56 protein-coding genes, 1 pseudogene and 1 riboswitch (2 of these 58 only partly in view) are annotated in these 57,671 nt (G+C 42.8%); of the genes and pseudogenes, 23 read left to right on the top strand and 34 right to left on the bottom strand.

The genetic code is table 11. The features are described from left to right. Nucleotides 1-187, bottom strand: partial view of a sensor histidine kinase gene (locus tag CGB83_RS11630; protein WP_100075925.1) — the start only. Its footprint begins 833 nt before the window's first position; 187 of the gene's 1,020 nt are visible here — the first part of the coding sequence; the start codon lies at nucleotides 185-187; its stop codon lies off the left edge, out of view. A 162-nt stretch (nucleotides 188-349) separates the two neighbouring features. Here CGB83_RS11630 and CGB83_RS11635 point away from each other — a divergent pair, with 162 nt between their 5' ends. From CGB83_RS11635 to CGB83_RS11645, 3 genes are all read left to right on the top strand, one after another. Then, a complete protein-coding gene (locus CGB83_RS11635; protein WP_100075926.1) occupies nucleotides 350-2,467 on the top strand; it encodes an outer membrane beta-barrel family protein in 2,118 nt (705 codons plus the stop codon). A 53-nt stretch (nucleotides 2,468-2,520) separates the two neighbouring features. After that, nucleotides 2,521-4,749 carry an outer membrane beta-barrel family protein gene (locus CGB83_RS11640; RefSeq protein ID WP_100075927.1) on the top strand — a complete coding sequence of 743 codons (2,229 nt, stop codon included), beginning with the start codon at nucleotides 2,521-2,523 and terminating at the stop codon, nucleotides 4,747-4,749. Between the two features lie 164 nt (nucleotides 4,750-4,913). Further along, nucleotides 4,914-5,612, top strand: coding sequence for a DUF1345 domain-containing protein (locus CGB83_RS11645; RefSeq protein WP_100075928.1), 699 nt, complete (start codon nucleotides 4,914-4,916; stop codon nucleotides 5,610-5,612). A gap of 314 nt (nucleotides 5,613-5,926) precedes the next feature. Here the strand turns inward: CGB83_RS11645 and CGB83_RS11650 are convergent, their stop codons facing one another. Genes CGB83_RS11650 through thiS form a run of 8 tightly spaced genes read right to left on the bottom strand, consistent with a single transcriptional unit; the run spans nucleotide 5,927 to nucleotide 12,503 of the window. Continuing rightward, on the bottom strand, nucleotides 5,927-6,637 hold the full coding sequence (locus tag CGB83_RS11650; protein WP_100075929.1) for a HesA/MoeB/ThiF family protein: 711 nt from the start codon (nucleotides 6,635-6,637) through the stop codon (nucleotides 5,927-5,929). Beyond that, a complete protein-coding gene (gene thiH, locus CGB83_RS11655) occupies nucleotides 6,630-7,775 on the bottom strand; it encodes a 2-iminoacetate synthase ThiH (RefSeq protein WP_100075930.1) in 1,146 nt (381 codons plus the stop codon). The genes CGB83_RS11650 and thiH overlap by 8 nt, the downstream gene beginning before the upstream one ends. Nucleotides 7,776-7,777: 2 nt before the next feature. After that, nucleotides 7,778-8,557 carry a thiazole synthase gene (locus tag CGB83_RS11660; RefSeq protein ID WP_100075931.1) on the bottom strand — a complete coding sequence of 260 codons (780 nt, stop codon included), beginning with the start codon at nucleotides 8,555-8,557 and terminating at the stop codon, nucleotides 7,778-7,780. After that, nucleotides 8,554-9,168 carry a thiamine phosphate synthase gene (locus tag CGB83_RS11665; RefSeq protein ID WP_100075932.1) on the bottom strand — a complete coding sequence of 205 codons (615 nt, stop codon included), beginning with the start codon at nucleotides 9,166-9,168 and terminating at the stop codon, nucleotides 8,554-8,556. Before CGB83_RS11665 ends, CGB83_RS11660 begins: the two co-directional genes overlap by 4 nt. A 5-nt stretch (nucleotides 9,169-9,173) precedes the next feature. Further along, the gene (locus tag CGB83_RS11670; protein WP_100075933.1) at nucleotides 9,174-9,911 is read right to left on the bottom strand and encodes a hydroxymethylpyrimidine/phosphomethylpyrimidine kinase; all 738 of its coding nucleotides are present in this window, start codon (nucleotides 9,909-9,911) and stop codon (nucleotides 9,174-9,176) included. Next, nucleotides 9,884-10,471 (bottom strand): thiamine phosphate synthase, encoded by a 588-nt coding sequence (locus CGB83_RS11675; protein ID WP_100075934.1) that lies wholly within the window; start codon nucleotides 10,469-10,471, stop codon nucleotides 9,884-9,886. The genes CGB83_RS11670 and CGB83_RS11675 overlap by 28 nt, the downstream gene beginning before the upstream one ends. Continuing rightward, nucleotides 10,468-12,276 (bottom strand): phosphomethylpyrimidine synthase ThiC, encoded by a 1,809-nt coding sequence (thiC, locus tag CGB83_RS11680; RefSeq protein WP_100075935.1) that lies wholly within the window; start codon nucleotides 12,274-12,276, stop codon nucleotides 10,468-10,470. Before thiC ends, CGB83_RS11675 begins: the two co-directional genes overlap by 4 nt. Before the next feature lie 20 nt (nucleotides 12,277-12,296). Next, complete coding sequence (thiS, locus tag CGB83_RS11685; RefSeq protein ID WP_100075936.1) at nucleotides 12,297-12,503, bottom strand: sulfur carrier protein ThiS; 207 nt, start codon at nucleotides 12,501-12,503, stop codon at nucleotides 12,297-12,299. Between the two features lie 57 nt (nucleotides 12,504-12,560). Beyond that, nucleotides 12,561-12,656, bottom strand: a riboswitch (TPP riboswitch). 225 nt (nucleotides 12,657-12,881) lie between these two features. Here thiS and CGB83_RS11690 point away from each other — a divergent pair. After that, nucleotides 12,882-13,430 (top strand): hypothetical protein, encoded by a 549-nt coding sequence (locus CGB83_RS11690; protein WP_100075937.1) that lies wholly within the window; start codon nucleotides 12,882-12,884, stop codon nucleotides 13,428-13,430. Nucleotides 13,431-13,557: 127 nt separating this feature from the next. Here the strand turns inward: CGB83_RS11690 and CGB83_RS11695 are convergent, their stop codons facing one another. The 4 genes from CGB83_RS11695 to CGB83_RS11710 are packed head-to-tail and all read right to left on the bottom strand — an operon-like array spanning nucleotide 13,558 to nucleotide 16,157. Continuing rightward, nucleotides 13,558-14,244: an RluA family pseudouridine synthase gene (locus CGB83_RS11695; RefSeq protein ID WP_100075938.1), complete on the bottom strand. Its 687-nt coding sequence runs from the start codon at nucleotides 14,242-14,244 to the stop codon at nucleotides 13,558-13,560. Nucleotides 14,245-14,247: 3 nt separating this feature from the next. After that, a complete protein-coding gene (locus CGB83_RS11700; protein WP_100075939.1) occupies nucleotides 14,248-14,571 on the bottom strand; it encodes a hypothetical protein in 324 nt (107 codons plus the stop codon). Next, nucleotides 14,571-15,386, bottom strand: coding sequence for a 3-methyl-2-oxobutanoate hydroxymethyltransferase (gene panB, locus CGB83_RS11705; RefSeq protein ID WP_100075940.1), 816 nt, complete (start codon nucleotides 15,384-15,386; stop codon nucleotides 14,571-14,573). The genes CGB83_RS11700 and panB overlap by 1 nt, the downstream gene beginning before the upstream one ends. A 57-nt stretch (nucleotides 15,387-15,443) precedes the next feature. Further along, complete coding sequence (locus CGB83_RS11710; RefSeq protein ID WP_100075941.1) at nucleotides 15,444-16,157, bottom strand: Crp/Fnr family transcriptional regulator; 714 nt, start codon at nucleotides 16,155-16,157, stop codon at nucleotides 15,444-15,446. 89 nt (nucleotides 16,158-16,246) lie between these two features. Between CGB83_RS11710 and CGB83_RS11715 the strand changes: the two genes are divergently transcribed. The 8 genes from CGB83_RS11715 (at nucleotide 16,247) to CGB83_RS11750 (ending at nucleotide 25,109) form a co-directional block, all read left to right on the top strand. Further along, nucleotides 16,247-18,625, top strand: a complete 2,379-nt coding sequence (locus tag CGB83_RS11715; RefSeq protein ID WP_100077578.1) for a heavy metal translocating P-type ATPase — start codon at nucleotides 16,247-16,249, stop codon at nucleotides 18,623-18,625. A 111-nt stretch (nucleotides 18,626-18,736) separates the two neighbouring features. Next, nucleotides 18,737-18,961 carry a cbb3-type cytochrome oxidase assembly protein CcoS gene (gene ccoS / locus CGB83_RS11720; protein ID WP_100075942.1) on the top strand — a complete coding sequence of 75 codons (225 nt, stop codon included), beginning with the start codon at nucleotides 18,737-18,739 and terminating at the stop codon, nucleotides 18,959-18,961. Between the two features lie 5 nt (nucleotides 18,962-18,966). Then, nucleotides 18,967-21,228 carry a cytochrome-c oxidase, cbb3-type subunit I gene (ccoN, locus tag CGB83_RS11725; protein WP_100075943.1) on the top strand — a complete coding sequence of 754 codons (2,262 nt, stop codon included), beginning with the start codon at nucleotides 18,967-18,969 and terminating at the stop codon, nucleotides 21,226-21,228. Nucleotides 21,229-21,245: 17 nt separating this feature from the next. Then, nucleotides 21,246-21,443 (top strand): cbb3-type cytochrome oxidase subunit 3, encoded by a 198-nt coding sequence (locus CGB83_RS11730; protein WP_100075944.1) that lies wholly within the window; start codon nucleotides 21,246-21,248, stop codon nucleotides 21,441-21,443. Nucleotides 21,444-21,452: 9 nt separating this feature from the next. Then, nucleotides 21,453-22,334, top strand: coding sequence for a cbb3-type cytochrome c oxidase N-terminal domain-containing protein (locus CGB83_RS11735; RefSeq protein ID WP_100075945.1), 882 nt, complete (start codon nucleotides 21,453-21,455; stop codon nucleotides 22,332-22,334). Nucleotides 22,335-22,434: 100 nt separating this feature from the next. Then, complete coding sequence (gene ccoG, locus CGB83_RS11740; protein WP_100075946.1) at nucleotides 22,435-23,889, top strand: cytochrome c oxidase accessory protein CcoG; 1,455 nt, start codon at nucleotides 22,435-22,437, stop codon at nucleotides 23,887-23,889. Between the two features lie 9 nt (nucleotides 23,890-23,898). Next, entirely contained in the window at nucleotides 23,899-24,351 is a 453-nt protein-coding gene (locus CGB83_RS11745; RefSeq protein WP_100075947.1) for a FixH family protein, read from the top strand. Then, nucleotides 24,342-25,109, top strand: coding sequence for a sulfite exporter TauE/SafE family protein (locus CGB83_RS11750; protein ID WP_100075948.1), 768 nt, complete (start codon nucleotides 24,342-24,344; stop codon nucleotides 25,107-25,109). The genes CGB83_RS11745 and CGB83_RS11750 overlap by 10 nt, the downstream gene beginning before the upstream one ends. 101 nt (nucleotides 25,110-25,210) lie before the next feature. On the opposite strand, the gene CGB83_RS11755 is transcribed toward CGB83_RS11750, so the two are convergent. The 15 genes from CGB83_RS11755 to CGB83_RS11825 form a co-directional block, all read right to left on the bottom strand. After that, entirely contained in the window at nucleotides 25,211-25,771 is a 561-nt protein-coding gene (locus CGB83_RS11755; RefSeq protein ID WP_100075949.1) for a DUF6705 family protein, read from the bottom strand. Next, complete coding sequence (locus CGB83_RS11760; protein ID WP_100075950.1) at nucleotides 25,771-26,331, bottom strand: DUF6705 family protein; 561 nt, start codon at nucleotides 26,329-26,331, stop codon at nucleotides 25,771-25,773. Before CGB83_RS11760 ends, CGB83_RS11755 begins: the two co-directional genes overlap by 1 nt. Continuing rightward, nucleotides 26,328-26,918, bottom strand: coding sequence for a DUF6705 family protein (locus CGB83_RS11765; RefSeq protein ID WP_100075951.1), 591 nt, complete (start codon nucleotides 26,916-26,918; stop codon nucleotides 26,328-26,330). Before CGB83_RS11765 ends, CGB83_RS11760 begins: the two co-directional genes overlap by 4 nt. A 22-nt stretch (nucleotides 26,919-26,940) precedes the next feature. Further along, a complete protein-coding gene (locus CGB83_RS11770) occupies nucleotides 26,941-28,044 on the bottom strand; it encodes a hypothetical protein (RefSeq protein WP_100075952.1) in 1,104 nt (367 codons plus the stop codon). Next, nucleotides 28,044-28,307 carry a hypothetical protein gene (locus tag CGB83_RS11775; RefSeq protein ID WP_157761410.1) on the bottom strand — a complete coding sequence of 88 codons (264 nt, stop codon included), beginning with the start codon at nucleotides 28,305-28,307 and terminating at the stop codon, nucleotides 28,044-28,046. The genes CGB83_RS11770 and CGB83_RS11775 overlap by 1 nt, the downstream gene beginning before the upstream one ends. A gap of 171 nt (nucleotides 28,308-28,478) precedes the next feature. Continuing rightward, nucleotides 28,479-28,880, bottom strand: a complete 402-nt coding sequence (locus CGB83_RS11780; RefSeq protein WP_100075954.1) for a hypothetical protein — start codon at nucleotides 28,878-28,880, stop codon at nucleotides 28,479-28,481. Nucleotides 28,881-29,174: 294 nt separating this feature from the next. Next, entirely contained in the window at nucleotides 29,175-30,443 is a 1,269-nt protein-coding gene (gene serS / locus CGB83_RS11785) for a serine--tRNA ligase (RefSeq protein WP_100075955.1), read from the bottom strand. Between the two features lie 62 nt (nucleotides 30,444-30,505). Further along, nucleotides 30,506-31,006: a hypothetical protein gene (locus CGB83_RS11790; protein WP_100075956.1), complete on the bottom strand. Its 501-nt coding sequence runs from the start codon at nucleotides 31,004-31,006 to the stop codon at nucleotides 30,506-30,508. Between the two features lie 24 nt (nucleotides 31,007-31,030). After that, entirely contained in the window at nucleotides 31,031-32,284 is a 1,254-nt protein-coding gene (locus CGB83_RS11795) for an MATE family efflux transporter (RefSeq protein WP_100075957.1), read from the bottom strand. Further along, nucleotides 32,281-33,414, bottom strand: a complete 1,134-nt coding sequence (locus tag CGB83_RS11800; RefSeq protein WP_100075958.1) for a glycosyltransferase — start codon at nucleotides 33,412-33,414, stop codon at nucleotides 32,281-32,283. The genes CGB83_RS11795 and CGB83_RS11800 overlap by 4 nt, the downstream gene beginning before the upstream one ends. A 107-nt stretch (nucleotides 33,415-33,521) precedes the next feature. Next, complete coding sequence (locus tag CGB83_RS11805) at nucleotides 33,522-34,010, bottom strand: hypothetical protein (RefSeq protein ID WP_100075959.1); 489 nt, start codon at nucleotides 34,008-34,010, stop codon at nucleotides 33,522-33,524. Between the two features lie 112 nt (nucleotides 34,011-34,122). Further along, nucleotides 34,123-34,908, bottom strand: coding sequence for a (Fe-S)-binding protein (locus CGB83_RS11810; RefSeq protein WP_100075960.1), 786 nt, complete (start codon nucleotides 34,906-34,908; stop codon nucleotides 34,123-34,125). A gap of 85 nt (nucleotides 34,909-34,993) precedes the next feature. Then, nucleotides 34,994-36,322, bottom strand: coding sequence for a 4Fe-4S dicluster domain-containing protein (locus CGB83_RS11815; RefSeq protein ID WP_100075961.1), 1,329 nt, complete (start codon nucleotides 36,320-36,322; stop codon nucleotides 34,994-34,996). A gap of 8 nt (nucleotides 36,323-36,330) precedes the next feature. Then, on the bottom strand, nucleotides 36,331-37,281 hold the full coding sequence (locus CGB83_RS11820; protein WP_100075962.1) for an MlaD family protein: 951 nt from the start codon (nucleotides 37,279-37,281) through the stop codon (nucleotides 36,331-36,333). Nucleotides 37,282-37,409: 128 nt separating this feature from the next. Next, nucleotides 37,410-39,563, bottom strand: a complete 2,154-nt coding sequence (locus tag CGB83_RS11825; RefSeq protein ID WP_100075963.1) for a SurA N-terminal domain-containing protein — start codon at nucleotides 39,561-39,563, stop codon at nucleotides 37,410-37,412. 259 nt (nucleotides 39,564-39,822) lie between these two features. Between CGB83_RS11825 and lon the strand changes: the two genes are divergently transcribed. Next, nucleotides 39,823-42,228, top strand: a complete 2,406-nt coding sequence (lon, locus tag CGB83_RS11830; protein WP_100075964.1) for an endopeptidase La — start codon at nucleotides 39,823-39,825, stop codon at nucleotides 42,226-42,228. 174 nt (nucleotides 42,229-42,402) lie between these two features. Continuing rightward, nucleotides 42,403-43,515 carry an AI-2E family transporter gene (locus tag CGB83_RS11840; protein WP_100075966.1) on the top strand — a complete coding sequence of 371 codons (1,113 nt, stop codon included), beginning with the start codon at nucleotides 42,403-42,405 and terminating at the stop codon, nucleotides 43,513-43,515. 94 nt (nucleotides 43,516-43,609) lie between these two features. Here the strand turns inward: CGB83_RS11840 and CGB83_RS20175 are convergent, their stop codons facing one another. Both CGB83_RS20175 and CGB83_RS11850 read right to left on the bottom strand, forming a co-directional pair. Continuing rightward, nucleotides 43,610-43,849, bottom strand: coding sequence for a bacteriocin-like protein (locus tag CGB83_RS20175; RefSeq protein WP_157761411.1), 240 nt, complete (start codon nucleotides 43,847-43,849; stop codon nucleotides 43,610-43,612). 171 nt (nucleotides 43,850-44,020) lie between these two features. Next, a complete protein-coding gene (locus CGB83_RS11850) occupies nucleotides 44,021-45,379 on the bottom strand; it encodes an acyl-CoA dehydrogenase family protein (RefSeq protein ID WP_100075968.1) in 1,359 nt (452 codons plus the stop codon). A gap of 203 nt (nucleotides 45,380-45,582) precedes the next feature. Here CGB83_RS11850 and CGB83_RS11855 point away from each other — a divergent pair, with 203 nt between their 5' ends. Further along, nucleotides 45,583-46,488 carry a DUF4349 domain-containing protein gene (locus tag CGB83_RS11855; protein ID WP_100075969.1) on the top strand — a complete coding sequence of 302 codons (906 nt, stop codon included), beginning with the start codon at nucleotides 45,583-45,585 and terminating at the stop codon, nucleotides 46,486-46,488. A gap of 82 nt (nucleotides 46,489-46,570) precedes the next feature. Here the strand turns inward: CGB83_RS11855 and CGB83_RS11860 are convergent. Continuing rightward, nucleotides 46,571-48,034, bottom strand: a pseudogene (locus CGB83_RS11860) (glycoside hydrolase family 125 protein). A 117-nt stretch (nucleotides 48,035-48,151) separates the two neighbouring features. On the opposite strand from CGB83_RS11860, the gene pgi reads away from it, so the two are divergent. The 7 genes from pgi to CGB83_RS11895 all read left to right on the top strand — a co-directional run bounded on the left by pgi (nucleotide 48,152) and on the right by CGB83_RS11895 (nucleotide 55,034). Beyond that, the gene (gene pgi, locus CGB83_RS11865; protein ID WP_100077579.1) at nucleotides 48,152-49,792 is read left to right on the top strand and encodes a glucose-6-phosphate isomerase; all 1,641 of its coding nucleotides are present in this window, start codon (nucleotides 48,152-48,154) and stop codon (nucleotides 49,790-49,792) included. 108 nt (nucleotides 49,793-49,900) lie between these two features. After that, on the top strand, nucleotides 49,901-50,785 hold the full coding sequence (locus CGB83_RS11870; protein ID WP_100075970.1) for a bifunctional 5,10-methylenetetrahydrofolate dehydrogenase/5,10-methenyltetrahydrofolate cyclohydrolase: 885 nt from the start codon (nucleotides 49,901-49,903) through the stop codon (nucleotides 50,783-50,785). Nucleotides 50,786-50,792: 7 nt separating this feature from the next. Beyond that, nucleotides 50,793-51,425: a 7-carboxy-7-deazaguanine synthase QueE gene (locus CGB83_RS11875; protein WP_100075971.1), complete on the top strand. Its 633-nt coding sequence runs from the start codon at nucleotides 50,793-50,795 to the stop codon at nucleotides 51,423-51,425. Nucleotides 51,426-51,465: 40 nt separating this feature from the next. Further along, nucleotides 51,466-52,836, top strand: coding sequence for an exopolysaccharide biosynthesis polyprenyl glycosylphosphotransferase (locus tag CGB83_RS11880; protein ID WP_100075972.1), 1,371 nt, complete (start codon nucleotides 51,466-51,468; stop codon nucleotides 52,834-52,836). 35 nt (nucleotides 52,837-52,871) lie between these two features. Then, a complete protein-coding gene (locus tag CGB83_RS11885; RefSeq protein ID WP_100075973.1) occupies nucleotides 52,872-53,624 on the top strand; it encodes an MlaE family ABC transporter permease in 753 nt (250 codons plus the stop codon). Beyond that, complete coding sequence (locus CGB83_RS11890) at nucleotides 53,624-54,439, top strand: ABC transporter ATP-binding protein (RefSeq protein ID WP_100075974.1); 816 nt, start codon at nucleotides 53,624-53,626, stop codon at nucleotides 54,437-54,439. Before CGB83_RS11885 ends, CGB83_RS11890 begins: the two co-directional genes overlap by 1 nt. Further along, complete coding sequence (locus CGB83_RS11895; protein WP_100075975.1) at nucleotides 54,423-55,034, top strand: outer membrane beta-barrel protein; 612 nt, start codon at nucleotides 54,423-54,425, stop codon at nucleotides 55,032-55,034. Before CGB83_RS11890 ends, CGB83_RS11895 begins: the two co-directional genes overlap by 17 nt. Before the next feature lie 44 nt (nucleotides 55,035-55,078). Here CGB83_RS11895 and CGB83_RS11900 read toward each other — a convergent pair whose 3' ends face one another. Next, entirely contained in the window at nucleotides 55,079-55,402 is a 324-nt protein-coding gene (locus tag CGB83_RS11900) for a DUF1049 domain-containing protein (protein WP_100075976.1), read from the bottom strand. 101 nt (nucleotides 55,403-55,503) lie between these two features. Further along, complete coding sequence (locus tag CGB83_RS11905) at nucleotides 55,504-56,310, bottom strand: M48 family metallopeptidase (RefSeq protein ID WP_100075977.1); 807 nt, start codon at nucleotides 56,308-56,310, stop codon at nucleotides 55,504-55,506. A gap of 105 nt (nucleotides 56,311-56,415) precedes the next feature. Between CGB83_RS11905 and CGB83_RS11910 the strand changes: the two genes are divergently transcribed. Continuing rightward, nucleotides 56,416-56,955 carry a DUF4251 domain-containing protein gene (locus tag CGB83_RS11910; RefSeq protein WP_100075978.1) on the top strand — a complete coding sequence of 180 codons (540 nt, stop codon included), beginning with the start codon at nucleotides 56,416-56,418 and terminating at the stop codon, nucleotides 56,953-56,955. On the opposite strand, the gene meaB is transcribed toward CGB83_RS11910, so the two are convergent. Next, nucleotides 56,952-57,671, bottom strand: the 3' portion of a protein-coding gene (gene meaB, locus CGB83_RS11915) for a methylmalonyl Co-A mutase-associated GTPase MeaB (protein WP_100075979.1). It continues 267 nt past the right edge of the window; only the last 720 of its 987 coding nucleotides appear in the window; the start codon falls outside the window, past its right edge; it ends in the stop codon at nucleotides 56,952-56,954. The two genes, CGB83_RS11910 and meaB, sit on opposite strands and share 4 nt — an antisense overlap.

The following is a 57,671-nucleotide window of genomic DNA, read 5'->3' on the forward strand; positions in this document are numbered from 1 at the left end:
CATCATAAAGCCGGGGAGTGATAAAAAAGTAATTGACATAAAAACATACAAAATTGGCCAGGAAAAAAGTAAATTCAAGCACCATTCCCTTTGTTGAGTTTAATCTGGAATAGTCAACCAAAAATTTCCCTGGAATGTAGCTCAGCCAGAATAATATATGTAAGTAAATAATTTTATTGGTTTTCATACAACAAAAATAAACCATCCGGGATGTCAGGTACATACTATTTTCGACGAAAGCCGCTTTTTATCCGATGAACATATTTTCATCGGGATAATTGACGGCCAAATCTAAACGCTGTTTCGGACAACATGTATTAAAAATACATTTGCAGTAAAGTTATCAAACATGAAGAAAACATTGTTATGTACTGCCCTTTTAGTTTCATCCGCAATTTTTGCCCAAACCCGGAAAGACAGCATTAAGAATATAGAACAGGTTGAGATCCTGGTGAAGAAAAAACTGCTGGAAAGAAAAGCGGACCGGATGATTTTCAATGTGGAAGCTTCCATCGCTTCGCAGGGAATGGACGGCACGGAAACATTAGCAAACGTCCCGATGATCAAGGTTGACGAGTCCCTCGGCACCATTTCTATCACAGGAAAAAGCAGTGTGAATGTAATGATCAACGGCAGGATGCTGAATCTTTCCGGTCCTGCCCTCATGAATTACCTGAAATCCATCCGCTCTGAAAATATAGCCAGGATAGAAGTGATTACCACTCCGCCAGCCAGGTATGAAGCACAGGGAAACAGCGGCCTGATCAATATTATCCTTAAGAAGAACGCGAACATAGGCTTTAGTGGAAACATGACTTCAAACCTCATCCAGAGGACTTACTCCGGATTCGGCAACACCGGAACGGTTAACTATCAGACCGAAAAGTTCAGCAGCAGCCTGAAGCTGGTCTACTATGATTCAGCTAAACGGACCAGCGAAAACTATGATATTATCGGCACCACGCAGAACTACAGCAGCTCGATCAGAAGGGATATGTGGAACGAACTGACGCCCAGCATCAATATGTCCTACAAAATCACTAAAAATTCTGAAGCGGGCTTTGAATACATGTATGCCCATCAGAAATCCGGAATGGACATCGTTAATACCACCAGGAATATCAGTCCCAACTTTACAGAAGAAAACCTGCTTACGCATACATTTCACCGGGAAAAGGAACCGACCCATACTGTAAGTGCCTATTATGACCTTAAACTTGACTCTTTGGGAAAAAAGCTGAGCCTTACAGGGAATTTCTATAAAAACAATTCGGATACGGAAGTCAATTTTTCCACACAAAGGCTTTCCGCTAATACGGTCCAGGATGTGAAGACCCTTTCGTTGGTCGCTCCAAAGATATTTTCCGTGCAGGCAGACCTGGAACTTCCTTTTTCTTTCGGGACCATCGAAACGGGAGCGAAATTCAATCAGTTTAAAAACAATTCGGATTTAAAATATTTCAACTTAACGGATAACGGTTATGTTGCTGATGCAACCAGAGCCAACCTCTTTCAGTATCAGGAAAAAAACTATGCGGCCTATTTCAGCTATGCCAAAAACTTCGGTACACACTGGGAAACGAAAGCCGGCCTGCGGTATGAGTATACGGTAGCGGACAGCTATACCCCTTCCAGTGGTTCCGGCAATTCGTACCGGTACGGGCAGTGGTTTCCCTCAGCGTATGTTTTCTATAAGAAAGATAAAAATATTTTCAGCCTGTCATACTCAAGGAGGATTAACCGTCCGGGAATGGGTGACCTGAATCCTTTCCGATGGTATTCCAACCCTTACTCCTACTCTTCCGGGAATCCTTTATTAACGCCTTCGTACATTAATAATCTTGAACTTACCTATACGTTTAATAACAAACTGACCACCAGCATGTACTATCTCAGAGTAAAGAACGCATTCGGGCAAGTATCGTTTCAGGACGGTCTTTCCCAGGTCTCTACATATCTTAATTACTACAACAACAATGCTCTGGGGTTTAATGTTTCATATACCGACACCTTTTTCAGATGCTGGGAATCTTCTGTTTCTGCCAATGCAAGCTATCAGGATTCTGATATGTTCGGCGTGAATGCTCAGACTCAGAAAGGGGCTTCAGTAAGCTATTCTGTCAACAATACCGTTACACTGAATAAAAATAAAACCATTGCCTTCTTCCTGAATTATGAACAGGATCTCCCCCACAGGAGTGTCAACTATTACCTTTACAACTTTTCCAATCTTTCATCAGGTTTTAAAGTTTCGCTGATGGATAAGCTGCTCCAGATCAATGCAACCGTTACCAACATCTTTGCCCAACGGTACCGGGGAGATATTTATTTTACAGACCTTGTACACCATATGAACAATTACTGGGATGGGAGGAGCTTCCGCCTGAGTGTGAACTATGCGTTCGGAAGCAAGAAGAAGATCCAGAAAAAGGACATTAAATTTGAAGAAAAAGAAAGGGCTCAGTAAATCACTGTAACAAAAACCGCTTTTCTGTGTCTAATAGGACAGTAGAAAGCGATATGAAAAAAATTATTATTACTCTGGCATTTCTGGGAACAGTTTTGGTTTCCGCTCAGGAAAAAACCAGCAACCAGGTAAAAGAAAAGCAGATTGAAGGGGTAACGATTACCAAAACTAAAAAGGCCGTTGAGCAGAAAGCAGACCGTACGATTTTTGATTTTTCGGAACAGCCGCAGCTGAATAACGGGAATGTCCTGGAAGGCATCAAAAAGCTTCCCGGATTGGTATCCACTGACATTGCAGGGATGATGTACCAGGGAAAAGTCCTGGACGTGTACCTCAACGGAAGGCCCCTGAATATTACGTCCAACGAGCTGAATTCTTTCCTGGAAGGCATGCCGGCCAACTCCGTAGACCGTATTGAGGTAATCACACAGCCCGGAGCCGAATTCCCTGCGACTTCCGGCGGTGCCATTATGAATATCATTACGAATAAGAATGCGAATAAATATTTAACAGCGACCTATTCCGGAAACTATTCCTTCACGAATTATGATAAATTCAGGAGCAGGACAAGCAACTCACTCAACTTAAATGCCCGGAACAAGCTGTTCGGATGGCAGCTGAATGTAGGGCAGAATTACCGTGAAAGCATGCTGAATACCGACCAGAACGGATTGCTTTTAAGCAATACAGACCGCTTCGGACGCGGATATTTTGCCAAATCGGGGCTGACTTTTGATCTTGGGCAGGACAGGCTCTTATTAAACTACGATATTTACCACAACAGGAACAGCAATTATACCTTAAGTAATGGGGAAGGCGAACAGAAACAAGCTATTCCCAACACCAATCCCCAGGAATATGTTTACAGAGACTTCAACTTCAATACATCGGATGCCGCCTACACCAATAACCTGAGGCAGGAAGCGGTAGTGACTTATCAGAAACGTTTTTCAGATAAGGCACAGAAGCTTGATTTCCAGTTTGGTTATACCAAATCTGACAGCAAGTTTGACCAGGATAATATTTTCCGCCTCGGTCAGTTTTCAGACGGACAGCCGATTCCCAATGCATCCGGAAGAGTCCTGAGCAACAATTCCGATATGAGGGTGGCCAATTTCAAAATCGATTATTCCCAGCCGATCAAAATCATGGACGGTGGAAAAGTAAGCGCCGGAGGTTTGTATGAAAAGCAGAATTTCGATACGGAAAGCTTTGGGATTACCAACCTGGAATATCAGCGGCAGACCGCATCCACTTACCTGGAATTCCAGGCTAAGCTAAAGAAATTCGACTTTATTCTGGGAACAAGGGCGGAAAACTACGATATCAGCGGGGTAACCAGAAGGGTTGACAGTACAGCGTCCATTGTCCAGAAAGATTTGATCCCGTTCAACAAGTTTAAGTTCTTCCCCAATGCAAGCGTGCAGTACAACCTGATGAGCCAGGTACATATTACCGCCAATTACAACAAAAAGATCAGCCTGCCGAGCATTTCTGCCCTGAACCCGAATAACACAACTTTCCAGGGACCGAATACCCAGGTAACCGGGAACCCGAATCTTCAGCCAACGATCTTCAACAATTATGAAATGAAGATTTCCGCATTCGATTATGCTTTTATCGGGTATAATGTAAGCTCCGCTAAAAACCAGGTCGCCCAGATCATTAGAAAGGATGGCAAAAACCTGTACAATGAGCAGATCAACATCGCCAATATGACGATTCACAACTTCAACGTCGGCCTTCCTGTTCCGTTCATGATTTTCAGCAAGCCGCTCAGCGAAATTATGAAGTTTGATTTCAATCCGGATAAGATCAACTTTATGTACCTGTATGCCGGCTACCAGAAGCATAACATCGACAACCTGAATAACAGGGGGTTCTGGATCTTCAACATCATGACCCAGATCATTCTTCCGAAAGACATCAAGCTAACGGCCAATTACAGCTACCTGACACCTAAAGCAGGATATTTTTATTTTACCGCAGAAAAACCATTCAATAATTCCTTCGACCTTACGTTAACGAAGAAATTCATGGATAACCGGCTTACGGTTTCTGTTTTCGCGAATGACATCTTTAACGGACAGGTGATGCAGGTACGTTCCAATCCGCCATATGGGGAAACCGTGTACATGAGGAATAAATACGATACGAGAAATTTCGGCCTTTCGGTAAACTATAAAATCCCGACGAAGAACAAACTGGCCAAGGAAGACCAGAATATCCTGAACCAGACGAAGAAAGAAGATACCGGCGGGGTCATGCCACAGGGACAGTAAAAACAGATCCAGATAACAGAAATAACAAGCCCCTTTAATTGAAGAAATTAAAGGGGTTTATCGTATAATCCCGGAAATCCTATGATGCCATTAAAAAAATCTTAATATCCGGATCAGCCTATGCAATGAGAAACATTTTTCTTTATTTTTAAATAAAAATCTGAATGACAAAAATTAAGACCAAGGAAAGCTTCTTTTTAAAGATGAGCCCTCTGAAAAGAGGGATCATCAGCCTTCTGGCTTCCGTGCTGGTTTTCCTTCTGATCTTCAGGCTGGACCTTAAGCCGCTGATTATTCTCATATTCTGCTGGCTGGCATTTTCTGTGGTTTTTCTGTTTCTGGACTGGCAGGTTATTCTCCACAGGAAAGTGGATGACATCCGTAAAAAAGCCAGAGCTGATGACGGAAATGCATTTTTTGTTTTTACGACCATTATAGTCGCATCTTTAGCAAGCATGTTTGCCATCTTTTTCCTTATTACTTCCAAAGATAAGGGAGTGCAGAAGGAAATCTATTTTCTGCCGGCTGTTCTCGGCGCGATGATCCTGTCCTGGATCATGGTACAGACCCAGTATATCTTTCATTATGCACGGGAATATTATGATGAGGATACGTCGGGGAAAAAGGAGGAAATAGGCGGATTGCAGTTTCCGACAGAAGACAAGAACGAAATATATCATCCTGACTACCTGGATTTTGCTTACTATTCGTTCTGTATGGGTTGTACATTCCAGGTTTCTGATGTGAGCATTACATCAAGGAATTTAAGAAAAATAACGATGATCCACGGGCTGCTCGCTTTCTTCATGAACACTTTTGTGGTCGCGCTTACCATTAATCTGGTTGCAGGCCTTAACGGTTAATCTTCTACACAGATATTGCTCCTTCGGAGCAAAGCAAAAATTTTTTAAAGGGAGCAAAGCGGTGCGGCAAAGCCACTGATCAAGCAGACGGATTATTCTTGCGCTTCATCAGATCAGCCTGCTGATCCTTTCTTTGCCTTCTGAGCATATGCAGAGCAAAAGCAAACTTTGCGTAAAAAACAGGTAAAATCAGAATTACAAGCAATACCGATTTGAAACTCTTAGCTTTGAGATCGATATATAGAATCTACGGCTGCCAACTCTCCTCTTTTAACCATTAATCTGATTGATCTTTCGGTCAGCATAATTTCTGCCTAAAAACCGACTGTCTGAAAAGTCCAGTTGAAGGTATTAATCAATGTCAGCTTATTGACAGGTACCGGAAGATCAGTAATTATTTCCAAAACCAAATTCGCCATCATGCTTCCCACGATTCCCGGTAAAGCACCCAATACGCCAAGGCTGTCACAGTCGGGAATATGTTCATCGGAAGGCGGTTCCGGAAAAATATCCCTGAGGTTCCGGCTGCCCTGACAGTTAAGAACCGCAACCTGTCCGGAAAATCCGAGAATGCTGCCGTAAACAAGAGGCTTTCCCAGCTTTACGCAGGTATCATTGATTAAATATCTGGTCTTGAAATTATCGGAACCATCAACTATGATATCATAGTCTGAAATAAGTTCCTCAGCATTGGTATCATCTATTTTCAGGTAATGTCCGGTAAAATTCACCTGATGGTTCAGGCTTTTAACGAATTGTCCTGCACTTTCCACTTTGGCCATGCCGACTGAATGTTCCGTATGGATCACCTGCCGGTTTAAATTATGCAGTTCCACCTTATCAAAATCTGCTACGGCCAATGTACCGGTTCCTGCTGCAGCCAGGTACTGGATAACCGGACTGCCCAGCCCTCCTGCTCCGATCACCAGGACTTTAGCTTTCATTATTTTCTTCTGCCCCTCTAAACCAATCTCTTCTATAAATATCTGCCGGCTGTACCGGGAAAACCGGTCTTCGTTATTCATTCTTCAATATTATGGTTGATTGAATTCCGCTGTAAACGGCATCCCAGTCTTTCATGACCGGGTCATAACCGGCATTCCTGATCATCGTCCTTATGTCTTCCATGCTCCTTTCATCACTGGTTTCGAACTGCTCGAGGGATTCTTTGTCTACGGCATAACCTCCTGGATTGGTTTTGGAAGCGGCGCTCATAGCAGTCGCTCCCAACGAGACGATATGATTCCTGAAGGTTTCATTTTCCCGGGTAGAGATGGAAATTTCCAGGTCTTCATTCCAGAGGCGGTAGGCACAAATTAACTGTAATAAATCTTTATCGGACATGATAAAATTGGGTTCAATAATTCCCTCTGCGGGCCTGAGCCTTGGAAATGAGACGGAAAACCTGGACTTCCAGTACTGTTTCTGAAGGTAATCGATATGGAGTGCATTAAAAAAGCTGTCTATCCTCCAGTCTTCCAGCCCCAGCAGAACCCCAAGGCCCATTTTATGGATTCCTGCTTTACCTATTCTGTCCGGTGTTTCCAGCCGGTAGTCAAAATTGGATTTTTTTCCTTTCGGATGGTATTCCTTGTACACATCTTTATGATAGGTTTCCTGATAGACCAATACGGCATTGACGCCCTCCTGATGCAGGAGAAAATACGCTCCTTCCGACAAAGGCTGTACTTCAACAGAAATATTGGCAAAATGCGGCTTCAGGAGACGGACTGCATTGATAAAATAGTCGATGCCGACTGTTTTATTGGCTTCACCGCTTACCAGCAGAATATGGTTTACGCCCATGGATTTCAGGACACTGGCTTCCACCATCAGTTCGGTATCCGAAAGCGTCTTCCTTTTGATCTTATTATCCACGCTGAAACCACAGTACGTACAGATATTCTGGCACTCATTGCTGAGGTACAGCGGGGCATACAGCTGGATGGTTTTCCCGAAACGTTTCCGGGTAAGCTGCTGCGCCATCTTGGCCATGGTTTCCAGTTTTACAGCAGCGGCCGGAGCAATCAGGTTGATAAAGTCTTCCAGGATCCGGTGTTCTTTCCGCAGGCTCCTTTCCACATCCTGTACGGTGACCTGATTGAGCTTACTGCGTATCTGGTCCCATGAATACTGTTCAAAAATATCCTTAAAGCTGTTCATGATTAGTCAAATAAAAAGGACGTCAGCGGACTTGAAGCTTCAGCATGATGGGAAACGGCACCTAAACCGGACTCAAATGCCCGCCTTCCTGCAATAACGCCTTCTTTAAAGGCTATAGCCATCTGAACGGGATCTGCCGCTACGGCAATGGCAGTATTCACCAGTACGGCATCGGCTCCCATTTCCATGGCCTTGGCTGCATCCGAAGGTGCTCCAATCCCGGCATCTACCACCACCGGAACCCGGCTCTGGCTGATAATAATTTCAAGGAAATCCATCGTCCGCAGTCCTTTATTAGTTCCGATAGGTGCTCCCAACGGCATAACTACCGCTGTTCCGGCATCTTCAAGACGTTTACACAACACCGGATCGGCGTGGATATAAGGCATGACCACAAATCCGAGTCTGGCCAGTTCCTCTGTCGCATAGAGGGTTTCAATAGGATCTGGCAACAGATATTTCGGATCCGGGTGGATTTCCAGTTTTACCCAGTCCGTTTCCAATGCTTCCCTGGCCAGTTGTGCTGCCATTACGGCTTCCTGAGCAGTACGTGCCCCGGAAGTATTGGGCAGCAGATGGATGTTGGCAGGCTGTAGTGCGGTGAGCAGGTCATCATCTTCCGCAGAAGCGGCATCAATCCGTTTCAGCGCCATGGTTACCATCTGAGATTCTGATGCTACGATGGATTGAGTCATGATTTCCGGGCTCCCGAATTTTCCGGTTCCCAGGAAAAGCCTGCAATTGAACGTGCGTCCTGCTATGGTTAAATTTTGGGTATTCATTTTAATGCTTTTTTAAATTGGGTTATTAGTGAAGAGTCCTGAGTAATCTGCCCTGAAACAGCTACTCCGTAAATACCTGTCGGCTGTAAAAGTTCAATATCGTCAAGGGTAATTCCGCCGATGGCAAAAATCTTCGGGATTTCTATTTTCAATGACTGCAATTCATCAATGATGTTAATATAACCTTCGAAGCCTAAAACCGGACTCAGCTTTTCTTTGGTAGCCGTAAACCGCAATGGTCCCAGACCGATATAGTCACAGCCTTCCTGTATTCGCTGTATAACATCTGCCGTTGTATTCGCTGTCCCGCCGATGATCTTATCCTGTCCCAAAATAGGCCTTGCTGATGCTACCGACTGGTCTTCCAGCCCTAAATGAACGCCGTCAGCATCTATCTGCCTGGCAACCTGGACATGATCATTGATAATGCATACAGCTCCATAATCCGAGCATAGCCGTTTAGAAGATTCACAAAGCCTCATCAATTCTTCCGGTGGTGCATTTTTCCATCGCACCTGAACCCATCGGATGCCATGATCCAGCATAGTCCTGATGTTATTCTCCTGCCCGATCCTGGTTGTTCCCTGTGATATGTATTGTAATTTTTCCATTTTTTTTAGGAGTGGTATCCTACTAAAGAAGGATTGCTTTTTAAATAGTGTTCAACATATAATTTTGCTTTCCTGCATGCCGCTTCTGTATCTTCTCCTCTGGCCATCCAGCTGGCAATTGCCGAAGAAAGCACACAACCTGATCCATGTTTGGGAGTATATAATCTGCTTTCACCTGAAGGCTGAAGAGGAATTTCCATTCCATGCTGCAGCAGAACATCAGTTCCCGGCCGGTCTGTCCGGTGCCCGCCTTTCATCAGAACGGAACATATATTTCCCTGAAGCAGATGATTGTCATTAAGCAACTGATATTCAATCAAGTTAGGTGTTACAAGACTTAATTTACCCATGACTTTATCCAGCTGTGCAAGCGTGTCAAGATCAAAAAAGGTAAATTCCGAAGTGCTTTTCAGGACCGGATCCCAGATGATTTTTATTTCTGTATTACTCCTGATAATAACCTCCAGGATTTCACCCAGCATAGCTGCATCTTTCACGACACCGATCTTCACTGCCTGAACAGGATATTTCCTCAAAAGGAGCTCCGCTGTTCGTGTTATGGACTCCATCGGCTGCCATTCCAGGCCTAGGCATTCAGACTCCGTCTGCATCGTCATGGCAGTGCATACGGCAAGTCCGGACGTTCTCAGCTGCTCCATGGTTTTGATGTCTGCCAGGACTCCTGCTCCGCCGCTCGGATCATATCCTGCAACGGTCATAACGAAAGGACGGCCTGTCTGCATTCTATATACATTTGTACGGGTTCTTTACTTTCCCAGACAGCTCCCAATAAGGCAGCACCGTCAACATCTTCTGTAAAAACAGCATCAATCGTATGTTGGCTGATGCCTCCCAGTGCGATGAGCCCTGAACGGTCATTTTTTCTGTACTGGATGCTTTCCAGTATTCCGGAATCAGTTCCATAGCCTTTTTTGGAGATGCTGGGGAAAACCGGACTGATAAAAGCATATTCCCACCGGGCATCCAGTTCGTTAAAGCAGTCTATGATGTGCACGGAAGTGGATAAAATATATTCATCGAAAAAATGATCCGGAACATTTTGCCGGCCCGCTTCCCTGAAATGGATCCTGGAAATACCGAATTCCTCAGCCAGGCTGTAATGGCTGTGCAGAACCAGCTGACTGTGGTAATCAGGATCGATCCGGCTGATATACTCCCTCATCGCCTCTATGCTCATACCGGGTTTCCTGACATGCAGGAGGTCCAGCTTTTCCCTGAACAGCTGATGGATGACATCCGTTTCGTTCTGCACCGGGTTTTCAGGTGTAATGACCAGGATCATAAGTAAATCTCTTTTCCTTTTTCAATAAACTCCAAAGACTTGTCCATCATTCCTTTCTCCGCAGATTCACGGATTTCCTGCGTAATTTTCATGGAGCAGAACTTCGGCCCGCACATGGAACAGAAATGGGCAATCTTAGCACCTTCTGCCGGAAGGGTTTCATCGTGGTATGATCGGGCGGTCTCCGGATCAAGCGAAAGGTTGAACTGGTCTTCCCATCTGAACTCAAACCTGGCTTTGCTTAACGCATTATCCCTGTACTGCGCACCGGGATGTCCTTTAGCCAGGTCTGCCGCATGAGCCGCCAGTTTATAGGTGATAACACCGTCTTTTACATCTTTTTTGTTCGGTAGCCCCAAATGTTCTTTCGGAGTAACATAACACAACATGGCACATCCGAACCATCCGATCATAGCGGCTCCGATTCCTGAGGTAATATGGTCATATCCCGGAGCGATATCCGTAGTTAAAGGTCCCAGGGTATAAAAAGGGGCTTCGTGGCACTCTTTCAGCTGCTTGTCCATATTTTCTTTGATCATATGCATCGGTACATGGCCCGGCCCTTCAATCATGACCTGCACATTATGCTTCCAGGCAATCTTAGTGAGCTCCCCCAGAGTTTCCAGCTCAGCAAACTGTGCCGCATCATTGGCATCAGCGATAGATCCCGGGCGAAGTCCGTCCCCAAGGGAAAAGGCGACATCATACTTCTTCATGATTTCACAGATTTCCTCAAAGTGCGTATATAAAAAATTCTCTTTATGATGGAACAGGCACCATTTGGCCATGATGGATCCTCCTCGGGAAACTATTCCGGTAACCCGTTTCGCCGTAAGGTGGATATATCTCAGCAGCACTCCTGCATGGATCGTAAAATACGATACGCCCTGCTCTGCCTGTTCAATAAGCGTATCCCTGAATATCTCCCAGGTAAGATTTTCGGCAATCCCTTTTACTTTTTCCAGTGCCTGATAAATTGGAACGGTACCGATGGGAACCGGGCTGTTCCTGATGATCCATTCCCTGGTTTCATGGATGTTTTTTCCTGTAGACAGGTCCATGATGGTGTCGGCACCCCAGCGGCATGCCCATACGGCCTTTTCCACTTCTTCCTCAATACTGGATGACACGGCACTGTTCCCGATATTGGCATTGATCTTGACCAGGAAATTCCTTCCGATAATCATCGGTTCGCTTTCCGGGTGGTTGATGTTATTCGGAATAATGGCCCTTCCGGCAGCAATTTCATCCCTTACAAATTCAGGAGTTATTTTCTTTGGGGTATTCGCTCCGAAGCTGTTCCCTTCATGCTGGAACGCCATTTCCGGACTAACGGCTTCCAGCTGCTGAATGCGCTGGTTTTCCCGGATGGCTACATATTCCATTTCAGCGGTAACAATTCCCTGCCTTGCATAATACAGCTGGGTCACTTCTTTTCCGTCCCGCGCCACCTTAGGCTGATGGTTGTATGAAAAACGCAATGCATCGAGTTTAGGATCAGTAAGCCTTGCTTTTCCATATTCTGATGTAATGCCATCCAATACATCAACATCATTCCGGTTCAGGATCCATTGTTCCCTGATCCTGGGAAGGCCTTTCGTGATGTCGATTTCTGCATGTTCATCGGTGTAAGGCCCGGATGTATCATATACGGTAACGGGTGGGTTATGTTCCATCGTTCCGTTGCTGAGCTGTGTAGGACTTAGTTCGATCTCGCGCATGGCTACATGGATGGGATGCAGGTCTCCTTCCATATAGATTTTTTTGGAATTCGGAAACGGCGAACGTGTGATGGTATGATCCATAGTGTTGATTTTATATGGGTTTAACCGCCTTGGGTGGCGGTGATGATTAGAATTGAATCGTTTTTCGTGAGAAGGGTTTCCCTCCAGAGTGCCTGGGGAATAATACGGTTGTTGAGGGCTACGGCAATACCTTTCCGTTTTCCCGGCATTTCCGCATGCAGCAATGCTTCCAGGTTTTCCGGGAGGGTATCGAATGTTTTGGTAATGTGATTGATTGTAAGTTCCATTCCTAAATTTTTAAATACACTTTAGGAATGGCTGTTATTGTACAATAGAATGCACAGCAAAAGTCATCTACTTTTCCCTACGCTGGTATGATCCAGATCAGGTTCAAAGGGTAAAATCTCAGTCTGTTGGTACAGACACCCCTAAAGTTGGAAGCGAAGTTAATTATTTTTTCAGAACAGGCAATGCATTATTGAAAATAAACATGGAAAAAAACCAATGCTATTTCTCACATGGATAAGAAATAATTCCCAATTCCATAAATTAATACTACTTTTGCCGAAACGGCTAGCAGGCATTTTATCTCCGTACGACACGGAGCTTACCGTAAGGCAACAAACAATAAGCCGGCTGGTTTAATTTAATAAAAAGTAATAAACATGAAAAGAAAATTATTAATGGCGCTCATCCCGATGGCATCCCTGATGTATGCTCAGGAAAACGCATCCGGACAAAAATCATTTTTTGGTGTACAGGCAGGCCTTTTCGGGGTTAATGTCTACAATGAATACAGCATAAAAGAAAACTTTATCCTGAGGACAGACATAGATTTTTCTCCTTCCATATGGGGCGGCGACCTGTACACTAAGACCGGCTTTGCCGTTGCACCTGAACTGAGGGTTTCCCCCAAATGGTATTACAATCTGGACAAAAGGAAAGCGGATTCAAAAAATACAGCCTATAATGCAGCTAATTACCTGGCCGCCAAAATAGGATTCGTGCCTGATTTTGTTTTGATTTCCAATGCGGACGGAATCAAGGTAAATCCCATGATCTCCTTTGTGCCGACATGGGGGCTGAGAAGGAATTTTGCACAAAATTTCAATTATGAACTGCAGCTGGGATTAGGAGTAGGTAAAATATTGAAGTCCGGGTATGACATCCAGGCGGTTCCCAATCTGAGCTTTAAAATAGGCTATGATTTCTAAGCCATTCAATTGATTATATGAAACCGGGACAGGAACTGTTCCGGTTTTTTTAATACTTGTAAATGAGAAAGCAGGAAAAAAGGACTGTCAGATACTGACAGTCCCGGAAATATTTTTGAACAGAAACTTATCTTGATCCGGTTTCACAAGCCTGCCAGATGGCATCCTGACCGGGAACCGGAGCTGTAATTTCAATATTCTCTTTCGTCACCGGATGAATGAATTCCAGCTTCCTGGCATGGAGGTGAATACCGCCGTCGGCATTGGAGCGCGGCGAACCGTATTTAAGGTCACCTTTGATAGGAATCCCGGTTTTGGACAGCTGCGCACGGATCTGATGATGCCTTCCGGTTTCCAGATCAATTTCCAGCAGCATATAATGATCCAGTGACTGAATAATATGATAGGTTAGAATTGCTTCCTTGGCTCCTTCTGTCGGTTTCGGGAAAATAATGGCTTTATTATTTTTCTCATTCTTTTTCAGGTAATGAATCAGCCGCTGGCTTTGCGGAAGAGATTCTTTAGGAACCACTGCCCAGTAGGTCTTTTTAATCTCCCTGTTCTTCACCATCTGCGTTAACCTGGATAAAGCCTTGGAGGTTTTGGCATAGATAACAAGGCCGGAAGTAGGCCGGTCGATACGGTGGACCAGACCCAGGAAAACATTGCCGGGCTTATCGTCTCTCTTTTTAATATGATTTTTAATGGATTCAAGCAGGGATTCATCCCCTGTCTTATCTCCCTGAACCAGCTGCCCTACCTTTTTGTTGATGACCAGAAGGTGGTTATCTTCATATACGATCTGTTCTTCCATATATTACCGGCGGAAATTTGACCTGTTAGACAGTGAAACGATCACACCGATCAGCAACCCGAGTGTCTTCATGCCCGAAATCCTGGATTCCAGCGGAAGCAAAGCGCCGATAAAGCACAGAGCAGCTGCTGCATACATCGCATAAATAAATTTCCTGTCGAAAAGAATCTGAGCCTGCAAAACGAAGCTTACCGAAATGAATATATAGAACATCCTGGCAGACAGGAATGTATTAACATCCTGAGGAAACAGGCGGAACCATCCTGCGGCGAGGCACAGGACGGCAATAATGGAAATGACTCCCTGAGCCAATGCAATATTTTTCATTAATAGCTTTCGTTTTCATTAGGGAAATCAACGTTCTTCACGTCTTTTACATACTGGGCTACCGCACCGGTAATTTCAGTATAGAGATCAAGGTACCTGCGTAAGAATTTAGGGCTGAATCCCTTATTCATGCCCACCATGTCATGGTAGACCAGAACCTGGCCGTCACAATGAGGTCCGGCACCGATTCCGATGGTAGGAATAGAGATGCTTTCCGACACTTTTTTAGCCAGCTCAGCAGGTATCTTTTCCAGAACGACTGAAAAACACCCCAGTTCTTCCAGAAGCTGTGCATCACTGATGAGCTTTTCCGCTTCTGCATCTTCTTTTGCCCGAACTTTATAAGTCCCGAATTTATAAATGGACTGAGGAGTCAGTCCCAGGTGGCCCATCACAGGAATCCCTGCATTGATGATTTTTTTGATGGATTTTGAAATTTCTTTACCGCCCTCAATTTTTACGGCGTGGGCACCGCCTTCCTTCATCATCCTTACGGCAGATTCCAGCGCCTTTTCAGGATTGCTCTGGTAGGTCCCGAACGGTAGATCAGCCACCACCAGTGCTCGGTCCGTCCCTCTTACCACACTCTGGGCATGGTAAATCATCTGATCCAGCGTGATCGGCAGGGTGGTTTCAAAACCGGCCATTACATTGGCTGCGGAATCACCGATCAGGACGGCATCAATACCTCCGGCATCCACCATTTTCGCCGTGGTGAAGTCATAGGCTGTAAGCATGGTTATTTTTTCCTTATCGAATTTCATTTTCCGTAAGGTTTCAGTCGTAACTTTCTTGATTTCAGAATGAACAGACATAATAGATCTATATTAAAGTTAAAAAGTCGGCTTTCGCCGACCTGTATGTGTATGGAATTATAAAACTACGTGACCGAGTTTCATGAGTTTGTCGTGGTTGAGAATTTTGATGTTCCGGCCGTCTACTTCAATCAGATTATCCTGTTTGAATTCTGAGATCAGGCGGATGGCACTTTCTGTAGCAGTCCCGATAATATTGGCGATCTCTTCTCTGGTAAGGGAGATTTTAATGAACCCTTCAGGATCAACGCCCAGCTTCTGCTCCAGCAGGATCAGGATTTCCGCAAGCCTTTCGCGTACGGTTTTCTGAGCCAGGAACGTAATGGTATTGGAAGACTCTCCAAGTTCGTAGGAAATTTTCTGAAGCATCACAAATGACAGCTGCGGATCCACTTCCAGAAGGTGCATAAAGATGTCCGAAGGCAGAAAAGTACATTCAATTTCTGTCATCGCCTCAGCCTTTGCCTGGAAATTTTCCCCGCAAAGTAAAGAACGGTAGCCTATGATATCGCCTTCTTTGATAAATCTAAGAATCTGATCTTTCCCGAATGCTCCGGATTTGGATAATTTAGCAGCTCCTTTTTCCAAAAAATAAACTCCTTTCGGAGTTTCTCCATCCTCAAAAATCGTATCGTGTTTCTGAAAGCTGAGTTTTTTCTTGCCTTTGATGTATTTATCGAAATCTGCACTGGAAAGTCTTTCCTTGAATGATTTATCATTAAAAACTCTGGCGAACCTATCTTCAATAGCAATCTGTTGTTCCTGCGACATTTTATATGACATTTATCACAAAAATAGAACATTTTGATTCGATAAACAAAAAAATTTGTTATAATTTTGTATCTCAATATTTTATGGAGGTGAGCGAGAACTGTTTTCATTGTGGTCAAGGGATAGAAAAAGAAAGAATTTTATTCGATGAAAAGACTTTCTGCTGCAACGGTTGTAAGTCGGTCTACGAAATTCTGAACACCAATAATCTTACTAATTTTTACGAACTTAATAAAAGAGCGGGGATCCGCCCGGGTGATGAAAATACGTCTCAGTTTGACTACCTGGATACCCCTGAAATTTTTGAAAAGGTTACTGATTTTTCGGAAGGCGATACCAGCCTCGTAACGTTCAAGATTCCGGTGATCCACTGTTCTTCCTGCATCTGGCTTCTGGAAAGCCTTCACACACTGAATAAGAACATTAAATATTCACAGGTCAATTTTACCAGGAAGACTTTGCAGATCTCATTCAACCATAAAGAATTAAAATTAAGCGAATTAGCCAATTTCCTGACGAACCTCGGCTATAAGCCGGCGATCAGCCTTGAAACCGCGGACAAAAATGTTGACCACCTGGACAAATCGCTTCTTGTGAAGTTTGCCATTGCCGGTTTTGCTTTCGGAAACGGGATGTTCCTGGCATTTCCCGAATACATCGGCGGAGAAGATTACTGGATGGACCATTACAAAGGGCTTTTCAGGACACTGATGTTTTTACTGGCCTGCCCGGTCGTATTTTATTCCGCTTCAGATTATTACAAATCCGCCTGGTACGGACTGAAAAATAAAATTGTCAATATCGACGTGCCGATCGTGCTGGGTATCCTGGTCCTTTTCGGAAGAAGCGTCTATGAAATCGCTACGGATTACGGTCCCGGTTATTTTGACACCCTATGTGGTCTTCTGTTCTTTATGCTGATGGGAAAAATTTTCCAGAAAAGGACCTACAACGCACTTTCGTACGATAGGGATTATAAATCCTTTTATCCGATCGCGGTTACAAAGGTAGATTTCAACGGAAAACAGGACAATATCCTGCTTTCTGAAATCAAAGTCGGCGACAGGATCCTGGTGCGGAATCAAGAGATTATCCCCGTAGACGCGATCCTGATCAGCGGAGAAGGAAATATCGACAACAGTTTCATTACAGGTGAAAGTGTAAGCATCAGCAAACAGCCGGGAGACAAAATTTTTGCCGGAGGGAAGCAGATCGGATCTTCGCTTGAACTGGAAGTGATTAAAAACGTAGACCAGAGCTACCTGACCCAGCTGTGGAACAAGGAGGCGTTCAAAAAGCATGAAACAGGACTTGACACGCTAACGAATAACATCAGTAAATACTTTACGTTCATTATTTTAGGCATTGCCCTGATTTCCGGAATCTACTGGTCATTTATTGATCTGGAAAAGATGTTCCAGGTAATTTCCGCCATCCTGATCATTGCCTGCCCATGCGCCCTTGCGTTATCAGCACCGTTTACATTCGGGCATATCATGAGGATCCTGGGAAGGAATAAGTTTTACGTCAAAGACACCCTGACGATTGAAAAGATTGCGAAACTGGATACGGTAGTCTTTGATAAAACAGGAACCATCACCCAGCGCAAAAAATCGAATATCAGGTATGAAGGTATTGAGATCAGCGAATTCGACCTGCTGAACATCAAAACACTGCTTAAGAACTCTAACCACCCGCTGTCAAAATCCCTGTATGAATTTGTAGACGTCAGCGACGATTATTTCCCTGTAGAAAACTTTACTGAAATCTCAGGGAAAGGATATGAGGCACAGGTACGAAGCAATAGGTATAAAATTGGTTCTGCAAAATACAACGGGCAGGCATCGAAAAATCTGGAAACAGCCGTCTACATCAGTAAAAATAACGAGTATATCGGTAAATTCATCTTTAAAAATGAATACCGTAAAAACCTGAAAGCCCTTTTCAGCAGGCTTACGGCATACAAAATATTCATCCTGAGCGGAGATAATGCGTCAGAAGAAAACCAACTGAAAGAACTCATCGCGAACTGTGAGGGCATGGCATTCAACCAAAATCCTGAAGACAAGCTGAATTACATTCAGGAACTTCAGAACCGGAACCTTAAAGTGGCTATGTTAGGCGACGGGCTTAATGATGCCGGAGCTCTTAAACAGAGCAATGTGGGAATCGCTATTTCTGACGACACAAATACCTTCACCCCTTCCTCAGATGTCATCATGGACGGAGACAAAGTAGTGCACTTAGATCACTACCTGAACGTATGCAAAGGATCTATCACTATTGTGAAAATGACATTCATAATTAGTTTTCTTTACAATATTGTCGGATTAAGTTACGCGGTGACAGGCCATATGCACCCGCTTTTCGCTGCGATCATCATGCCGATCAGCTCGATAACCGTCGTAACATTTACGACACTTTCCACCTGGATCCTGGGAAGGAAATATTTCAGGAAATCCGCTTAAAAGCCCGTTATTTAGACTGATTTTAAATTAGCCAAACGCGCTATTTCGTGATGAATATCATTATTTTTCATTAAATTTGAAACCCGAAAATAGGTTAATTTTGTTATCCAAATGGATATTCTATATTTAATGATCCTATGCAGTGTTTCCTTGGCTGCAGTTTTCCTGGTCGTTTTCATTATTAACGCCAGAAAAGGACAGTTTGAAGATGACGAGTCACCGGCTGTAAGGATTCTCTTTGATTCTGATGAAATTAAGGAAGAAAAAGAGCATGATGACGAGAATCATACTGATGAAGAGCAAGAAAAAAGTAAAATTGAAGATAAAAGTGAATAGTTGATATGGAAACACAAAAGTTTAGTTATGATAACAGTATTGTCCGGGCGTTTTTGTACGCGACCGTGACTTTCGGGATCATAGGATTCTTATTCGGGCTGACGGCAGCGCTGATGCTTTTCTACCCGGAGCTTCCGGAATTTTTATTCGGGACGGACGATACGACCATCAGGAGTCTGGCTTCCGGTAATATTCAGGGACTGATTAATACACAGGGAGCATTCGGATTCGGTAGAATCAGGATGCTGCACACCACGACTGTAATTTTCGCCTTTGTTTGTAACAGTGTATTTGTGGGAGTATATTACTCGCTGCAAAGACTGCTCAAAACAAGGATGTACAGCGATACATTGTCATGGATCCATTTCTGGTCATGGCAGATCATGATCATTGCGGCTTACATTACGTTCTTTATGGGGATCAATACCTCAAAAGAATATGCAGAGCACGAATGGCCGATTGATATTTTAATTGCATTCTCATGGATCGTGTTCGGTATCAATATGTTCATGACAATTGCCAGAAGAAGGGTACGACACATCTACGTGGCGATCTGGTTCTACATCGGAACATGGATTGCTGTAGTGATGCTGCATATATTCAACAACCTGGAAGTTCCGTTGTCTTTCACCGGATGGAAGTCTTATTCTGCTTATGCAGGGGTAAAAGATGCCATCGTACAGTGGTGGTATGGACACAATGCGGTAGCTTTCATCCTTACTACGCCTGTTTTGGGTCTGATGTATTATTTCCTTCCTAAAGCAGCTGACAGACCGGTATTCTCCTATAAACTGTCGATCATCCACTTCTGGTCACTGATCTTCGTTTATATCTGGGCCGGCCCTCACCACCTTCAGTACACTGCGCTTCCTGCATGGGCTCAGGCAGTGGGAACAGGATTCTCCATCATGCTGATCGCCCCATCCTGGGGAGGAATGCTGAACGGTCTCCTTACGTTAAGGGGAGCGTGGGATAAAGTAAGGGAAAACCCGATCCTTAAGTTCTTTGTCGTAGCAGTTACCTGCTATGGTATGGCAACTTTCGAAGGTCCGCTTTTAGCGACTAAAAACATCAATAAAATCGGTCACTTTACCGACTGGGTTATCGGTCACGTTCACCTGGGAGCATTAGGCTGGAATGGCTTCATGGCGTTCGGGGTTATCTATTACCTGATCCCGATCCTTTGGAGAACGAAACTGTATTCAACAAAAATGGCCAACTGGCATTTCTGGCTGGGTACTTTAGGAATCATCTTCTATGCAGTACCGATGTATATTTCAGGATTTACTCAGGGATTGATGTGGAAACAGTTCAACCCGGACGGAACCCTTGTTTGGAAAAACTGGTTAGATACGGTAACGGCGATCATCCCTTACTTCAAAATGAGGTTTGTAGGAGGATTCCTATACTTCTCAGGAGGGATTTTAATGGTAATCAACCTTATTGCAACGGCAAGAAAGGGATCATTCCAGAAAGAAGTGCCTGCAGAAGCACCTGCTTTGGCTAACATCAGCGGAAAACGTAAAGAAGGAGAAGGAACTCACCTTTGGTTGGAGAGAACTCCGGCGATCATGGGTATTCTGTCTTTACTAACGATATCTATAGGAAGTATGGTAGAGATTATCCCTACCCTATCCTTAAAGAAAAGTGTACCGACCATTTCAGCCGTAAAACCTTATTCACCGCTGGAACTTGAAGGTAGAGATATTTACATCCGTGAAGCATGTAACTCGTGTCACTCACAGATGGTGAGACCGTTCAGGGATGAGATTGTAAGGTTCAACGGTAAAAACGGACAGTATTCAAAAGCCGGGGAATTCGTATATGACAGGCCGTTCTTATGGGGTTCCAAGAGGACAGGGCCGGATTTACAGAGAGAAGGAGGTAAAAACCCAAGCTCATGGCATTATAAGCACATGTACAACCCAAGATCAACATCTGCCGGTTCTATCATGCCTCGTTTCCCTTGGTTAATTGCCAACAACCTGGACAGATCCAAAATGGTTGATAAAATGGTTCTTATGAAAAACGTTTTCGATGTTCCATATACCAAAGCTGAGATCGATACGGCTAACCAGTGGGCCAATAACCAGTCTGCCAAAATCGTAAAAGATATCTTCTCTGAAGCGAATGACCTTAAACAGGCATATGCCAAGAGACCTCAGGGCGAACTGGAGAAAAAAGAGATCGTAGCACTGATCGCTTATCTTCAACGATTAGGTACGGATATTAAAACAACCGAGATTAAAACAGCAAGCAATAATTAACATTAAAAGGTTCAAGCATGATTCCTCAGAACTTTAAAGATATATTATCCAATACAGACAATGCTGGTTTTTACCAGACGCTGGCTCTGATTTTCTTTATGCTGTTCTTCGTAGCGCTGGTGGTCTATGTATTCAGCAGACCCAAGAAATACTACCGTGAAGAAGAAGAGGCCCCTCTGCAGGATGATGAGGATGAATTGAATTCAAAAAATTAAACAACCATTATGAAACAAAGGACACCGGTTTTCGTAAACATTTTAATAATAATCGGACTTTTAATAGTTTTTTATTATCTGTTTGTACAGAGCTACTCGTTTTTAGGTTCACCATATTTCTGGGGGACAGTGGTTATCGCAGGTATTTTAGCCTATATCCACAGCGCCATCGGTGACCTGATTGAAAACAATAAATTCAAAAGGTTATCACAGGAGGAAAAGGCTGCTTACCTGGCAGAGAAAAGAATCCCTTATTTCAAAAGACTGTATGATGCTGCCTTTAAAAAGCAGACTGCATCTGAGGAAAAAGATATCCTTATTGACCATGGTTTCGACGGAATTATGGAACTGGACAACCAGTTGCCGAAATGGTGGGTAGGTTTATTCTACTTTGGGACTGCTTTTTGTATTCTGTATGTAGCGGCTTACTCTTTTACAGATTTTGCTCACCCTATCAATGAGTATGAAATTGAGTATAAGGAACAGATTGCGAGTATCGCAGAGTACGAAAAGACACAGCCTCCTGTAACGATTGAAACCGCTAAGTATTCAGCCGATAATATTGCAGACGGTAAAGAACTGTTTAAGACGAACTGTGCATCATGTCACGGTGAAGACGGACGCGGAGGAATCGGTCCTAACCTTACCGATAACTACTGGATCAACCAGCCAGAGAAGACGTTATTTAAAAACGTATTCAATATGGACTGGAACGGTTCCCCAAATAATCCTGCAATGAGACCATTCGGTAAAAACGGAGAGGTTTCCGGAGCAGAAATTGAAAAGATTGCTGCTTATGTATACCACATCAACCAGGAACAGCCTCCGATTACACCCGCTCAGGGCGGAGCCGCTCCTCAGGGAACAGAAGCACATTGGGAAAAAGAATAATTTAATTTTAAATTAGAAACCTATGAAAAACATAATTTGTTATTAGAAGAAAAAATAGTAACGAATTATGTTTTTTCATTTTTAAAATAGAGTATACAACATGTCAAACATAGAAGAAGTAGAAGTACGCGGCGGACAGGGCCAGGTTCTGGAACCTGAGACATACAGGGATTCTATAGGAACTATGGAACAATCCGGAAAGAGGAAATGGGTCTTTCCGCGAAAACCCAAAGGTAAATTTACCAACTACAGAAATATCGTAAGCTATCTTTTATTAGCCGTTTATTTCGCTACCCCATTCATCAGCATCAACGGAAACCCGTTTCTGTTGTTTGATGTCATAGACCGGGAATTTTATATCTTCGGACAGCCGTTTTATCCACAGGACTTTTTTATCCTGACATTAGGCGCCATTGCATCCCTGATATTCATTATTGTATTTACGATTGCTTTCGGGAGAATTTTCTGCGGGTGGATATGCCCTCAGACAATTTTTCTGGAATTTATTTTCCGTAAGATAGAATATGCAATTGAAGGGGACAGAAACAGACAGATGAAGCTCGACAGGCAGGAATGGAACAGTGAGAAGATATGGAAGCGAAGCCTTAAATGGAGTATTTACGTGGTGATTTCACTGATCATAACGCATTTCATGTTCATGTACATCGTGGGCTACCGAGAAGTATTCAGGATTGTTTCTGAAGGGCCTTTTGCCCACCCTACGAATTTTATCGTTATGATCTTATTCTCGGCAGCGTTTTACTTTGTTTTTGCGTGGTTCAGAGAACAGGTATGTACGCTGGTATGTCCGTACGGAAGATTACAGGGTGTATTGATCGATAAGGATACGATCAATGTATTCTACGATTTCAACCGCGGAGAAAACAGGGCGAAATGGAGAAAAGGAGAAGATAGGAAAGCTGCCGGAAAAGGCGATTGTATCGACTGTCATCAGTGCGTAGTCGTATGTCCTACCGGAATTGATATCAGGGACGGACAGCAGTTGGAATGCGTGAACTGTACCGCCTGTATTGATGCCTGTGACGAAGTTATGGAAAAAGTAGGTCTGCCTAAAGGCCTGATCCGTTATGCCTCGGAAAATGAAATTGAAAGGAAAAGCTCCTTCGAGTTTACCGGCAGGATGAAAGGGTTTACTGTAATCCTGATCTTCCTGATGGGATTCCTGGGATATTTACTGTATAACAGGGGCGAAATGGAAGCTAAGTTCATCAAGCCCGCAGGAAGTACATTCTTTGTAAGAGATGGTAAAATCACCAATACCTATAATTATACATTCCTTAATAAGACGAATGATAAGAAGCTCGTAACCGTAAAAGTTATTGAACCTTCCCATGGCGAGGTTACCTACAGTGCCTCAAGCAAAATACAGGTAGACCGCGATAAAATATCCAAAGGAACCATCAATATCAGCTTCCCGGAAAGTGAGATGAAGCTGTCTAAGCAGAATATTACTATCGGTGTTTATGATATGAAAGGTAATCTGATCGATTCTTACCAGACGTATTTTGAAGGACCGTTTAAATTGCAATTTTAAGTTTTAAACATGAAAAATTTTAGTTGGGGCCACGGTGTGGTAATCGCACTGGCAGCCTTTATGATCTTTATACTTTCCATGATGTTCCTGTTTCCTAACGGCCAGAAGAATTCTGAAATGGTAACGGACAATTATTATGAGGAAGAATTAAAATACCAGGATGTTATCGATGCTAAGAAAAGAGCGGATCAGCTGGAAGAAAAGCCACAGTATTCGCAGAATGCAAGTGGTATTACGATATCATTTCCCAAAGACTACAACAATTCCAATACTACCGTTAAATTTGTTTTGAATCGAACAGACGACCAGAACCTGGATGTAAAGAAATCTGTGCAGCTTAATCAGGCGCAGTCCTTCATAATTCCGGCGCAGGTACTGAAACCGGGGAATTACACCCTGAGACTGATGTGGACTAAAGATAAGACGGACTACAGGATGGATTTTGATGTGATATGGAAATAGCACTTATTGTATCGGCTATCGGGCTGGGTTTTGCTTCAGGTTTCCATTGTGTGGGAATGTGCGGGCCTATTGCCCTGTCCATGGGTTTGACGAAAAAGCAGGCCACCAATTTCTATCTGCAGAACCTGACCTACCAGTTTGGGCGTATTTTTACCTATGCCCTTTTGGGTGCTGTTCTGGGGATCATCGGGGAAGGTTTTGAAATGGCCGGCATACAGCAGTACCTCACCATTGCGGTGGGAATCCTGCTGATCATTATGGCTGTATTCTCTTTCGGAGGAAAAGACTTTGCCTCCAGGATTCCCTTCTTTTCAAAGTTTTTATTCTCTGTAAAATCGAATCTCGGAAGGCTGCTTCAAAAGGCTGACTACCGTTCAAGGTTTACGACCGGTATCCTGAACGGGTTCCTTCCCTGCGGAATGGTTTACATGGCCCTCACCGCAAGTCTTGCCAGTGGCGGAATATGGCAGGGAGGTCTTTATATGGCCTTATTCGGATTAGGAACACTTCCGTTCATGTTTGCGGTAGTTCTGGTCGGAAACCTGATGAATCAGGCATTCAGGATCAAAGTCCTGAAAGCGGTTCCGATCGTAATGATCATACTTGGCGGTTTATTTATCGTGAGAGGACTGGAGCTGGGAATTCCGTACCTTTCTCCCCGGGCTGAAGCCATGACGGTTTCCAAGGATAACCAGGGAGATTGTCATTTGCCGGGAGACCATAGTACCCATCATCATGATGGTACGAATTGCCATTAAAGAAACATTATTGATACTTTTCGTAAGATATTATAGCATGGCCGGAATTTCTTCCGGCCATTTTATATTTCAATTATTTTGTTGCGTCCAGGAAAGACTGGTTATTTCTGCTTCGTAAATATTAAATCCTTTGTTTCCGGCAGGTAAATCGTGGTATCCAAATTGGGTGGACATTTAGCGGCTGTTGTCGTGATATCATCCGGACGATATTCCCAGGAAATTTGTGTATCATTAAGCTTTTTTAATATTATTCTTCCCCATCCAACACTACAATTAGTACCACTGTAAAAAAAATTTACTTTATTTTGAGTAGAAGATGTACTAATGCTATATAATTCAATATCATTAGAATTATTATAGGTATCTTGTACCACAGAGCCTGTTGAATTTTTTATAATGTACTTTATTACTAAAGCATCCATATAGTAATTCTTTTGTCCAGTTTTTTCTAATTTTTGTTCTTGTTTAGTAATGTAGAGTGTGGTTTCGCTTCCATTAAAATTTGCTTTATAAACTCCAACGTAGGGTGTGAGTTCATTATTCAGATCTTTCAAATAAGCATTTTCAGGAACCTCTTCATAGTCTGCATTTAATGGATAAACTTGCTGAGCTTTGCAAGAAAACGCAACACATATTCCTAAGCAAATAATCAAATATTTCATCACTGCTTCGTAAATATTAAATCCTTTGTTACCGGTAGGTAAATCGTGGTATCCAAATTAGGAGGACATTTAGCTGCTGTTGTCGTAACATCATTTGGGCGATATTCCCAGGAAATTTGTGTGCTGCTAATTTTTTTGAGATAAATATCTCCCCATCCAACGCTGCAGTTCGTTCCACTATAGATTAAATGTACAGCATTTTTATCCGGTCTAATTTTAGTACTATACAATTCAATATTATATAAATTATTATTTTTTGTATCCTGTAAAACTATTCCAGTAGAATTTTTTACAATGTATTTTACTAATAAGACATCCACATGATAACTTTTGTGACCGGTCTCTTCTAACTTATCTTCTTGTTTTGTAATAAATAAACTAATTTCATTCCCGTTATAATTAGCCTTATATATTCCTACATATGGGTTCAATTCATTATTGGTATCCTTGATGTATGCACGATTTGGAATACTTAAAAAAGGAGTATTAAGAGGAAGATTTTGAGCCTGACAAAAGGACATCAACATTATCCCTAAATATATTAGCAAACTTTTCATCATTCCTTCGTAAATATTAAATCCTTTGTTATAGGCAAGTAAATCGTTGTATCCAGATTAGGTGGACATTTATCTGCTGTTGTCGTAACATCATTCGGGCGATATTCCCAGGAAATTTCTGTGGCGCTAATTTTTTTAATGTTTATTGATCCAAATCCAACACTGCAATTTGTTCCGCTGTATATTAATTCTGCTTTAGTTCCATTTTCCGTAACCCACAAACTATAGATTGCATATGATAAATCGTCTTGTTGAAAAGACATATTCTTAGTGTCTTGAAGGATTATCCCAGAAGAATTTTTCACTATATATTTTACTGATAAAACATCTCTATAAACTTTCTGATTTCCATAATCAAAAAATTTATTATTTTCTTTAGTAATATACAATGTGATCTGATTCCCATTATACGTAGAAACATACTTTCCTACAAAAGATTGTAATTCATTATTGGTATCTCTTATATGCGACATATTAGGAATATTATCCAAAGAAGTTAACAATGGATATGTCTGTTGCGCTTTGCAAGATATTAGATTTATAACTAATACAATTATCAATGATACTTTTGATATTAATTTATTACTCATGTTTTATATTATTTTAAAATGATTATGGACAAGGTGATCCAACAGGTACACCATTATTGTCTAAAGTTACATTACTAATACTACCATTTGATTCTATACGTTGTAAATTTACTTTTCCAGCTAAATTCATCTGTTTTAATATTTCAAAAAATAATTTTTCCAAACCTTTTTCATTTAAATCGCCTGCTTGGTTTTTAATATAGGTTGTCCCATTTAACGAAATGTTGGATAATTCTTTTACTTTGATCAAATATTGATTTTCAAACTGTTTTATTTGCGCGGGCGTAAAATTATAGTTCCCGTTTATTCCTAAATCAGATGCATCACCGGTAAATTGAATCATGTAATTTATATACTGAACATTATTCGGACAGCTACTGCACCATTCGGCGGCGATCATTCCGAAGTAAGCATCTGCAACATTCGTCTGCGCTGCCGCAAAGCCAAATAAGGTTTCAGCAATATCACGCGGAGCAAACATATGGGTTCCCAGGGCTGTATGGTTATGATATCCTCCATAAGAATCTGTTACATCGTTAAAGACCACATTGTGATTTGAGTTGACATCCGCCGGAGCGATCGTCCCGTCTTTCTTCTCCTTAAAACCCGTTTCTCCTGCATTGATGTTACTCAGGCTCTGCAAAGCCTGTGCTTTCACATTATTGATTCCCTGCTGCACGTGGGGTTTGTTCAGGACGGATTTTGTCTTCTGGCAGGGATCTTCCGGTTCCGGCTGCGGATCTTCGCCCCCTCCTCCGGGATAAGGATAGCCCGGATCATTTCCGCCTCCTCCAAGGCATGTTCCGTCAGGAAGCACTTCACCGACACAGCTCTCCAACTGCTGGCTCTTGCATTCCGTCACATGATGCGATTCCCAATGTCCGGGACCATCAGGATCACTTTCATTATCCGGGTAAAACATTGAAATGGTCTTGGTTGTACAGACTAACTTTCCCGCTGTATTATCCATTAGGGTCATCTCTGCCCTTTTGGGCCTGGAGGAAATCAGGTTCTGAAAGAATTCCATATCATTCTGTACCTGGGTATAGGTAAAATAAACCCTCTGTCCTTTCCTCGGCACATTCAGTACCGCAACAACTTTTCCATGCTCAGCCAACGGAACCATCAGGAACTTTCATCAAAGCGGTCCATGGTCATCGCATAGTCCCACATCGGTTCACCGGCTCCCTTCTTTATTTCTTCATGGTGTTCTGAGTAGATTTTCATGACATTTTTAATATACTTCTCATCTTCTTTCCAGAGGCTTTTGGAATGGTATTCCTTAGACGCCGGATCGGAAGCCGTATAGATTTCATCATGGACACAGGAAAGCAGTAGGAGACAGAAAGCCATCGTAAAGGACAGCCACGAAATTAATTTTCGCATCATAAGCATTTTGTTTTTAGTGGTTTAAATATATAAAAATTTTTAATTACAACAAAGTGAGCAGAAAAATAAAAATATTCTTTGCAAATGTCAAAAATATAAGTTCAGATTACTCAGTATTTCTGAAAAGCAAAAACCACCTGAAGGTGGTTTGTTTGGATGATCCGTATGGTATTACCTGGTATATACTTCAAAGGAAAAATCCTTTGATTCGGATGGGGTCATCCTCCTGATCTGTTTCCGCTTCAGTCTGGAATTGATTTCTGAAGCAGTCACTATTGCCTTTCCGTCCACCGATATTTTATCCTCCGGTGAGCTCAACAGGATCCATCCTGAATCATTGACCAGATAGTATTTATCACCGATCGTAATAAAAACCTTTTCATTTCCTTGCTTGGTCGCTTCAAGGTTGTTCCTGAAATTCAGTTGCTCTTCAAATTTGCCGAAGCCAGATACAACGGATACATATGAGGTATCTTTAGTGCTGGAAATGAGTTCGGAGAATGCCTTATTCCGTTTTCCGCCAGCTTTCTTCTCCAATCCGAAATAATAGATGGCAGAAATATTATCGCCCATATCTGCCCAAGTTTAAAATATCCTCTGGAATCCGTTGAAGCAATAAAATTGCCCGTTTCACCGTATACTTTTGCATCTGCCAAAGGAGCACGGGTAACGGCATCTATGATGAGACCCGCAACAGTAACCGTTCTTGCTTTATAAGCTGAACATTTGGCATTTAGCGGTATAAAAGACAGGAGTAAAAAGACAAGCGTTAAGCTAATAATGTTCCGTTTTTTCATTGTATGTTTTTTTTGCTAATATTGAATAGTACCCATAAAAAATACCCTTTTTAATAAGGGCATTATATCATTAACTGATCAAATCGAATCTCGCGTATTCCGCAACTTTTTTCGGAAGCCTGATGCCTTCTGCGGTCTGGTTGTTTTCCAGCAGCGCTGCCATAATTCTGGGAAGTGCCATTGCTGAGCCGTTCAGGGTATGCACGAGCTGTGACTTCCCATCGGTTTTGTACCGGCATTTCAGACGGTTGGCCTGGAATGTTTCGAAGTTGGACACAGAACTTACTTCAAGCCATTTCTCCTGGGCAGCACTCCAAACCTCAAAGTCATAGGTCATGGCAGCAGCAAATCCGGTGTCGCCTCCGCAAAGCCTTAATACTCTGTAAGGCAGCTCAAGGTCTGTCAGGATTTCTTTGATGTGCTCAACCATTTCTTCAAGGACCGTATATGAATTTTCAGGCTTTTCAATCCTTACGATTTCCACTTTCTCAAACTGGTGAAGACGGTTCAGTCCGCGTACATGGGCTCCATAGCTTCCCGCCTCTCTCCTGTAACATTGGGAAAAAGCCGTATTCTTGATCGGAAGGTCTTTTTCTTCCAGCAAAACATCACGGTAAAGATTCGTTACCGGCACTTCTGCTGTAGGAATAAGGTACAGGTCATCCTGACCAATGTGGTACATCTGCCCTTCCTTATCCGGCAATTGCCCTGTTCCGTAGCCGGATGCTTCATTCACTACGTGAGGCGGATTGACTTCCATATATCCCTTTTCGATATTCTTATCCAGGAAATACTGGACTAAAGCCCTTTGCAGCCTCGCTCCCTTTCCAAGGTATACCGGAAACCCTGCACCGGCAATTTTTACTCCCAATTCGAAATCGATAAGGTTATATTTCTTAGCGAGTTCCCAGTGCGGAACAGCACCCTCTCCCAGTCCTTCGACATCATGGGACTGATAGATGATTTCATTATCATCCGCAGATACGCCGCCTTTCACAAGCTCATAAGGGATATTGGGAATCTGATATAAGATATTCAGTAATGTCTGCTCTTTTACATCCAGCTGGGACTGCAATTCTTTACTCGACTCTTTGTATTGTGCTGTTTTAGATTTTGCAGATTCAGCTTCTTCTTTTTTCCCTTCTTTCATCAAAAGACCGATCTCTTTCGAGATTTTGTTGATCTCGGCAAGCTGGGAATCCAGTTCAAACTGAATTTTTTTTCTTTCATCGTCGGTAGCGATTGCTTCATCTACCAACTCAAGATTCTTGAATTGTCTTTTTTTAAGACCTTCTAAAACGCGTTCTTTATTGTCGCGCAAAAAATTAACCTGTAACATTGTGTTGAGATGTTAAATATTAGAAATTAGCTTTTTATGGGCTAACCATTTGCAAATGTACTTTATTTTATGATAGTAACCACATTGGGGGATCCGGGCTGCTTGGTAAATTTAAGATCGTTGTTGTAGTAGACCTTTGAGACTTCAAAGACCGAGGGTGTCCAGCGGTACTGGATCTCAAGGATGTCATTAATGGTATCGGTCACATTGTTCTGTGTCCTTCTTAAAGAAACATTGATCCTGGAACGGTAGGTCCTGTTGTCCGGGCTTACAGAATCCAGCGTGACCCTCCTCGCTCCTGCAATGTATTCGATATAATACAGTGAATCAGCAGTTACTTTAAGCGTATTGTTTACCGGTGCATTATCTACAGTCCCGAATATGTCCGTCATATTATAGCCCGAGAAAGAACCGTTTTTCTTGGCATTCAGTAAATCCTGCCCTGCACTGTTTTTGATATAGATATTCAGGATCTGATCAATATTCTGAACAGAATCTTCATCACTCCTGCAGCTCAGAAGTGCGAATAGAACCAGCGCTGTACCAAAAAAGACGTTTCTCATCCCAACAAAGATAGAACTTAAGTTTTATTTCTTCAAGAATTTATTCACTAATATCCGTATTTCCGACCGGGAAAGGATAAAATCACTGAAGTAAAAAGCAGTCCCCTGGTAAAACCGCCAGAACAGCAATGAAGAGGAAAGACAGTAGGAAACAGAGGTAACGATGCAGGCCCCAGTGATTCCCCACCGCGGAATGATAATGAAAGAAGAAACCAGGGTAAAAACAAGCCCTATCAGGGATTTCATATTTAAAATCCGCAGCTTATTGATCCCCGCAAAATAGTATCCGATGATATTGCTTACCGCAATGGCCATGATACCGGGAGCCAGCAGCAGCGTAATTTTCTTGACCTGTGAAAAATCCTTTCCGAAGATGATGGCATACCAGTGGGACGGCACCAAAAGAATGATGGTAATAAACAGTAAAGTAATCAGGAAACTGATCCTCATGGAAACCTTAGCTTTGTCAATGGCTGCATCGGAATTACTGCTGTTGACCACATCGGCATATAAAATTACCGACAGGCTCCTGCTGACCGTCCAGATCGCTTCCGAGAATGCTACCCCTACAGAAAATACCCCAACACTCATCATGCCCCGGAAATATTCCAGGAAATAAAAAGACAGCCGGTTATTCAGGAACTGAAAAAAAGAGCTCAGCTGTATCTTCCAGCCATAACTGAATAAAGAATTCAGTACAGACCCGGAAAAGGAAAGTTGCGGCATCTGCCTGCCTTTCATGACCTGGAAGAGGCTGATGATGAACAGTATACTGTAACATGCCATCTGTGCTATGAAATAAGAAGAAACCGATCTTGCTCCAATCCCATAGACCATAATACCGATGAAAGCAATATGGACTGCCTGCTGCAGGATGGTATAGATATTAAACATCCTGATGTTCTTCTGGCCTACAAACAGATTGACATTGGCAGCCAGCAGGGATGACGAAACAGAAAGACCGATCAGATATCCTAAATGCCCGGTATCTTTTGTAAAGGCAAAAAGCAAAGGAATGGTAGTCCCGACAAGCAAAGACCAGGCATAGGCATACAGGAGGATCTGTTCTGTTTTATATTTGGGCGCAAAATAAGTAATGCTGCTGCCTACAAAAATGCTGGCAAAGAAACTGACCACCGTTAAATCCGCAATGACAATCGAAATCACTCCTTTCCCTTCACCGCCCCACATATTCGTGGAGTAGATCACCAGTCCAAAATTCAATATCAGAATCAGGAAGCGGGAAACAAAAGTTTTGAGGAGAGTGGCATGTTTCATTTCAGCATTGATTTTTTGACAAAATCCGTAAATGAATTTTTAATGGCTGCCCAATTGTACTGTTCCTCAAATACCGCTCTCGCTCCATGCGCGTGAGCTTTGTAAAGCGCAGGATCATCAATATAGGCCATTACTTTTCCGGCTATGGCATCTGCACTTTCGGGATCAACCAGAAACCCGAACCTTGAAATATCCACAAACTGCCGGGTTGCCTTCAGATCACTATAGATCACCGGCTTACCGGAAGCAGCATAATAGAATATCTTGATCGGAAGGCAGTGATGGTTTTCAAAATTAACTTCCCTGAGGTCAAAACAGATGTCCGCCTCAGCATATGCCTCCGTAAACTTCTCAAAAGAGGCCGGCTTACGGATGCTGATGTCATCCCACTGGTATTTCTCCAAAAGGGCGTCAAAATAGGCCTGGTCTTTTTCTGTCCGGGCTCCTCCGATAATGAGTATCGAAATATGTAAATCTGGCCTTAGGCTCCGGAGACGGTCAACCGCATTAAAAAAATTCCCGATCCCTTTTTCTTCTGAGATCTGGCCTGTATAGCACAGCTTTATCCTGTCTGCTTCAGGCTCCCTGATGCTTGTATAAATATATTGACCATCGGGAAAATAAGGAAGGATGATACTTTTTTTAAACGGGAAACAATAGGCTAAGGGGAACCTTTTCGTTTTTTCCCCGAATATAAAGTGCGTACTGAAATAGCCGGCATACAGCTGGATCATCAGGAACCTGAGGGCATGAAATATCTTGAGGAAAAAAGAATATTCACGGACCATTCTCATCGACGGATACCACTCGGTGATATCATAGATAAGGCTGGCTTTGTGCCTTTTCATGTACTCTTTAACAGCAATAATCGCAAGAGGTTCTGATCCGATGATACAGTCCGGAAGGAAAGTGTTGCAGACCTCCTGAAATATCCTTGCTTTCTCATCCGAGCTTTGATCCAGTACAGCATACGATTCAATTTCAATCCCATCGATAGAACCCTGATATTCTGAGCTAAGGCTACAGATTTTTATCTTATACCCACGGCTTTTCAGCTCTTTTGCCTGATGGTAAAAAATCCGGTCGTCATTGTACCGGTGGGCTGTTGTTAAAAAAAGTATTCTGGGCATGGGTTATTTCATCAAAACAGATTCAGCAGTCAGATTCCGTGCAAATATACTAAAACGAAAAAAGTGGAACTCCTTCCACTTTTTTTATTTTGTACCGATGATCATACTTATTGTATTGATGATGCCCAACTTTTATCAAAAGGCAGTAAAAAGTTACTCAGGAACTCCAGGTAGGTATTTTTTGAAAAATCAAAAACCTGAATATCTTTGGAAAGCTCACCGTTTCTTATTTTTGATTTGAACTCCTGCAGCTTCAATGTTTTCACCGCTCCGTCTTCCACGTAGCTTGCTTTCATGCGGTCAAAAAGTCCCAGCTGGTACTCTTCGTCAATTTCCCGCATCAGTTTTCCCAATGCATCTATGCTGCATCCTGAAGCGAGCTCTTTTTCCTCATCTACACAGATCACGATAAACTGGTTCTTTTCTATCTTAAAAGATGAGCTCAGCGGCTTTCCGTGAGCAGCCCAGGTGGCCAGGAAATCAAAGAGTTTTTCAGTAATGGTTTTGGCTTCTTTGGTGCTGAAAGGCCTTGATGCAGGGTATATGATGATTCTGTAGTCGTTGGTTTCTACAATGTTGGATTCTTCAATTTTCATTTCCGATATTTTAAAGTATAAATTTATGAATTATTATTGATTCATAAAAAAAGAAAAAAGAACCCTGGAAAATCCCGGGTCCTCATTCATTCTGTACGTTATTTAATCAAATTTATAAATCTTCTGCTTCAGCCAGAAGTTCTACAATATCTTTTACGGCTACTTCCGTATTTTTATTAAAGTGTTTTACTCCATCCGTAAGCATGGTATTGCAGAACGGGCATCCGGTAGCAATCACCTTCGGCTCGAATGACAGTGCTTCTTCCGTTCTCTCAATATTTATGTCCTTATTGCCTTTTTCAGGCTCCTTGAACATTTGCGCTCCGCCGGCTCCGCAACAGAGCCCGTTGCTTCTGCAACGTTTCATTTCCACCAGTTCGGCATCCAGTTTTTCAAGAAGCATCCTCGGAGCTTCGTATTCGTTATTCGCGCGGCCAAGGTAACAAGGATCATGGAATGTGATTTTTTTACCTTTGAAAGATCCTCCTTCAATCTTCAGCCTTCCCTCTTCCATCAGGTTTTTCAGGAACTGGGTATGGTGAAGGACTTCATAATGTCCCCCTAAGCTGGGGTACTCATTTTTAAGGGTATTGAAACAGTGCGGACAGGCCGTTACAATCTTTTTGATTTCGTAAGCATTCAGCACCTCAATATTGGTAAGGGCCATCATCTGGAATACGAATTCATTACCGGCACGCTTGGCCGGGTCTCCCGTACAGCTTTCTTCCTGTCCCAGCACTCCGAATTCAACCCCGATTTTATTCAGGATCTTGCAAAATGCACGGGTAATCTTTTTGGCACGGTCGTCAAAGCTTCCTGCACATCCCACCCAGAATAGAACTTCCGGTGATTTCCCTTCGGCAGCATATTCTGCCATTGTTTTTATATTGAAATCCATTTTTTCTCAATTTGAAAATGTATGAATTTGGAAATTTGAAAATATAATTGAGCATTTTCAAATTTTCAGATTGTTTAATTGATTATTAATCCTTTGCCCAATTCAGACGGTCTGCCTGATTATACTGCCACGGTGCCGCATTATTTTCCACATTGGCCATCATCAGGTTAAGTTCCTGTGGTGCCGCAGACTGTTCCATAACCAGGAACTGCCTCATGTCAAAGATAATGGAAAGCGGGTCCAGCAATACAGGACAGGCTTCCGTACAGGCATTACAGGTTGTACAGGCCCAAAGTTCCTCCTTAGTAATATAGTCATTAAGAAGCTTTTTACCGTCATCTACAAACTTGCCGTTGGTGTCGATATTTTTTCCTACTTCCTCCAGACGGTCTCTGGTTTTCATAAGGATTAATCTCGGGGATAATTTTTTTCCGGTAATGTTGGCCGGACATACCGCAGTACATCTTCCGCATTCGGTGCAGGAATAGGCATTCAGCAGCTGGACCTGATTTAGGTCAAATACATCCTCTGCCCCGAACTTTGACGGCGCTGCTGCTGCATCACCTTCCGCAGGTGCGGCATACGGATCAGCATTAGGGTCCATCATCAGTTTTATCTCCTTCGTTACGGACTCCAGATTATTGAATTTTCCTTTTTTCTCCAGGTTAGCGTACCAGGTACTAGGAAATGCTAAGATGATATGGAGATGTTTGGAATAATACAGGTAATTCATAAAGAAAAGGATCCCTATAAAGTGGAACCACCAGGCAGCTCTCTCGGAATAGATCAGTGTGGTATCGCCGAAATTGCTGAACAGGGGTGCGAAAATATTGGCACTGACCGGGAAACTTCCATGCGCTGCCAGTAAGCCTCGCTGTTGCAGCACCCAGTCTGAAGTATTCATGGTGAAGAAAGCCACCATCAAAGCAAATTCAATGATCAGGATCCAGTTGGCATCCTGTTTTGGCCACCCGAAAAGTTCTTTCATCGTAAGCCTTTTCACCCCGTAGAAATTTCTCCGGATAAAAAAGATCAAGACTCCTATAATAACCAGGAGCGCCAGGATCTCTAACGTTGCCGTAAAGAAATTATATACGCTGTGCCCCATAATAGACGCCAAGAAACGGTGGGTCCCAAAAAGCCCGTCTACTACGATTTCAATCAGTTCGAAATTAATGATAATAAAGCCAACATACACAAAGAGGTGCAGGATACCGGCAACGGGACGCTTCACCATTTTGCTCTGTCCCATGGCAACCCGTGCCATGGTAGCCCAGCGCTCGTCTTTCCTGTCGCTGCGGTTGACAGCCCTTCCTAATGTAATGTTTCTGTATATTTTCTGCAGACTCCTGGCAAACAGTCCGAAGCCCGCTACCAGCAAAATAAGGAAAAGAATATTATCGATATACTGCATGGCTACTATTAGTTTTTACTGTTCTTCCCGAATACTGAGAAGTTGACATATTTTTTCGGGTTTGCCTTAAGGTCTTCAATTAACAGGTTAAGGTTGGTGGAAGCAGCATTCAGGTTATTATACAGCTGATCATCCTTCATGATCTTGCCTAAGCTTCCCTGTCCGTTATCGATTCCGGTAACTACCTGATTCAGTTTTCCTACTGTAGCATCCAGATTGGCAATGGTCGCATTCAGCCTTTGCGTGTCAATACTTTCCGCTAAATTACCATATTTATCCAAAGTAACTTTTCCGCTCTGCATGGTAAGGCTGGCATCATCCAGAACCTTTTGCAGTTTAGGATCATTATGCCCTACCAATGAGTTGACACTTCCTGCAGTGGTCTGCAATGCTGCCACTGTTTTGTTAAGGTTAGCCAGCAATAATCTGATCTCTTCCCTGTTCTGGGCATTGACTACCTGGTTGGCACTGGACATCAATGAATCCACACGATACAGTACGGTCTGAAGCTGGTCCTTTACGGGACCTACCTGTGAAGAAAGGCTTCCAAGAGTTCCCAGCTTGAAGGCACCCCTGAGGGTATCCCCGTCTTTTGCCGTTGCTCCTCCGTAAGCAAGGTTTACCCTCATTTCTTTTCCGGACATCAGTCCCGGTTCAAAGATTTCAAGAGTGGAATTTTTTGAAAACTCGAAATTATTGTCAACGGTAATTTTAACGATAAAATCAATTTTTCCTTCCTTGGAAGTCTGAGGGATAATCTTATCCACCTGACCCACTTTGAGACCATTGATTGACACCGGCGAAGACTGCGCCAGCCCTTCTACATTATCGTATTTTGCGTAAAATATATTGTCGGTAGTGAAGAGGCTTCTTCCCTTCATAAATTGAAATAATACCACGAAGCCTACAATGGCTAGGAGAGCTATTAGACCTGCTTTTAATTCTTTACTGAACTTCACTTGCTAAATTTTTCTTATGAGCAAATATAACACATTTTAAATTAATGTCTTTCTGTATTGCCCTGTGTTAAACCACAAAAAAAGTGGCAAAAATTCTGCCACTTTCCTATAGGTATGTAAATTTATTTTTATTGTTGCTGAGAACCCAGTTTATTCCAGATTTCGATCCTGTAATCTTTGATGTCAGCGTTATCCTGAAGGCTCTTTAACCATGCCTGCCCGAACATTCCTGCGTTTCTCTGGGTAATACCCTCAGTAAACTGTTTCAGGTCTCCCGGCTGCTTGTTTACAGTCTCATTCTTCTTAAGAACAACATACACTCCTGTTCCTCCTTCAACCGGATTGGAAAGTTTTCCTTTCGCAACACCGAAGGCAGCTCCCGCTACTTTAGGTTCCATAGCTCCTGCTACAGAAGGGTTCAGAAGGTTTACCTGTGCAGACTGTTTTGTTGCAGAGAATAATTTGGCAACCTGATCCAGGTTGGAAGCTTTAGCGGCATTGATTTTTTCAGCAATCTGCTTTGCAGCCAGCTTGTTTTTCACAATGACTTCGATCTGGTCTCTTACAGACTCAGGATCAGCCGTCCCTTTTTCCTGGATACCGTTCAGGTAAACCACGATTTTATCTCCGGTTCCGTCTACGGTAAAGAATTCGGTATCTCCTTTGGATCTTTTCTTATCAAATGCCCAGGCAAGGATGTCCGCATCCTTATCTGTCCCTAAGCCCTGAAGCTGTCCGTCAAATCTCTTTGCAGACTTAGGATTGGAGAACTGGTAGTTTCCTTTTTTAGCAATGTTGACAAAATCATTGAATGATTTGCCCTGTACCTGCTGGATGAATCTCCTTGCTTTCTTATCGGTATCCGCTTCTGTAGCATCAGAAGGCTTCACCGCTTTTACCAGGTTGGCTACTTTATATGCCATAGCTCCCGGCTTTTTATCTTCGATGTTGATGATATGGTATCCGAACTGGGTTTCTACCACGCCTGTTGCTCCTTTAGGGTTGTTAGCCAGGTAGTGCAGGAATTCTGGTACGAAAGGTGTTTCAGGAGTAGTCCATCCAAGGCTTCCTCCCTGCGCAGCAGAGTTAGGGTCATTGGAAAGCTTAAGGAATTCCGTGAACTTAGCCGGATTAGCCTTTACAACAGCTCCGATAGAATCCGCTAATTTCTTAGCTTCCTCTTTGGTTCTGGTCACCCCTTCTCCTGCAGGGCTTCCTTTGAAAGCGATCAGGATATGTCTGGATAAAGTGGAATCTGAAGTTTTCTTATCGATAAGCTTGGACACCACATAGAAATTCTGCTCCTTGTACGGTCCGAAAGTCTGGCCAATAGCCGCCGTAGCGATAGGTCCCTGGATCGTCTGAGGCAGTTGCTCAGGCTTAAAATACTGGTTAGTAAACGGCATATCCGAGTTAGCCATTACGAAAAGGGAATCATTGGTTGTATTCTGGAAATTCTCTTTACCGCCGCTGGCATCGGTTCCTCCTGAGAACAGCTTGTTGATTTCCTTCTGGGCTGCCGCATCATCTGCCGCACTAGGCTTGGAAGGGAAATAAACAATCCCGAGGTTTCTGCTCGCTTCTGTTTTGAACATCACAGGATGCTGCTTGATATAATCTGCAAGATCTGCTGTGGTTACTTTGATATTGTTTTTCTGAAGATAAGAGGTGTAATCGATTTTCACAAAATCAATATCCGCCATCTGGTCTCTTTCTCTCATCAGTTCTTCAGCTTCTTTTTTTCCGGTAGTGATTCCTGTGGAAACATTAGCAAATACCTGTCTGGCCATCAATCTGTATTCAATAGATTTTCTGGTTTTCAGCCACTGGTTGTAGGCATCAGGATTCGTTGCCTTGATTTCCTCGATCTGTTTTTTAAGTTCCTGGGTTTTAAAGTTTCCTTTTTCGTCAAACAACTGCTTGTTCTGAGCAAACATCTGATCGTACTGGATCTGGTTCCAGAAATAATCATCCGTCATTTCGAAGCCCATTTTCTCAAACTGCTGCTTCACCAGTTTGGATTGTACCAGCAATTGCCACGCCTGCTCTTCAAGACCGTTTTTAGGCTGGCCCTGCTGCTCTGCCTGCTGCTGAAGCACAAAAAGCTGATCGTTAAACTCTTCGCGGGTGATCTTATCGCCGTTTACTTTTCCTAAAACATCAGGATTTTTACCAAAAACCTTATCGATGCTGTCCGGGTTCACTAAGAACGCTAAAAGCGCCAGTGCAATTACTCCCATCAAAAGCCAAGGTCTGTTCCTAATCTGTCCTAAAATTGCCATTATATAAATTATAGTTTTTTATCAGTTTGCGAAAATACACATTTTTAAGAAATTACAGAAATCTGAGGCCTTTTTTTAATTTTTAAAATCCAAATAATGTGAAAAAGGAAATTTTGGCCGTAATTTCCATGAAAAAACAAATGGCATAAGTCTTGTGCATTCTTATCCCCAACGGCATATGATGTGTTTTTCAGGGATGTTACTGCTGCCGTACTTAACGATTTAAAAATGGAAATGACAATTTGTCATTCAATGACCTATGACAGAATTTGAAGATATAAGTTTAGAAGAAATGATCAATGACGGATTTGATATTGTGGCTGAAGAAATCAATCTTTCCGACTTTTCGGAAACAGATCAGGACTCCGAACAGAAAATATTTCCCATCCTGCCGGTAAGGAATATGGTGATGTTCCCCAATGTGGTGATTCCCATTACTGCCGGAAGAAAGAATTCAATTCAGCTGCTGGAAGAAGCACAGGCCAACGGCAGTATGATCGGTATTGTAAGCCAGAAGAATTCGGATGTGGAACAGCCTCATGAAAAAGATATTTTTCAGGTGGGCACACTGGCGAAAATCATTAAAATCATCAAGCTTCCTGAAGGAAATATCACCGCTATTACCAAGGGATTTTACCGCTTCAAAATCAGGAAAATGATTGAGAAGCAGCCTTATTTCAAAGCTGAAATCACACGCCTGAAAGATACGAAGGCCAAAAATACAGAGCAGTACGAAGCGCTGCTCGAAAACATCAAAGATCTTGCCTTGAAGATCATAGAGCTGGATCCTAACATTCCTAATGCGGCCAATTTCGCTATCAAGAACATCACTAACAATGATGACCTGCTGAATTTCATCTGCACGAATGCCAATTTCCCTTCATCTGAAAAGCAAAAACTGCTGGAGGAGAAAAACCTGATGGACAGGGCAAAAAAGTCCTATGAAATGATGCATGAAGATTTCAGGAAACTGGAACTCAGGAATCAGATCCATCAGAAAACTTCCAAAGACCTGGATAAGCAGCAGAGAGAATATTTCCTCAACCAGCAGATCCGGACCATCCAGGAAGAACTGGGCGGCGGACCCGAGAATGATGCAGAGGAACTGATTAAAAAAGCTGAAAGCAAGACCTGGTCTCCGGAAGTAGAAGAGCATTTCCAGAAAGAAATTGCCCGCCTGCAACGCCAGAATCCCAACTCACCGGATTATAATGTCCAGCGGAACTACCTGGATTTCTTTACGGACCTCCCGTGGGAAACCTATACTAAAGACCTTTTTGATATTGCCAAAGCAGAAAAAGTTTTGGATAAAGCTCATTTCGGCCTGGAAGACATAAAAAAAAGGATCCTTGAGCACATGGCGGTGCTGAAGCTGAAAAACAATATGAAATCCCCTATCCTCCTGTTATCCGGGCCTCCGGGAGTAGGAAAGACATCTTTGGGGAAATCTGTAGCCGATGCTTTAGGAAGAAAATATGTTCGCCTGTCCTTAGGCGGCCTTCATGACGAAAGCGAGATCCGCGGACACAGGAAAACCTATATCGGTGCTATGGCAGGCCGGATCCTGCAATCAATTAAGAAAGCGGGAACCTCAAATCCGGTGATTGTCCTGGATGAAATTGACAAGGTTGGGCAGGGAATCCACGGTGACCCGAGTTCTGCGCTTCTTGAAGTCCTTGATCCTGAACAGAATAAATCTTTCTACGACAATTTCCTGGAAATGGGTTATGACCTGTCCAAGGTAATGTTCATTGCTACAGCCAATTCATTATCTACCATTCAGACTCCGCTTCTGGACCGTATGGAGACCATCCAGATTGCCGGTTATACCCTGGAAGAAAAAATTGAAATTGCCAAAAGACACCTTATTAAAAAACAACAGCATGAGAACGGCCTGGATGTTAAATCATTCAAGCTGGGCTATGACGAGCTAAAACATATTATTGAAGCCCACACTTCTGAAAGCGGCGTGAGAACCCTTGAAAAAAGAATTGCTGCCGTAGCGCGCTGGGTAGCATTGCAAACGGCACTCCTTAAAGAGCATAACCCGAAAATTTCAATTGATAAGATTGATGAAATCCTCGGCGTTCCGCGACCGAAAAGCCTGTCGGAAATCACCGGCGTTCCCGGTGTGGTAACCGGACTGGCCTGGACGAGTGTAGGCGGTGACATCCTTTATATAGAAAGTATCCTGAGCAACGGAAAAGGAAACCTTACCATGACCGGAAACTTGGGAACCGTTATGAAAGAATCGGCTACGATTGCCCTTGAATATATCAAGGCAAGGCATGAAGACCTGGGCATTCCGCAGGATGACCTGGATAAGAAAAACATCCACGTACACGTTCCTGAAGGTGCTACCCCAAAGGACGGTCCTTCTGCAGGGATTGCCATGCTGACGTCTATGGTTTCTTCCTATAAAAATAAAAAGGTAAAACCACACCTGGCTATGACCGGTGAGATTACCCTCCGTGGCAAAGTACTTCCGGTAGGCGGAATCAAGGAAAAACTGCTGGCTGCCACAAGGGCAGGAATACAGGACGTTATTCTGTGCGATGCCAACAGGAAAGATGTGGAAGAAATCAAAAAAGATTACCTCAAAAACCTGAAAGTACACTATGTAAGCCGCATGGAAGAGGTGATTGAAATTGCTATTGAACCTTAATTTCAGTACTGAAACTCTACTTTTAAAGATAAAAATAAATGATAAGATAGGGTTAGAGCCCCTGCACCACTTCATTCTTTTGCAGTATTATTATTTTAACGATATTTTTTTTAATACCTCATCTGTATATGGTGAGGTTTTTGGTATTTTTATACGGCAAAATCACTATCGGATATGAATTATTTTAAACTCCCTTTTCTCCTCAAGCTTACGCTTGTCGTTATCTCTGTTATAGGCCTCGGTTACCTACTGGCTTTAGGCCAGAGCATCATCGCTCCTTTTTTCCTTGCTTTCCTCATGGCCATGCTTTTTCTGCCTCTGGCGACCTTTCTGGAAACAAAGCTGAGATTTCCCCGGTCATTATCTACCATAACTGCTGTTTTACTGATGCTGATCATCCTTACGGGGCTGATTTATTTCTTCGGATCGCAGCTCTCCAGTTTCAGCAAAGACCTGCCTCGCTTACGGATGCAGTCCAATACTGTATTCAACGACCTTCAGCGCTGGGTTTCCAAGACATTCCATGTAAAAATCAAGGAACAGCTGGATTATATCGACCAGGGACTGAGTAAACTGCTCTCATCTTCAGGGGTCATCCTGGGGTTTACATTCGGGATATTCTCTACCGGCATCGGCTTCATCCTGTTCTTCATCCTGTTCTTTATTTTTATCCTGAATTACAGAAGGGTGCTGAACAATTTTATCTTGACAGTCTTCAATGAAAAACATAAAGCCAGCGTACAGGAAGCTGTCACTGAAATCCGGATCATGACCAAGAAATACATCATCGGATTATGTCTTCAGATTGTTATTGTATCAACTCTAACGGGAATTGCACTTTCCATAATCGGTGTACAATATGCTATTTTGCTTGCCGTCCTCACCGGATTGCTGAATGTTATCCCTTATTTAGGTATCTTCATTTCGCTGTTTATTTCATGCTTTATCGCTTTTGCCACAGGTACCCCTTCCACATGCATTTATGTCGTTATCGGATATATTGCAGTACATATTATCGACGGAAACATCATCCTGCCATTCGTGGTGGGGTCTAAGGTGAAAATCAATGCCCTGTTCTCATTCCTGGGTATTCTTGTCGGAGAACATTTATGGGGAATTGCAGGAATGTTCCTCTGCATTCCGGCTATCGCCATCCTTAAGATCATATTTGAAAAAATTGAAGGCCTGCAGCCATGGGGAAGATTGCTGGGAGAAGATGAAAAGCCCGATAAGAAGAAAAAAACCTATAAGATTTCAAAAAATATTACCTTGAAGGAGATGGATTGAGGAAAGTTAGACATAAATAGTCAATATGCTATTCAATATTAACTTTTTTATAAATAAAGAAGCCTTCAAATTAATTTGAAGGCTTTATAGCTTATTATGCACAAAGTGGTTGTGTTCCGTTTGGACAATTTTGGTCACAAGGTATGTAAGCTTGACTGTCCGGACAGTACCCAACCGGATTTCCAGGATCACCAGGACCACCACCTCCTGCTAAGCAAGGATGACCAGGTGGGATTTTGCAAGGACACCCTTCAGGACCAATATCACAAATTTCCTTACCACCATTAATTTCTTTTAAATCATAACGATTCAATTTCTTAAGATTTTTCAACATAATAATTAGTTTTTAATTGTTGCATAACAAATATAAATAATCAAATGATACAATAGTTCAAATATCTCTAAAAATAGAATTAATTAATTTTGATCTAATAAATGTAATACGATCAATAATGATTTTTTGCTAAGTCAATAAATCTCTAAATTGAAAATCTAATATACATTTTTAAACAAACGCGCTGAAACCGGTAATTGATCTTCCGACAATTAAAGAATTGATTTCTTTCGTACCTTCGTAAGAGTAAATAGCTTCGGCATCTGCCACAAACCTTGCCACATCATATTCAAGGAGAATTCCGTTTCCGCCCAGGACCTCTCTTGCCCTGGAAACGATATCACGGGTCCTCAGGGTACAGAATACTTTTGCCAGGGAAGCATGTTCATCTTTTAAAATGCCTTCATCCTGCATCTCAGAAAGCCTGAATACCATCGTTTGCATAGCCGTAAGATTGGACAGCATCTCCACAAGATGGCCCTGTATCATCTGGAAAGAGGCGATCGGCTTCCCGAACTGTTCCCTTTTCCGGGTGTAATCCAGAGCGCTTTCATAGGCTCCTCTTGCACAGCCTGTAGCCATCCAGGCCACTCCTGCCCTGGTCATCCGCAGTACTTTTCCGGTGTCTTTAAACGAATTGGCGTTCTGTAAACGGTTTTCCTCTGTGACCAGGCAGTCTTTCAGGGTGATCAAGCCGTTCTGGACGATCCTGAGTGCCATTTTACCTTTGATTTTTTCTACGGAATAGCCGGGATTATCTTTTTCTACAATAAATCCTTTCACCTCACCGTCATCCAGGTCCCTTGCCCAGATGATGACCAGGTCTGCAAATGTTGCGTTCCCGATCCACTTTTTCTGTCCGTTGAGCATCCATCCTTCCGGCGTTCTTTTGCAGGTAACGGTAAGTCCGCCTGCTGCCCCTGAACCTACTTCAGGCTCAGTTAGCCCGAAGGCTCCGATTTTCTCAAATTTCTGCATCTGCGGCAGCCATTTCTGCTTCTGCTCTTCCGAACCGCAAATATAAATGGAACCCATCGCCAGGCCGGACTGTACCCCAAAGAAAGTAGCTATGGAAGCATCCACTCTGGCCATTTCCATGGCAATCACTCCTTCCATCAGGAACGGCATCCCGGGACAGCCGTATCCTTCATAGGTTACACCACAGATGTCCAGCTTTTGAAACTTCGGGATCAGCTCATGGGGAAATTCATCCCTTAGCCAGTAATGGTTCACCAGAGGTTTCACTTCCTTTTCCATGAATGCCCTCACTTTGAGCTGGATTTCCCTTTGCTCCGGTGTTAATGTATGGTAGATATCATAGAAGTCACCATCAATGGGTGGAAGCTCTTTTTTCTTTTTATTGGGATCAAGCATTTTCATAAGTCCGCTGAGCTGCTTATCGTCAAGCCTGGAGAAATTCTCCATCAGCTTCGGCAGATTGACCTTCTGTGAGATGGTGCTCAGCTGGTCGAAATCTATGGACCTGAATAATTCTATTGCGTTTCTGATTTTCGAAAAGGTATTTGACATAATAATGGATTGTGTTTGACACCTAAAAGGTAGCAAAAATTAATCCGAAAACCAATGCCTACCTTATGCCTTATTTTACAAACCGCTAATTGTCAAATCTTTGAACCGGAATTTCTCTTTACAACGCTTTTGCGTCCGATTTTCAACTTTTACAAACGATTCATCCTGACCTTTGGAACAGACAACCCTTAAAAATCAATGTTATGAAAACCATTCAGCTATCGCTGGCTTCCGTTCTGTTATTAGGCTTGTATTCCTGTAAAAAGGGAGAAGCAGTAGGCAAAGTTTATGAAGCTTCCGCCACAGCAGACTCTGCCGCTGCACTTACTTCAGACAGCATTTCCTCTGTGGCAATCATGAACGTAAAGGATAAGCAGTTCGTAAAAACCGCAGACATTAATATGGAAGTACAGGATGTATACGAGACTACCATTTCCATAGAAAAAACCGTACAGGAGATGGGCGGATTTGTAACCAACAGTAATTTACAGAGTTCAGTATTATCAGAAGAAACGTACAACACTTCCGATAAGGATGCCATGCTCGTTAAAAAATACCAGACGGAAAATTCAATGAAAGTACGCATTCCGACCCATAATTTAGGAGAGTTCCTGTCGCTGATCAACCAGAAGAAACTGTTCCTGAATTCAAGAAGCATCACTGCCGAAGATGTTACCGCGGGAATACAGTATGCTGCTCTTGAAAGAAAAAGGATGAAGACTACTGCCGACCATATTTCCGGACTCAAAAGCAGTAAAGATAAAGTGAAGCTCAGTGACGAGAATATGTCTGAGGACAATATCCAACAGCTGGGCAATATGGATATCACAGACCGCCTTAAGTACAGTACGGTTGATATCTTCATTAAAGAGCCCAAGCTCCGGATTTCAGAAGTTGCCATTACCAATACAGCCCATACTGACAATAAATACAGGATCAGTTTTATTTACAGCATAAAAAATGCCTTTGCGGAAGGCTATTATCTGATCCAGGAAATCGTCGTACTGCTGGTAACCATCTGGCCACTATGGATGATCGCTCTACTTATTTTTGTCTTTATAAAAAGAAGAAGAACTGCCGGAAAAACACGGAAAACGGTTTCTGAGTAAATCCTTGTCAGCCTTTATCAATTATGTTATTTCCCATAACCTTCAGATGTTGCTTCTGAAGGTTATGGCCTCTTCAATTGCTTCAGAATTTCAGCCTCAACAGGTCCGGCTTTGTCTTATACAGATGAAGGATCAGTTCGCCGAACAGCGTGTTGGCCCAGGCAAACCAGGACCGGGTGAAATTTTCAGGATTATTCACGTCAAACGACTCATGGATAAATCCGGTTCCGGCATGGGTGTTTTTTAATGTCTTCAGACAGTAGATGATCTCTTCCTCATGATCTGTGGTCAGTGCCTGCATGATCAGGCCTAAAGACCAGATTTTATGCTCGCCGATGTGAGGGCCGCCTATTCCTCTGGCAAACCTCCCTGTACTGAACCATGGATTGGCATGGCTCAGGGAAAACTTTCTCGTGTTCTGATATAATGCATCCTCCTTTTCAGCATATCATAAATACGGGATTGAAAGCAGGTTGGGTACATTGGCATCATCCATGAACAGGGCATTTCCAAAGCCGTCAATTTCCAGAGCGTAAATCGCACCTGCTTCAGGATGCTTCAGAACGGCATATTTGCGTATGGCCGCATCAATTTCATCTGCAAGACCCATACAGTCCTTTGCCATAGATCCATCCTTAAAAACCTGTCTGAAAATCTCAGCGGTCTGTCTGAGCGAAACGACGGCAAACATATTGGATGAAATAAGAAACGGGTAAAATGTAGCATCATCGGAAGGCCGGAACATAGAATGGATCAGCCCTGTCTTTTGGGTTGGATTTCCATATCCGCCTGCAAACTGAGTATCCAGAGGATTTCCGTCAGCCCTCTGGAAATGGTAAGGCCCTTTTGAATCTTTCCTCTGCTGTTCCTTAAATGTCTGTACAATTAATGTCATAGCACTTTTCCAGTCGACATCCAATACAGATGCATCTCCGGTTATCTTCCAGTAATGATAGGACAGCCTCATCACATAGCACAGCGAATCCACTTCCCATTTGCGTTCATGGATGCCCGGCTTCATCTCGGTATGGTCATCTTTCCATTCGCTTACTTTGCCGGGATCATCATAAAAAGCGTTGGCATAAGGATCCAGCAGTACGAATTCAACCTGTTTATTAATGACACCTTTCAGGAGGTTTCTCAGTTTTTCATCTTTACGGGCAAGATTGAGGTATGGAAATACCTGCGCCGAAGAATCCCGGAGCCACATCGCATCGATATCACCGGTAATGACATACGTATAAGGCTTATTGTTCTTATGGTAAAAGCTGACAGTGGTATCCAGCGTATTCGGAAAGCAATTCTCGAACATCCAGGCCAGTTCCGGATCGGCAATTACTTTCTTAACCGAGCGTATGGTTTTCTCTACCTCCCCGGAAATGAACTTCCTTTTGCTGACCTCCGGCCTTCGGGAAATAAAACCCTCAGGTGATAAAAATTTTACAGGGCCCGGCAATAAGGCATATCCTAAGCCTATTCCGGATCTTTTAAGGAAACTTCTTCTGTTGAGCATGGTTACGAATGAATATGGATTAAAATTAACCATTTAAAATTATCCGCTAAAATTTTTCATCCGTTCAATTTTCCGTAAATTTGCACTTTAATTTCAACGGGAAGACATTCCGTCATCTGTTGAATGCTCAATCTTAAAACAGAATTTACTATGCTGTCAAAAATAAATCCTCTTCAGACGGAAAGCTGGAAAGCACTAACGGAACATTTTGAAAACAATGATTTTGACCTGAGAAACCTCTTCCAGGATAATGAAAACCGTTTTGAAGAATTTTCCATCAAGAAAGACAATTTCCTGTTCGACTATTCCAAAAACCTTATCGATGCAAGAACAAAAGAATTACTGCTTAATCTTGCAGAAGAATGCGAACTGAAAGATGCCATTTCCAAAATGTTTTCCGGTGACAGGATCAATGAAACGGAAGGAAGGGCGGTTCTCCATACGGCATTAAGGGATTTTTCCGAGCAGGAGATCCTGGTTGACGGTGAAAATATAAAACCGCAGATCAGAAGAGTCCTGGACCACATGAAATCTTTCTCCGAAAGCATTATTTCCGGACAGCATAAAGGTTTCAGCGGAAAAGAAATTACCGATGTGGTGAATATCGGGATCGGCGGCTCAGACCTGGGCCCGGTAATGGTATGTTCGGCACTGAAGCATTTCAAGACCAGGTTAAACGTTCATTTCGTTTCCAACGTTGACGGCAACCACATCGCTGAAGTGGTGAAGAATCTTAACCCTGAAACGACTTTATTCATCATTGCTTCCAAAACGTTTACCACACAGGAAACGATGACGAATGCCAATTCTGCCAAGGACTGGTTCCTTCAGAAAGGGCAGCAGGAAGATGTGTCGAAACATTTCGTGGCATTATCCACCAATGTGGAAGAAGTTAAAAAATTCGGGATCGCAGAAGAAAACATCTTTGAATTCTGGGACTGGGTTGGCGGAAGATACTCTTTATGGAGTGCCATCGGACTGAGCATTGTGCTTTCAGTAGGATATGAAAACTTCGAGCAGCTTTTGAAGGGGGCTTCTGATACGGACCAGCACTTCCGTAATACGGATTTCTCCGAAAACATCCCTGTACTGATGGGAGTTTTAGGGATCTGGTATCGCAATTTTTATGCGGCGACCAGCTACGCCATCCTTCCGTATTCCCAATACCTGGACCGATTCGCCGCTTATCTTCAGCAGGGAGATATGGAAAGCAATGGAAAATGTGTAGACAGAAACGGTGAATTTGTAGAATACGAAACAGGACCGATCATCTGGGGTGAACCGGGAACAAACGGGCAGCATGCCTTTTATCAGCTGATCCACCAAGGAACAGAACTCATCCCTGCAGATTTTATCGCGTATGCCAAAAGCCCGAATAAAGTTTCTGACCACCAGGACAAACTTCTGGCGAACTTTTTTGCCCAGACGGAAGCCCTTGCTTTCGGAAAGACAGAAGAGGAAGTGGAAGCAGAACTCAGAAGTTCCGGTAAATCTGACGATGAAATCGATGCTTTGCTGAATTACAAGGTCTTCCACGGAAACACCCCTACCAACTCCATACTATTCAACGAATTAACTCCATTCTCTCTGGGTCAGCTGATCGCATTGTACGAGCATAAGATTTTCGTTCAGGGAGTGATCTGGAATATTTTCAGCTTTGACCAGTTCGGCGTGGAATTAGGGAAAGTGCTGGCCAATAAAATTTTACCGGAACTTGAAAGCAATGAGGCCGTTAGCTCTCATGATTCTTCAACCAACGGTTTAATTAACTATTATAAAGCAAATAAATAATTTGAAAAAGAGAAACTAGATCAGGACATTAATTTTTCAATATTGATATGTTCTGAAGACTTGTCTGACTTCTAATCTCTGAAATCTAATCATCTAATAAAAAGTACAATGGCAGAAATTCTTGACGGACTGAAAGTATCCAAAGAAATTAAAGCGGAAATTAAGGCAGAAGTAGATAAGATCCTTGACAATAAGAGAAGGGCACCGCACCTGGTGGCTATTCTTGTCGGGAACAATGGTGCCAGCAAAGCTTATGTAAACAGTAAGGTAAAAGACTGTGAGGAAGTAGGCTTCCAGTCAAGCCTGGTTAAATTCCCGAGCACCGTTTCAGAAGCTGAATTGCTGGAAAAGATCGATGAACTGAATAAATCCAAAGCAGTAGACGGGTTTATCGTTCAGCTGCCTCTACCGGATCAGATCGATCAGGAGAAAATCATCAAGGCTATCGACCCCAGAAAAGACGTTGACGGATTCCATCCGGAAAACTTCGGTAAAATGGCCCTTGAAATGGACACGTTCCTGCCGGCTACCCCATTCGGGATCTTAACCCTTCTGGAGCGGTACAATATTGAAACCAAAGGCAAAGACTGTGTGATTATCGGAAGAAGCAAGATTGTGGGAAGGCCGATGAGCATCCTGATGGGAAGAAAAGATTTCCCGGGGAACTCTACCGTTACCCTTACGCATTCTTACACAAAAGATATTGAAGAATATACCAAAAAAGCAGACATCGTGATTACCGCCCTCGGAGATCCTCATTTCCTGAAAGGAGATATGATTAAGGAAGGAGCCGTAATTGTGGATGTAGGAATTACCAGAGTAGATGACGATTCTCCGAAAGGCTATTACCTTGCAGGAGATGTGGATTTCGACAGCTGTGCTGCAAAAGCCAGCTGGATCACGCCTGTTCCGGGAGGAGTGGGACCGATGACCAGAGCCATGCTGATGAAAAACACCATCCTCGCCTATAAGACTTCAGTCTATAACGACTAAATTGATAATGAACAGCGAAGAAAAAAATATTTTATTGCAAGAAGGTAAAATGCTCCCCGTAATGGAGCATTTTTACACTTTGCAGGGAGAAGGGGCACATACAGGGAAAGCAGCTTATTTCATCCGGCTGGGAGGCTGCGATGTAGGCTGCCACTGGTGCGATGTAAAGGAAAGCTGGAACCCGGACCTTCACCCATTGATGAGTGCGGAAGAAATTGCAGAAACGGCAGCAGCCCATTGTAAAACCATTGTGCTCACAGGCGGTGAACCGCTGATGTGGAATCTTGACATCCTCACTTCCAGGCTAAAAGCTCTTGGATGTACCATCCATATTGAAACATCAGGAGCCTATCCTGTGAGCGGACAGCTGGACTGGATTACCTTATCGCCGAAGAAAACCGGACTCCCGAAAGAGGAAATCTACCAAAAGGCCCATGAGCTGAAGGTGATTATTTTCAATCAGCACGACTTTACCTTTGCTGAAGAACAGGCCGCCAGGGTTTCTGAAAGCTGTAAGCTGTATCTTCAGAGCGAATGGAGCAAGCGTGATGAAATGTATCCTAAAATCACCGATTTTATTCTGGCCCATCCGCGGTGGCAGGCTTCCGTCCAGACCCATAAATATCTGAATATCCCTTAAAATTACGTACATTAGCTCCTTGTATCGCTAAAAGAATTAGATGCAGAGAATTCGATATTCGAGATATGTGAAATCGATTATTATTTTGCTTGACCTTCTGGTTATTGCATCGGTCTTCATATTCTTTTTTGTGAGCAGGAACGAACACCTGAAGTACAATCAGGAAACCTGGTATCAGAACATGTTTTCCCTGATCCTGCTGTTTTTATTCTGGATGCTGCTAAGCGGCAGGACAAAAATATACAATATCGCAAGGAACCTTACCTATACCCTGTTTCTGGAGCGGTTGCTGATCCATTGCCTGCTGTTGATCCTCGGCATCCTGCTGATCAGCAAGGTGAGCTATAATACCTTTTTCAATTCGGATGTATACTGGCTTTCTGTATATCTTTTCTGCTTTATTTTCCTGGTTAAATCGCTCATTTACTTTGCTATCAAATATCTTCGGAGCCTGGGGATCAATCACAGGAATGTAATGTTCCTGGATGAAAATGCGGCCACGGACGTCCTGAAGAATATACTCACGGAACGGAAAGATTACGGATATAAGATTTTTGATTACGGTGCAGCGGAAATTAATGCGGACTTATTGGTCAGTTTCTGGAAAAAGAATGGCATCTATACCCTGTTCCTTCCCCTGGAGAATTCCCTCAGCGAAGACACAGAGAAAGAGGTCTTTAAGCTGGCGGAAAACAACAAGGTACATATCTCCCTTGTGCCCAGTATTGCACAGAGCGATTTCCTGTTGTATGACATGGGCTACATCCAGACCCAGCCGGTCCTGAACCAGGCCAGGTACCCTCTCGATTACTTTTCGAATTTTCTTTTAAAAAGAATCTTTGATATTGTTTTTTCGGTACTTATTTTGGTACTTATCTGTTCATGGCTTTTTCCGGTTATTGCACTGGTCATTAAAATGACTTCAAAAGGCCCTGTATTCTTCATCCAGAAGCGATATGGCTTTCATGAAGAGGTTTTTAACTGCATTAAATTCAGGACTATGGTGGTGAATGATGAATCGGCAATACGTACAACCTGTGAGAATGACAGCAGGATAACCCGTTTCGGAAGTTTCCTCAGGAAAACCAGCCTGGATGAGATGCCTCAGTTCATTAATGTATTGAAAGGAGAAATGTCCGTATCAGGCCCACGGCCCCATATGCTGGCTGTTGACCAGTATTACAAGCCTAAAATAGGAAGGTACAGCCTGAGGAGCATGGTAAAACCGGGTATTACGGGCCTTGCTCAGGTAAACGGTTTACGGGGTGATTCCGGGGATGTTGAAGTGGAAATGAACAAGCGGGTGCTGGCTGATACTTTTTATGTACGGCACTGGAGTTTCATCATGGATCTAGTGATTATTGTAAAGACAGTAGTACTGGTGATCGCCGGAGATAAAAATGCAAAATGAATAAAGCTTTAATAAAAAAAGTCTAATTTAGCGATATGTTAAAAAAGTTTTTTACAGCCATAGGAGAGTACATGATCCTTTTGGGCAAATCTCTTCAGAAGCCCCAGAAAATGAGAGTTTTCTGGAAGCTGTTTATGAGGGAAATCAATGATCTCGGGGTCAATTCTTTTGGCTTGGTCATCTTCACTTCCATATTCGTAGGAGCGGTAGTCGCCATTCAGATGTTTAACAATTTTGATGCGTCTTCATTCCCTATTCCTCCTTCATTTGTAGGATATGCGACCAAAGCCGTACTGGTACTGGAATTCTCTCCTACCATTATCAGTCTTATCCTGGCTGGAAAAGTAGGTTCTTATATTGCGTCCAGCATCGGTACCATGAGGGTATCCGAACAGATTGACGCCCTGGATATCATGGGGGTTAACTCACCCAATTTCCTCATACTCCCCAAGATTATGGCCTGTATGATTTTCAATCCCCTGCTTATTGCCATCAGCATTGTGTTCGGGATTGGCGGAGGCTACCTTGCCGGCATCTTAACAGGCAACTGGACTGAAAATGATTATGTTACCGGGATCCAGATGTATATGCCGAATCTTTTTGTTTATTATGCCTTTACCAAAACCATTGTATTTGCCCTTATTATTGCTACCGTTCCTTCCTATTTCGGTTATTTCGTAAAAGGAGGATCACTGGAGGTGGGTAGAGCCAGTACACAGGCGGTAGTATGGACCATGGTGTTCATCATTATTTCGGAATTAATTTTAACCCAGTTAATACTAAGCTGATGATTGAGGTAAAAGATCTAAAAAAGAGTTTTGATCAGGTTGAAGTGCTTAAGGGAATTTCAACGACGTTTGATAAAGGAAAGGTAAACCTCATTATCGGGCAGAGTGGTTCCGGAAAAACGGTTTTCCTGAAAAGCCTCCTGAATGTCTACCAGCCTTCTTCAGGAGAGATCCTTTTTGACGGTAAAGATATTAATGTGATGACCAGGGATGAAAAGCAGCACCTTCGCTCTGAGATCGGTACGGTATTCCAGGGAAGTGCCCTTTTTGACTCATTAACCGTAGAAGAAAATATCATGTTCCCGCTGGATATGTTTACCAATTTAACATTCAGGGAAAAAAAGAAGCGGGTTTTTGATGTCATCGGCAGGGTGCACCTTGATAAGGCCAACAGAAAATATCCTTCTGAAATCTCCGGAGGGATGCAGAAAAGGGTTGCAATTGCAAGAGCGATTGTAAATAATCCTAAATATCTGTTCTGTGACGAACCGAATTCCGGGCTGGACCCTTATACTTCCAATGTGATCGATGACCTTTTGCTGGAAATCACGCAGGAATATAATACCACAACTATTATCAACACCCACGATATGAATTCCGTAATGACGATTGGTGAAAAGATTGTTTATTTACGATTGGGTATTAAGGAATGGGAAGGGAATAAAGATATTCTGATTACTGCCGGCAATAAAAACCTGATTGATTTCGTTTATTCATCAGAGTTGTTTAAGGAACTGAGGGAATATTTACTGGAGAATAACAAAACTATTGATAATACAATCACTAAACTAGACGATAATGAAAAAGGTACTTAGTATAGCATTAGTTAATGCAGCCCTATTCGCTTCCGCGCAGATTTCCTTTGCAGGTAAAGCCAACCTTATTTTTCCTACAGGATCTCCTTCCTGGAAGAATATCAAAGGGACCGTTAATACGGCTGTTGAAGGAGAAGGAAAGAACAATGCAGGCTTCAATGTAGGTCTTTCGATGAAAGTAGGCATTCCTATGGCTTTCTATGTGATGCCGGAACTGTATTATACCCATTTTAAGAATGAGTTTACAGCTGCCAATACCACATTTGATATTCAAAGCAACAGAGTGGACCTTCCTGTCCTTTTAGGATATAACCTACTGGGAAACACACTGAGTGCTTTTGTAGGCCCGGTAGCCAGCTATAACCTGAGCAAGGAAGACACCTTCAACGACTTCAGGGAAAATGCAAGGGATAACTTTACGGTAGGTTACCAGTTCGGAGCGCAGGTAGAATTGAAGCAACTGATTATCAACGCAAAATATGAAGGTTCCTTCAGCAAGGATTCCCGGGATTTCATCAACAGGGTTTCCGGTGAAGAGATCAGATATGACAACCGTCCTAACTTATTTATGGTGGGATTAGGATATAAGTTTTAAAACCTAAACCCTTCTACTGCTAAAAAAAATTAAATCCTCAAATATTAAATTTGAGGATTTTGATTTTTATAGGAAGCTTCTGCCTGTATTTCCGCTTCTCTTCTCGCCAGTTCAGCGGCCTGTTTCTCAAGCTCTTCTTTCTCCTGTTGCAAACGTTTGTATTCTCTTCTTTTTTCTTCTTCCTTCACCGCACTGCCTTTACTAACATATCCTACCATTCCGCCTATGATGAGGCCGATCCCGATGCCTGCCATAACGCCCATGACGTGGGACAGGGTAATTCTTTCTACGGTAAAATCTGTCGTCAGGTAAAATAATAATGCCGATATGGCTAAAAGTACAATTCCTGTAATTGATAAGCTTTTCATAATAATGTGTTTGTTTTTAGTTAATATAAAGAAAGCCTTATTCCATAGATACTGATCCGGATAAGGCTTTCTTCATGATAGATTAAAGTGTTGTTGTTGATTTATATTTTTCCTCCGGCTGCCCTGTAGTATTCGAGAGCTTTCGGAAGGTCTTTCTGAATGTCTGAGATTCTAGTTTCAGGATTCGGGTGGGTAGATAAGAATTCCGGTTGTCTGCTTCCTTTTGACGCTGCTTCCATTCTTCCCCAGAATGCGGTCGCTTCCCGAGGATCGTAACCTGCCATAGACATTAGGTAAAGCCCCATTTCATCAGCTTCTGATTCCTGATTTCTACCGTATTTCAACAGGGCAACCTGCGATCCGATCGGATATACCTGCTGGAAAACACTTGCCCATTGTGCATTGGAAATCGTACCGCCGAGAATGGCTCCGCCATATTGCGCTACCATCGCCTGGGAAATCCTTTCGTTACCGTGTCCGGCAAGGGCATGGGAAACTTCGTGTCCCATTACTACGGCAAGTCCGTTATCATTTTTAGTGACCGGCAAAATACCTGTATAAACGGCAACTTTACCGCCGGGCATACACCATGCATTCAGTTCGTTGCTTTGGATCAGGTTGAATTCCCAGTTATAATTAGCCAGATCAGCAGATCTTCCTATGTTCTGATAGTATTTCTGGGCGGCAGCTTTTATCCTGCTTCCCACGTTAACCACTCTCCTGGCATCTGCAGTTCCAGTAATAACTTTGGATTTTGAAAGCGTTGTCCTGTATTCCTGTGCAGCCATCGTTGCTATTTCAGAATTATTAGCCAGCTGCAATGAAGATCTTCCGGTAATAGGGTTGGTTGTACATGCCATTACAGAAAGTGCTATTGCGGACGTTCCTAATAAATGTTTTATTTTCATATTCCGAGTGTTATTTATTTCAACTTTAACAATTATTATTCCAAACAAATGAAGCTTGCTATATTTGCATGCATTTTGCTCTCTACAATTCCTAATTATCCTATCATGAAAAGACATATTCCGTTTTTGGCCCTGCTTGGTTTTTTATTTTTTTTCCAGAACTGTTCATCCCAGGGATCTCTTGATTCCAAAACGGTAGACACGCTGGTTAACTCACAGGAATTTACGTTTTATGCGCAGAGGGCAAATCCTATGAACTATGATGTGATCAACGTTATGAATTCGATTCCTAATTCCGCATCATCCAATATCTTACAGTTGAACGGAAACTATACGGTAGTTGTAAAAAACAATATGCTGGACGTTGCTTTGCCTTACTTCGGAAGGGTATTCAACCCTACCTACGGTACGGATAACAGCTTCAGGTTCACCACAAAGAATTTCACCGTCAATAAATCCCAGAGTAAGAAAGGCAACTGGGTCATTAGGATAAAACCTGACAGGAATGATCAGAAGAATATTGATGAAATTACCATTGAAGTCTATAAAAACGGAAGGGCTTTTACCTCTGTACGAAGTACTGACCGGCAGCCGATCACCTACACAGGGTACATTTCAAAAAATGAAGAAACAGCCAAACCTTAGGGCTTTTTAAAAAGCACGTTTTCAACAAATATTTTTGCTTCGGTACTGGGATTGGAGATCCTGTCCGAAGCATTTTTTTTATGGGCAGCATAGGCTTCTTCTACAGAAGCATCCTTTTTCATCATATTCAGCAGGTAATGCTGCACCCAGTATTCAAACCTTTTTTCTGCCTGCTGTTTTCTTACCTCAGCAAAGCTTCCGGATTTCTTTTTAAGAGTGATAAACGCATTAATGTGTTCAAAGACTTCACTCAGTCCCTGGTTCTGCAATGCGGAACCTAACATCACCGGCACTTTCCAACCTTTTTCCTTCGGGGGCATAAAATCCAGTGCACGCTTGAGTTCGAGCCTGGTATTTTTGGCTTTGGAAAGGTTATCCTGATCCACTTTGTTGATGAAAACAATATCTACCATTTCCATAATGCCCCGCTTGATGCCTTGTAGTTCGTCTCCTCCCCCGATGATCTTCAGGAACAGGAAAACGTCGCTGATATCCGCTACCAAAACTTCGGATTGCCCTACCCCTACGGTTTCGATTAAGATATAGTCATATCCTGAGGCTTCACAGATCATCATGGTTTCAAAAGTCGTATTGGCTACCCCTCCTAAAAAGCCTGAGCTGGGAGAAGGGCGGATAAAGGCATTTTCTTCCCGGGAAAGCTCTTCCATACGGGTTTTATCACCTAAAATACTGCCTTTATTAACTGAAGAACTGGG

Source organism: Chryseobacterium camelliae (assembly GCF_002770595.1).
Taxonomy (GTDB): Bacteria; Bacteroidota; Bacteroidia; order Flavobacteriales; family Weeksellaceae; genus Chryseobacterium; species Chryseobacterium camelliae.

Bases quoted from the DNA above. Each gene is read 5' to 3' on its own strand.
- CGB83_RS11735 (WP_100075945.1), top strand. From the start codon at position 21,453: ATGAAACAAAGGACACCGGTTTTCGTAAACATTTTAATAATAATCGGA.
- CGB83_RS11675 (WP_100075934.1), bottom strand. From the start codon at position 10,471: ATGATCCTGGTCATTACACCTGAAAACCCGGTGCAGAACGAAACGGAT.
- CGB83_RS11825 (WP_100075963.1), bottom strand. From the start codon at position 39,563: ATGGCAATTTTAGGACAGATTAGGAACAGACCTTGGCTTTTGATGGGA.
- CGB83_RS11765 (WP_100075951.1), bottom strand. From the start codon at position 26,918: ATGAGTAATAAATTAATATCAAAAGTATCATTGATAATTGTATTAGTT.
- pgi (WP_100077579.1), top strand. From the start codon at position 48,152: ATGCTGTCAAAAATAAATCCTCTTCAGACGGAAAGCTGGAAAGCACTA.
- CGB83_RS11910 (WP_100075978.1), top strand. From the start codon at position 56,416: ATGAAAAGACATATTCCGTTTTTGGCCCTGCTTGGTTTTTTATTTTTT.
- CGB83_RS11780 (WP_100075954.1), bottom strand. From the start codon at position 28,880: ATGGGCGATAATATTTCTGCCATCTATTATTTCGGATTGGAGAAGAAA.
- CGB83_RS11635 (WP_100075926.1), top strand. From the start codon at position 350: ATGAAGAAAACATTGTTATGTACTGCCCTTTTAGTTTCATCCGCAATT.
- CGB83_RS11650 (WP_100075929.1), bottom strand. From the start codon at position 6,637: ATGAATAACGAAGACCGGTTTTCCCGGTACAGCCGGCAGATATTTATA.
- CGB83_RS11750 (WP_100075948.1), top strand. From the start codon at position 24,342: ATGGAAATAGCACTTATTGTATCGGCTATCGGGCTGGGTTTTGCTTCA.
- CGB83_RS11900 (WP_100075976.1), bottom strand. From the start codon at position 55,402: ATGAAAAGCTTATCAATTACAGGAATTGTACTTTTAGCCATATCGGCA.
- CGB83_RS11890 (WP_100075974.1), top strand. From the start codon at position 53,624: ATGATTGAGGTAAAAGATCTAAAAAAGAGTTTTGATCAGGTTGAAGTG.
- CGB83_RS11875 (WP_100075971.1), top strand. From the start codon at position 50,793: ATGAACAGCGAAGAAAAAAATATTTTATTGCAAGAAGGTAAAATGCTC.
- CGB83_RS11755 (WP_100075949.1), bottom strand. From the start codon at position 25,771: ATGAAATATTTGATTATTTGCTTAGGAATATGTGTTGCGTTTTCTTGC.
- CGB83_RS20175 (WP_157761411.1), bottom strand. From the start codon at position 43,849: ATGTTGAAAAATCTTAAGAAATTGAATCGTTATGATTTAAAAGAAATT.
- ccoG (WP_100075946.1), top strand. From the start codon at position 22,435: ATGTCAAACATAGAAGAAGTAGAAGTACGCGGCGGACAGGGCCAGGTT.
- CGB83_RS11665 (WP_100075932.1), bottom strand. From the start codon at position 9,168: ATGGAAAAATTACAATACATATCACAGGGAACAACCAGGATCGGGCAG.
- CGB83_RS11730 (WP_100075944.1), top strand. From the start codon at position 21,246: ATGATTCCTCAGAACTTTAAAGATATATTATCCAATACAGACAATGCT.
- CGB83_RS11815 (WP_100075961.1), bottom strand. From the start codon at position 36,322: ATGCAGTATATCGATAATATTCTTTTCCTTATTTTGCTGGTAGCGGGC.
- CGB83_RS11905 (WP_100075977.1), bottom strand. From the start codon at position 56,310: ATGAAAATAAAACATTTATTAGGAACGTCCGCAATAGCACTTTCTGTA.
- CGB83_RS11770 (WP_100075952.1), bottom strand. From the start codon at position 28,044: ATGGTTCCGTTGGCTGAGCATGGAAAAGTTGTTGCGGTACTGAATGTG.
- panB (WP_100075940.1), bottom strand. From the start codon at position 15,386: ATGTCTGTTCATTCTGAAATCAAGAAAGTTACGACTGAAACCTTACGG.
- CGB83_RS11810 (WP_100075960.1), bottom strand. From the start codon at position 34,908: ATGGATTTCAATATAAAAACAATGGCAGAATATGCTGCCGAAGGGAAA.
- CGB83_RS11870 (WP_100075970.1), top strand. From the start codon at position 49,901: ATGGCAGAAATTCTTGACGGACTGAAAGTATCCAAAGAAATTAAAGCG.
- serS (WP_100075955.1), bottom strand. From the start codon at position 30,443: ATGTTACAGGTTAATTTTTTGCGCGACAATAAAGAACGCGTTTTAGAA.
- CGB83_RS11850 (WP_100075968.1), bottom strand. From the start codon at position 45,379: ATGTCAAATACCTTTTCGAAAATCAGAAACGCAATAGAATTATTCAGG.
- CGB83_RS11805 (WP_100075959.1), bottom strand. From the start codon at position 34,010: ATGAAAATTGAAGAATCCAACATTGTAGAAACCAACGACTACAGAATC.
- lon (WP_100075964.1), top strand. From the start codon at position 39,823: ATGACAGAATTTGAAGATATAAGTTTAGAAGAAATGATCAATGACGGA.
- ccoN (WP_100075943.1), top strand. From the start codon at position 18,967: ATGGAAACACAAAAGTTTAGTTATGATAACAGTATTGTCCGGGCGTTT.
- CGB83_RS11790 (WP_100075956.1), bottom strand. From the start codon at position 31,006: ATGAGAAACGTCTTTTTTGGTACAGCGCTGGTTCTATTCGCACTTCTG.
- CGB83_RS11710 (WP_100075941.1), bottom strand. From the start codon at position 16,157: ATGTCGCAGGAACAACAGATTGCTATTGAAGATAGGTTCGCCAGAGTT.
- CGB83_RS11855 (WP_100075969.1), top strand. From the start codon at position 45,583: ATGAAAACCATTCAGCTATCGCTGGCTTCCGTTCTGTTATTAGGCTTG.
- CGB83_RS11840 (WP_100075966.1), top strand. From the start codon at position 42,403: ATGAATTATTTTAAACTCCCTTTTCTCCTCAAGCTTACGCTTGTCGTT.
- CGB83_RS11745 (WP_100075947.1), top strand. From the start codon at position 23,899: ATGAAAAATTTTAGTTGGGGCCACGGTGTGGTAATCGCACTGGCAGCC.
- thiH (WP_100075930.1), bottom strand. From the start codon at position 7,775: ATGAACAGCTTTAAGGATATTTTTGAACAGTATTCATGGGACCAGATA.
- thiS (WP_100075936.1), bottom strand. From the start codon at position 12,503: ATGGAACTTACAATCAATCACATTACCAAAACATTCGATACCCTCCCG.
- thiC (WP_100075935.1), bottom strand. From the start codon at position 12,276: ATGGATCATACCATCACACGTTCGCCGTTTCCGAATTCCAAAAAAATC.
- CGB83_RS11700 (WP_100075939.1), bottom strand. From the start codon at position 14,571: ATGAAAAATATTGCATTGGCTCAGGGAGTCATTTCCATTATTGCCGTC.
- CGB83_RS11775 (WP_157761410.1), bottom strand. From the start codon at position 28,307: ATGATGCGAAAATTAATTTCGTGGCTGTCCTTTACGATGGCTTTCTGT.
- CGB83_RS11885 (WP_100075973.1), top strand. From the start codon at position 52,872: ATGTTAAAAAAGTTTTTTACAGCCATAGGAGAGTACATGATCCTTTTG.
- CGB83_RS11645 (WP_100075928.1), top strand. From the start codon at position 4,914: ATGACAAAAATTAAGACCAAGGAAAGCTTCTTTTTAAAGATGAGCCCT.
- CGB83_RS11800 (WP_100075958.1), bottom strand. From the start codon at position 33,414: ATGCCCAGAATACTTTTTTTAACAACAGCCCACCGGTACAATGACGAC.
- CGB83_RS11695 (WP_100075938.1), bottom strand. From the start codon at position 14,244: ATGGAAGAACAGATCGTATATGAAGATAACCACCTTCTGGTCATCAAC.
- CGB83_RS11760 (WP_100075950.1), bottom strand. From the start codon at position 26,331: ATGATGAAAAGTTTGCTAATATATTTAGGGATAATGTTGATGTCCTTT.
- CGB83_RS11690 (WP_100075937.1), top strand. From the start codon at position 12,882: ATGAAAAGAAAATTATTAATGGCGCTCATCCCGATGGCATCCCTGATG.
- CGB83_RS11880 (WP_100075972.1), top strand. From the start codon at position 51,466: ATGCAGAGAATTCGATATTCGAGATATGTGAAATCGATTATTATTTTG.
- CGB83_RS11895 (WP_100075975.1), top strand. From the start codon at position 54,423: ATGAAAAAGGTACTTAGTATAGCATTAGTTAATGCAGCCCTATTCGCT.
- ccoS (WP_100075942.1), top strand. From the start codon at position 18,737: ATGGATATTCTATATTTAATGATCCTATGCAGTGTTTCCTTGGCTGCA.
- CGB83_RS11670 (WP_100075933.1), bottom strand. From the start codon at position 9,911: ATGCAGACAGGCCGTCCTTTCGTTATGACCGTTGCAGGATATGATCCG.
- CGB83_RS11640 (WP_100075927.1), top strand. From the start codon at position 2,521: ATGAAAAAAATTATTATTACTCTGGCATTTCTGGGAACAGTTTTGGTT.
- CGB83_RS11660 (WP_100075931.1), bottom strand. From the start codon at position 8,557: ATGAATACCCAAAATTTAACCATAGCAGGACGCACGTTCAATTGCAGG.
- CGB83_RS11795 (WP_100075957.1), bottom strand. From the start codon at position 32,284: ATGAAACATGCCACTCTCCTCAAAACTTTTGTTTCCCGCTTCCTGATT.